This window comes from Phenylobacterium sp., from assembly GCF_030693405.1.
Classification (GTDB): domain Bacteria; phylum Pseudomonadota; class Alphaproteobacteria; order Caulobacterales; family Caulobacteraceae; genus Phenylobacterium.
Map to the genome: position 1 here is coordinate 1 of NZ_JAUYAW010000054.1, position 54,850 is coordinate 54,850.

General features: G+C 68.2%; 51 protein-coding genes, 1 tRNA gene, 1 pseudogene and 1 riboswitch (1 of these 54 cut by a window edge). Of the genes and pseudogenes, 29 read left to right on the top strand and 24 right to left on the bottom strand.

Annotation, left to right across the window (positions count from 1 at the left end; genetic code table 11):
• The 3 genes and pseudogenes from Q8N19_RS11475 to Q8N19_RS11485 form a co-directional block, all read right to left on the bottom strand.
• A pseudogene (locus Q8N19_RS11475) lies at positions 1-498 on the bottom strand (acetate kinase); the annotation flags it as partial.
• An 8-nt stretch (positions 499-506) separates the two neighbouring features.
• On the bottom strand, positions 507-1,463 hold the full coding sequence (locus Q8N19_RS11480) for a bifunctional enoyl-CoA hydratase/phosphate acetyltransferase (RefSeq protein WP_305288139.1): 957 nt from the start codon (positions 1,461-1,463) through the stop codon (positions 507-509).
• A gap of 64 nt (positions 1,464-1,527) precedes the next feature.
• On the bottom strand, positions 1,528-1,983 hold the full coding sequence (locus Q8N19_RS11485; RefSeq protein ID WP_305590768.1) for a hypothetical protein: 456 nt from the start codon (positions 1,981-1,983) through the stop codon (positions 1,528-1,530).
• A 162-nt stretch (positions 1,984-2,145) separates the two neighbouring features.
• Here Q8N19_RS11485 and Q8N19_RS11490 point away from each other — a divergent pair, with 162 nt between their 5' ends.
• The 5 genes from Q8N19_RS11490 to Q8N19_RS11510 all read left to right on the top strand — a co-directional run bounded on the left by Q8N19_RS11490 (position 2,146) and on the right by Q8N19_RS11510 (position 10,199).
• Positions 2,146-4,398 (top strand): acyl-CoA dehydrogenase, encoded by a 2,253-nt coding sequence (locus Q8N19_RS11490; protein WP_305590769.1) that lies wholly within the window; start codon positions 2,146-2,148, stop codon positions 4,396-4,398.
• The gene (locus Q8N19_RS11495; RefSeq protein ID WP_305590771.1) at positions 4,395-5,678 is read left to right on the top strand and encodes an acetyl-CoA C-acetyltransferase; all 1,284 of its coding nucleotides are present in this window, start codon (positions 4,395-4,397) and stop codon (positions 5,676-5,678) included. The genes Q8N19_RS11490 and Q8N19_RS11495 overlap by 4 nt, the downstream gene beginning before the upstream one ends.
• An 11-nt stretch (positions 5,679-5,689) precedes the next feature.
• Positions 5,690-7,807, top strand: coding sequence for a 3-hydroxyacyl-CoA dehydrogenase NAD-binding domain-containing protein (locus Q8N19_RS11500; RefSeq protein ID WP_305590773.1), 2,118 nt, complete (start codon positions 5,690-5,692; stop codon positions 7,805-7,807).
• Entirely contained in the window at positions 7,804-9,669 is a 1,866-nt protein-coding gene (locus Q8N19_RS11505; RefSeq protein ID WP_305590775.1) for an acetyl-CoA hydrolase/transferase C-terminal domain-containing protein, read from the top strand. The genes Q8N19_RS11500 and Q8N19_RS11505 overlap by 4 nt, the downstream gene beginning before the upstream one ends.
• A 62-nt stretch (positions 9,670-9,731) precedes the next feature.
• Entirely contained in the window at positions 9,732-10,199 is a 468-nt protein-coding gene (locus Q8N19_RS11510) for a polymer-forming cytoskeletal protein (protein ID WP_305288149.1), read from the top strand.
• Between the two features lie 4 nt (positions 10,200-10,203).
• Here the strand turns inward: Q8N19_RS11510 and Q8N19_RS11515 are convergent, their stop codons facing one another.
• Positions 10,204-11,397, bottom strand: coding sequence for a patatin-like phospholipase family protein (locus Q8N19_RS11515; protein WP_305288151.1), 1,194 nt, complete (start codon positions 11,395-11,397; stop codon positions 10,204-10,206).
• Between the two features lie 20 nt (positions 11,398-11,417).
• Positions 11,418-12,356 carry a LysR family transcriptional regulator gene (locus Q8N19_RS11520; protein WP_305288152.1) on the bottom strand — a complete coding sequence of 313 codons (939 nt, stop codon included), beginning with the start codon at positions 12,354-12,356 and terminating at the stop codon, positions 11,418-11,420.
• Positions 12,357-12,456: 100 nt separating this feature from the next.
• Here Q8N19_RS11520 and Q8N19_RS11525 point away from each other — a divergent pair, with 100 nt between their 5' ends.
• The 3 genes from Q8N19_RS11525 (at position 12,457) to Q8N19_RS11535 (ending at position 16,666) form a co-directional block, all read left to right on the top strand.
• Entirely contained in the window at positions 12,457-13,155 is a 699-nt protein-coding gene (locus tag Q8N19_RS11525) for a pirin family protein (RefSeq protein WP_305288154.1), read from the top strand.
• Positions 13,156-13,199: 44 nt separating this feature from the next.
• Positions 13,200-13,799, top strand: coding sequence for an NAD(P)H:quinone oxidoreductase (gene wrbA / locus Q8N19_RS11530; RefSeq protein ID WP_305288155.1), 600 nt, complete (start codon positions 13,200-13,202; stop codon positions 13,797-13,799).
• Between the two features lie 167 nt (positions 13,800-13,966).
• The gene (locus tag Q8N19_RS11535) at positions 13,967-16,666 is read left to right on the top strand and encodes a TonB-dependent receptor (RefSeq protein ID WP_305288157.1); all 2,700 of its coding nucleotides are present in this window, start codon (positions 13,967-13,969) and stop codon (positions 16,664-16,666) included.
• A gap of 110 nt (positions 16,667-16,776) precedes the next feature.
• Here Q8N19_RS11535 and Q8N19_RS11540 read toward each other — a convergent pair whose 3' ends face one another.
• From Q8N19_RS11540 to phnF, 3 genes are read right to left on the bottom strand one after another with little or no spacing between them, the layout of a single operon-like run.
• Complete coding sequence (locus Q8N19_RS11540) at positions 16,777-17,505, bottom strand: endonuclease/exonuclease/phosphatase family protein (RefSeq protein ID WP_305288159.1); 729 nt, start codon at positions 17,503-17,505, stop codon at positions 16,777-16,779.
• Positions 17,506-17,510: 5 nt separating this feature from the next.
• Positions 17,511-18,644, bottom strand: a complete 1,134-nt coding sequence (locus tag Q8N19_RS11545) for an alpha-D-ribose 1-methylphosphonate 5-triphosphate diphosphatase (protein WP_305288161.1) — start codon at positions 18,642-18,644, stop codon at positions 17,511-17,513.
• 29 nt (positions 18,645-18,673) lie between these two features.
• Complete coding sequence (gene phnF, locus Q8N19_RS11550) at positions 18,674-19,381, bottom strand: phosphonate metabolism transcriptional regulator PhnF (protein ID WP_305288162.1); 708 nt, start codon at positions 19,379-19,381, stop codon at positions 18,674-18,676.
• 166 nt (positions 19,382-19,547) lie between these two features.
• Between phnF and phnG the strand changes: the two genes are divergently transcribed.
• From phnG to Q8N19_RS11590, 8 genes are read left to right on the top strand one after another with little or no spacing between them, the layout of a single operon-like run.
• Entirely contained in the window at positions 19,548-20,021 is a 474-nt protein-coding gene (gene phnG / locus Q8N19_RS11555) for a phosphonate C-P lyase system protein PhnG (RefSeq protein ID WP_305288164.1), read from the top strand.
• The gene (phnH, locus tag Q8N19_RS11560) at positions 20,018-20,635 is read left to right on the top strand and encodes a phosphonate C-P lyase system protein PhnH (protein ID WP_305288166.1); all 618 of its coding nucleotides are present in this window, start codon (positions 20,018-20,020) and stop codon (positions 20,633-20,635) included. The genes phnG and phnH overlap by 4 nt, the downstream gene beginning before the upstream one ends.
• 1 nt (position 20,636) lies before the next feature.
• A complete protein-coding gene (locus Q8N19_RS11565) occupies positions 20,637-21,746 on the top strand; it encodes a carbon-phosphorus lyase complex subunit PhnI (protein ID WP_305288168.1) in 1,110 nt (369 codons plus the stop codon).
• Entirely contained in the window at positions 21,743-22,672 is a 930-nt protein-coding gene (locus Q8N19_RS11570; protein ID WP_305590779.1) for an alpha-D-ribose 1-methylphosphonate 5-phosphate C-P-lyase PhnJ, read from the top strand. Before Q8N19_RS11565 ends, Q8N19_RS11570 begins: the two co-directional genes overlap by 4 nt.
• Complete coding sequence (gene phnK, locus Q8N19_RS11575; RefSeq protein ID WP_300573857.1) at positions 22,669-23,466, top strand: phosphonate C-P lyase system protein PhnK; 798 nt, start codon at positions 22,669-22,671, stop codon at positions 23,464-23,466. Before Q8N19_RS11570 ends, phnK begins: the two co-directional genes overlap by 4 nt.
• A 4-nt stretch (positions 23,467-23,470) precedes the next feature.
• The gene (phnL, locus tag Q8N19_RS11580; RefSeq protein ID WP_305590781.1) at positions 23,471-24,175 is read left to right on the top strand and encodes a phosphonate C-P lyase system protein PhnL; all 705 of its coding nucleotides are present in this window, start codon (positions 23,471-23,473) and stop codon (positions 24,173-24,175) included.
• A gap of 2 nt (positions 24,176-24,177) precedes the next feature.
• Complete coding sequence (locus tag Q8N19_RS11585) at positions 24,178-25,320, top strand: alpha-D-ribose 1-methylphosphonate 5-triphosphate diphosphatase (RefSeq protein ID WP_305590783.1); 1,143 nt, start codon at positions 24,178-24,180, stop codon at positions 25,318-25,320.
• Positions 25,317-26,006: a DUF1045 domain-containing protein gene (locus Q8N19_RS11590; RefSeq protein WP_305590785.1), complete on the top strand. Its 690-nt coding sequence runs from the start codon at positions 25,317-25,319 to the stop codon at positions 26,004-26,006. Before Q8N19_RS11585 ends, Q8N19_RS11590 begins: the two co-directional genes overlap by 4 nt.
• Here the strand turns inward: Q8N19_RS11590 and Q8N19_RS11595 are convergent.
• The 5 genes from Q8N19_RS11595 to phnC form a co-directional block, all read right to left on the bottom strand.
• Positions 26,003-26,311, bottom strand: a complete 309-nt coding sequence (locus Q8N19_RS11595) for a P-II family nitrogen regulator (RefSeq protein WP_305590787.1) — start codon at positions 26,309-26,311, stop codon at positions 26,003-26,005. The two genes, Q8N19_RS11590 and Q8N19_RS11595, sit on opposite strands and share 4 nt — an antisense overlap.
• 5 nt (positions 26,312-26,316) lie before the next feature.
• Positions 26,317-27,291, bottom strand: coding sequence for a sodium-dependent bicarbonate transport family permease (locus Q8N19_RS11600; protein ID WP_305590789.1), 975 nt, complete (start codon positions 27,289-27,291; stop codon positions 26,317-26,319).
• Between the two features lie 67 nt (positions 27,292-27,358).
• Positions 27,359-27,979 carry a phosphonate metabolism protein/1,5-bisphosphokinase (PRPP-forming) PhnN gene (gene phnN, locus Q8N19_RS11605; protein WP_305590791.1) on the bottom strand — a complete coding sequence of 207 codons (621 nt, stop codon included), beginning with the start codon at positions 27,977-27,979 and terminating at the stop codon, positions 27,359-27,361.
• Positions 27,906-28,598, bottom strand: a complete 693-nt coding sequence (locus Q8N19_RS11610) for a hypothetical protein (protein ID WP_305590793.1) — start codon at positions 28,596-28,598, stop codon at positions 27,906-27,908. Before Q8N19_RS11610 ends, phnN begins: the two co-directional genes overlap by 74 nt.
• A complete protein-coding gene (gene phnC / locus Q8N19_RS11615; protein WP_305590795.1) occupies positions 28,598-29,377 on the bottom strand; it encodes a phosphonate ABC transporter ATP-binding protein in 780 nt (259 codons plus the stop codon). Before phnC ends, Q8N19_RS11610 begins: the two co-directional genes overlap by 1 nt.
• 183 nt (positions 29,378-29,560) lie before the next feature.
• Between phnC and Q8N19_RS11620 the strand changes: the two genes are divergently transcribed.
• Positions 29,561-30,436 carry a carbohydrate kinase family protein gene (locus Q8N19_RS11620; protein WP_305590797.1) on the top strand — a complete coding sequence of 292 codons (876 nt, stop codon included), beginning with the start codon at positions 29,561-29,563 and terminating at the stop codon, positions 30,434-30,436.
• Here Q8N19_RS11620 and phnE (Q8N19_RS11625) read toward each other — a convergent pair.
• From phnE (Q8N19_RS11625) to Q8N19_RS11645, 5 genes are all read right to left on the bottom strand, one after another.
• Positions 30,433-31,254 (bottom strand): phosphonate ABC transporter, permease protein PhnE, encoded by an 822-nt coding sequence (gene phnE / locus Q8N19_RS11625; RefSeq protein ID WP_305590799.1) that lies wholly within the window; start codon positions 31,252-31,254, stop codon positions 30,433-30,435. The two genes, Q8N19_RS11620 and phnE (Q8N19_RS11625), sit on opposite strands and share 4 nt — an antisense overlap.
• Positions 31,254-32,132: a phosphonate ABC transporter, permease protein PhnE gene (phnE, locus tag Q8N19_RS11630; RefSeq protein ID WP_305590801.1), complete on the bottom strand. Its 879-nt coding sequence runs from the start codon at positions 32,130-32,132 to the stop codon at positions 31,254-31,256. Before phnE (Q8N19_RS11630) ends, phnE (Q8N19_RS11625) begins: the two co-directional genes overlap by 1 nt.
• Positions 32,129-32,983: a PhnD/SsuA/transferrin family substrate-binding protein gene (locus Q8N19_RS11635; protein ID WP_305590803.1), complete on the bottom strand. Its 855-nt coding sequence runs from the start codon at positions 32,981-32,983 to the stop codon at positions 32,129-32,131. The genes phnE (Q8N19_RS11630) and Q8N19_RS11635 overlap by 4 nt, the downstream gene beginning before the upstream one ends.
• Positions 32,980-33,927 carry a phosphate/phosphite/phosphonate ABC transporter substrate-binding protein gene (gene phnD, locus Q8N19_RS11640; protein WP_305590805.1) on the bottom strand — a complete coding sequence of 316 codons (948 nt, stop codon included), beginning with the start codon at positions 33,925-33,927 and terminating at the stop codon, positions 32,980-32,982. The genes Q8N19_RS11635 and phnD overlap by 4 nt, the downstream gene beginning before the upstream one ends.
• Positions 33,928-34,123: 196 nt before the next feature.
• Entirely contained in the window at positions 34,124-35,095 is a 972-nt protein-coding gene (locus Q8N19_RS11645) for a sensor histidine kinase (protein WP_305590807.1), read from the bottom strand.
• 389 nt (positions 35,096-35,484) lie between these two features.
• On the opposite strand from Q8N19_RS11645, the gene Q8N19_RS11650 reads away from it, so the two are divergent.
• Positions 35,485-35,560: transfer RNA gene (locus tag Q8N19_RS11650), tRNA-Asn, on the top strand.
• A 53-nt stretch (positions 35,561-35,613) separates the two neighbouring features.
• Here the strand turns inward: Q8N19_RS11650 and Q8N19_RS11655 are convergent.
• On the bottom strand, positions 35,614-36,054 hold the full coding sequence (locus Q8N19_RS11655) for a VOC family protein (RefSeq protein ID WP_305590809.1): 441 nt from the start codon (positions 36,052-36,054) through the stop codon (positions 35,614-35,616).
• Between the two features lie 242 nt (positions 36,055-36,296).
• On the opposite strand from Q8N19_RS11655, the gene Q8N19_RS11660 reads away from it, so the two are divergent.
• Positions 36,297-37,361 carry an efflux RND transporter periplasmic adaptor subunit gene (locus Q8N19_RS11660; protein WP_305590811.1) on the top strand — a complete coding sequence of 355 codons (1,065 nt, stop codon included), beginning with the start codon at positions 36,297-36,299 and terminating at the stop codon, positions 37,359-37,361.
• 27 nt (positions 37,362-37,388) lie between these two features.
• Positions 37,389-40,622 (top strand): efflux RND transporter permease subunit, encoded by a 3,234-nt coding sequence (locus Q8N19_RS11665; protein WP_305590813.1) that lies wholly within the window; start codon positions 37,389-37,391, stop codon positions 40,620-40,622.
• Between the two features lie 4 nt (positions 40,623-40,626).
• Here the strand turns inward: Q8N19_RS11665 and Q8N19_RS11670 are convergent, their stop codons facing one another.
• Together Q8N19_RS11670 and Q8N19_RS11675 are read right to left on the bottom strand one after the other, a co-directional pair.
• Positions 40,627-42,381 (bottom strand): ABC transporter ATP-binding protein/permease, encoded by a 1,755-nt coding sequence (locus tag Q8N19_RS11670; protein ID WP_305590847.1) that lies wholly within the window; start codon positions 42,379-42,381, stop codon positions 40,627-40,629.
• A 91-nt stretch (positions 42,382-42,472) separates the two neighbouring features.
• Positions 42,473-43,264 (bottom strand): hypothetical protein, encoded by a 792-nt coding sequence (locus tag Q8N19_RS11675; RefSeq protein WP_305590814.1) that lies wholly within the window; start codon positions 43,262-43,264, stop codon positions 42,473-42,475.
• A gap of 75 nt (positions 43,265-43,339) precedes the next feature.
• On the opposite strand from Q8N19_RS11675, the gene Q8N19_RS11680 reads away from it, so the two are divergent.
• Entirely contained in the window at positions 43,340-43,948 is a 609-nt protein-coding gene (locus tag Q8N19_RS11680; protein ID WP_305590816.1) for a TIGR00730 family Rossman fold protein, read from the top strand.
• Positions 43,949-43,985: 37 nt separating this feature from the next.
• Here the strand turns inward: Q8N19_RS11680 and dksA are convergent, their stop codons facing one another.
• Complete coding sequence (dksA, locus tag Q8N19_RS11685; RefSeq protein ID WP_305590818.1) at positions 43,986-44,411, bottom strand: RNA polymerase-binding protein DksA; 426 nt, start codon at positions 44,409-44,411, stop codon at positions 43,986-43,988.
• 72 nt (positions 44,412-44,483) lie between these two features.
• Positions 44,484-44,942 (bottom strand): flagellar assembly protein FliX, encoded by a 459-nt coding sequence (locus tag Q8N19_RS11690; protein ID WP_305590819.1) that lies wholly within the window; start codon positions 44,940-44,942, stop codon positions 44,484-44,486.
• Between the two features lie 210 nt (positions 44,943-45,152).
• On the opposite strand from Q8N19_RS11690, the gene Q8N19_RS11695 reads away from it, so the two are divergent.
• From Q8N19_RS11695 to Q8N19_RS11715, 5 genes are all read left to right on the top strand, one after another.
• Positions 45,153-46,259, top strand: coding sequence for a flagellar basal body P-ring protein FlgI (locus Q8N19_RS11695; RefSeq protein WP_305590821.1), 1,107 nt, complete (start codon positions 45,153-45,155; stop codon positions 46,257-46,259).
• Positions 46,259-46,579, top strand: coding sequence for a rod-binding protein (locus tag Q8N19_RS11700; protein WP_305590823.1), 321 nt, complete (start codon positions 46,259-46,261; stop codon positions 46,577-46,579). The genes Q8N19_RS11695 and Q8N19_RS11700 overlap by 1 nt, the downstream gene beginning before the upstream one ends.
• A gap of 5 nt (positions 46,580-46,584) precedes the next feature.
• Positions 46,585-47,028: a flagellar basal body protein gene (locus tag Q8N19_RS11705; RefSeq protein WP_305590825.1), complete on the top strand. Its 444-nt coding sequence runs from the start codon at positions 46,585-46,587 to the stop codon at positions 47,026-47,028.
• Between the two features lie 69 nt (positions 47,029-47,097).
• A riboswitch (FMN riboswitch) is annotated at positions 47,098-47,257 on the top strand.
• Positions 47,258-47,344: 87 nt separating this feature from the next.
• On the top strand, positions 47,345-47,839 hold the full coding sequence (locus Q8N19_RS11710) for a 6,7-dimethyl-8-ribityllumazine synthase (RefSeq protein ID WP_305590827.1): 495 nt from the start codon (positions 47,345-47,347) through the stop codon (positions 47,837-47,839).
• The gene (locus Q8N19_RS11715) at positions 47,839-48,282 is read left to right on the top strand and encodes a PaaI family thioesterase (RefSeq protein WP_305590829.1); all 444 of its coding nucleotides are present in this window, start codon (positions 47,839-47,841) and stop codon (positions 48,280-48,282) included. The genes Q8N19_RS11710 and Q8N19_RS11715 overlap by 1 nt, the downstream gene beginning before the upstream one ends.
• Here the strand turns inward: Q8N19_RS11715 and Q8N19_RS11720 are convergent.
• Positions 48,279-49,856 carry an ABC-F family ATP-binding cassette domain-containing protein gene (locus Q8N19_RS11720; RefSeq protein ID WP_305590831.1) on the bottom strand — a complete coding sequence of 526 codons (1,578 nt, stop codon included), beginning with the start codon at positions 49,854-49,856 and terminating at the stop codon, positions 48,279-48,281. The two genes, Q8N19_RS11715 and Q8N19_RS11720, sit on opposite strands and share 4 nt — an antisense overlap.
• 205 nt (positions 49,857-50,061) lie before the next feature.
• Here Q8N19_RS11720 and Q8N19_RS11725 point away from each other — a divergent pair, with 205 nt between their 5' ends.
• The 3 genes from Q8N19_RS11725 to Q8N19_RS11735 form a co-directional block, all read left to right on the top strand.
• Entirely contained in the window at positions 50,062-51,267 is a 1,206-nt protein-coding gene (locus Q8N19_RS11725) for a dipeptidase (protein WP_305590833.1), read from the top strand.
• A gap of 106 nt (positions 51,268-51,373) precedes the next feature.
• Positions 51,374-54,265: an excinuclease ABC subunit UvrA gene (gene uvrA, locus Q8N19_RS11730; RefSeq protein ID WP_305590835.1), complete on the top strand. Its 2,892-nt coding sequence runs from the start codon at positions 51,374-51,376 to the stop codon at positions 54,263-54,265.
• Positions 54,266-54,376: 111 nt separating this feature from the next.
• Positions 54,377-54,850: the 5' portion of a glutathione S-transferase family protein gene (locus Q8N19_RS11735; protein ID WP_305590837.1), read on the top strand. Its footprint extends 138 nt past the window's final position; 474 of the gene's 612 nt are visible here — the first part of the coding sequence; its start codon is at positions 54,377-54,379; its stop codon lies off the right edge, out of view.

Below are 54,850 nucleotides of genomic sequence, written 5' to 3' on the forward strand. Positions count from 1 at the left end.
GTCCCGCGGCAGGGCGTAGAGCCGCGCAAGCCGTGGCTGACCCGCGTGGAAGGCGGTGTCGAAGCAGCCGACCTGGACCGCGCCTGGAAACCGATGCTGCGCGGCGCACACCGCGGCCAGGTTGAAGGGCTGGTGCAAGGGCGCCAGGGGCGAGAGTCCCTCCAGGGTCTGCAATGTCTCGTCGTCCAGGCGAACGGGGGCGGCGAAGGCCAGGCCCCCATGGACGATGCGATGGCCGATGGCGTCGGGCGCGCTCACCCCACCCTCCCCGGCCAGCCACTCGAGCGTGCGCGCCAGGGCCTCATCCAGGACGCCGGCCGCCTTCGGCCAGTCGGTTTCAGCCAGGGTCTCGCCGTTGGCGTCGCGGACCCGGAACTGAGGTCGGTCCGGCAGGCCGGAGACGGCGCCGGTCATCCCCAGGGTCAGCTTGTCGCCGAGGCTGTCATAGACCGCGAACTTCAGGCTGGACGAACCTGCGTTCAGGACCAGGATCTGCATGCGCATTCCTAGTGGGCTGGCGGCTGGAGGCGGCCAGCCTTGGCCACCAGCAGGGCGACGGCGCAGGAGGCCAGGCGCGATAGGACCCCATCGGAGCGGCTGGTGAGCATGACCGGCACCCGCGCGCCCATGACGATCCCGGCCGACTGGGCCCGCGCCAGGTAGAAGAGCTGTTTGGCCAGCATGTTGCCCGACTCAATGTCCGGCACGAGCAGGATGTCGGCGTCGCCGGCCACCTCGGAGACAATGTGCTTCTGCGCGGCGGCTTCCTTGGAGATGGCGTTGTCGAAGGCCAGGGGGCCGTCCAGCAGGCCGCCGACAATCTGGCCCCGGTCGGCCATCTTGCAGAGCGCGGCGGCGTCCAGGGTGGCGATCATCTTCGGATTGACCGTCTCCACCGCCGCCAGGATGGCCACCTTGGGTCGGTCGACCCCCATGGCGCGGGCGCAGTCGATGGCGTTCTGGACGATGTCGCGCTTGGTGGCCAGGTCCGGGGCGATGTTGATCGCCGCATCAGTGACCAGCAGCGGCTTGGGATAGGTCGGCACATCAAGGATGAAGACGTGGCTCATCCGCCGCTCGGTGCGAAGGCCGCAGTCCTTGGCCACCACCGCTTCGAGCAGTTCATCGGTATGGAGCGCGCCCTTCATCACCGCCTCGGCCTCGCCCCGGCCGGCGAGCTGACAGGCCAGGGCCGCGGCGGCGTGGCTGTGCGGGGCGTCGTGCAGCTCGTACCGGCTGATATCCAGTCCCGCCGCGTCAGCGGCCGCGCGAATCCGCGCGGCCGGCCCCACCAGGATGGGAATAATGAGCTTGCGCTCAGCGGCCTCCACCGCGCCGCTAATGGAGAGGTCGTCCACCGGATGGACAACCACGGTGCGCACCGGGTCGGGCCGGTCAGCCAAGGCCAGCAGGCGCTCCAGCTGCGAGCCGGGCGCGCTGTCGGTCGAGTCAGGCAGGGTCAAGGTCGAACTCCGTCAGGGGCGAGGATCTAGCCTGTCACGGTCGCGGGCCGCCGCCCACCCCGGGTCATCCCTTAGACGGGCCGACCTGATAGCCGAGGTCCTTAAGGTCGGCGTCGTTCAGCCGCTCGGATTCAAGTTCAGCCGCATCGGCGGCGGCCGTGTCCGGAGCCGCGGACATATCGCCAGCATCCAGCAGCGGGGCCTCATCCTCGCCGATGCCCGGGCCGCCGCCGTCCTGAGCCGCGTCAAACACCGGACGGTCGCCATCACGGGCCAGACCATCCTGCTCATCTCGGCCGAGCGCGACGATCTCGCCATCACTGAGGTCCTCGGCGAACTGCGCCTCGTCATCGTCGGCGTCGCCCACCGCGGAGGTCTCGTCGCGGACCTGGGCCATTTCCTCGAAGGTGCGCATTTCGGCCGGCGGAACGTCATCGCCAGCCCCGACCGTGTTGTCCTCGTCAAAGACCTCGGCCTGATCCTGCGGTTCGAAGTCGGGCTGCTCGGGTGCGGGGGGCATAGGCTCTCCAATGGCTGGTGCGTTCACCAAACAACACCTGGACGCCATCCCCGTTCGATCCAGCCGCACAATTTCTGCCGCCGCCGCGACCGCCGTTGGTCACGAACCGAACCGGCCCTGATGCGTTGGCTTTGCTGAACCCGATTCCGAAAGAGGTGTTGCATGGACAGGTCCGCCCTGCGCCGCGACTTCGTCACGCGGCCGATCTATCACATGGCCAAGGGCGTCCTGCCCGAGATGTCCGACACCGAGGCCGAGGCCATCGCCGCCGGCGACGTCTGGTGGGACGCCGACCTGTTTTCGGGGGATCCGGACTGGCAGGCCATGCTGGCTATTCCGCCCGCCAGGCTGACAGAGGCCGAGCGCGCCTTCATCGACGGTCCGGTCGATCAGCTTTGCGCCATGCTGGACGACTGGAAGATCAACTGGGAGGACCGTGACCTTCCGCCCGAGGCGTGGGACTTCATCAAGCGCGAGCGCTTCTTCGGGATGATCATTCCCGAGGAATATGGCGGCCTGGGCTTCAGCCCCTACGCCCATTCCGAGGTGGTGCGGAAGATCTCCACCCGCTCGGTGGCCGCCGCGGTCACCGTCATGGTGCCCAACTCGCTGGGCCCCGGCGAACTGCTGATGAAGTTCGGCACCGACGACCAGAAGTCCTTCTGGCTACCCCGGCTGGCTGACGGCCGCGACATCCCCGCCTTTGGCCTGACCAGCGCCGAAGCGGGCTCCGACGCCACAGCCATGACCGACATCGGCGTGGTCTGCGAGGGCGAATACAAGGGCCAGAAGATGCTGGGCCTGAAGCTCAACTGGGCCAAGCGCTACATCACGCTTGGCCCCATCGCGACCGTTCTCGGGCTGGCCGTGAAGGTCAAGGATCCCGACGGCCTGCTGGGCGGCGAGGAAGACCTGGGCATCACCGTGATCCTGGCGCCCACCGACACCCCTGGCATCGAGATCGGCCGTCGGCACATCCCGGCCATGCAGGCTTTCCAGAACGGCCCTAATGCCGGCCACGACGTCTTCCTGCCGATGGATGCGATCCTTGGGGGCCAGGAGCAGATCGGCAGGGGCTGGATGATGCTGAACGCGGCGCTGGCCGCCGGACGCGGCATCTCCCTGCCCTCGCTCTCGGCGGCCGGCGCGGCCATGGCGGCGCGGACCACCGGCGCCTATTCCCGGGTCCGCACCCAGTTCCGCATTCCCATCGGCGAGTTCGAGGGCGTGCAGGAGCGTCTAGGTCGCATCGCCGCCAACGCCTATCTTCTGGACGCCGCCCGCCGCTTCACCTGCGCAGGCCTGGCGCTCGGCCACCATCCCTCGGTGGTCTCGGCGATCATGAAGAACAGCGCCACCGAGCGGATGCGCGTCAGCGCGAATGACGCCATGGATGTCCATGCCGGCAAGGCGGTGATCGATGGGCCGAAGAACTATCTCGGGACCTTCTATCGCTCCGTGCCCGTGGGCATCACGGTGGAGGGCGCCAACATCCTCACCCGCAGCCTGATCGTCTTCGGCCAGGGCGCGATCCGCGCCCACCCCTTCATCCTCAAGGAGATGGAGGCCCTGGCCGACGAGGACACCCAGCGGGGGCTGGCCGCCTTCGACGTCACCGTCTGGGCCCATGCCGGCCACATCCTGCGGACGGCCAAGAACGCCTTCATCCGCTCCTGGAGCGACGGCCTGATCGGTCCGGCGCCTGAGACCGGCCCCACCAAGCGCTACTACCGCAAGCTCAGCCGCTATGCGGCGAGCTTCGCGCTCGCCTCCGACGCCGCCCTCCTGACCATGGGCGGCTCCCTGAAGCGCAAGGAGATGCTGTCGGCCCGGTTTGGCGACATCCTGGCTGAGCTCTATCTGCTCAGCGCCACCCTGAAGCGCTGGGAAGAGGATGGCCGCCAGGAGGCGGACCTGCCGCTGGTCGAATGGATCATGCAGGACGGCTTCCTGACCATCGAGCGCCGGCTGAAGGAAATCCTCGACAACTTCCCCAACCAGCCGGTCGCCTGGCTGCTGGGCCTGTTCGTCCTGCCCTTCGGGATCATCCGCCGGGGGCCCAGCGACCGGGTCACCCGCGCCTGCGCCCGGCTGATCCTGGAGCCGTCGGCCACTCGCGACCGCCTCACCGACGGCGTTTATCTGGGCGCCGGCGATGACGCCGTGGCCGAGTTGGAACATGCCCTGGATCTGGTGGTCTCCACCGAACCGATCCGCGACCGTATGAAGAAGCTGCGGGTCCGCGATCCGGACTCAGCCCTCGACCAGGGCCTGATCAGCCGTGAGGACCACGACAGGCTGGCTGAGACGGCCATCGCCGTCGCCAAGGTCGTCGCTGTGGACGACTTTTCGCCCGAAGAGATCACCGGCAAGGCGACACCGGCCCAGCAGGTGCGCGTCGAGGCCGCAGAATGAGCCGGCCGGTCTATATCGTCGACGGCGCCCGCACGCCCTTCATCAAGGCCCGCGGGCGGCCCGGACCCTTCACGCCGGTGGATCTGGCCGTCCAGTGCGGCCGCCCCCTGTTGCTCCGCCAGCCGTTTGCGCCGAGCGCGTTCGATCAGGTCATCCTGGGCTGCGTGAACGTGGTGGCCGACGAGATGAACCCGGCGCGGGTTGCGGCCCTGCGGCTGGGCATGGGCGAGGCCATGGTCGCCTTCACCGTGCAGATCAACTGCGGCTCGGGCATGCAGTCCATCGACACGGCCTTCCGCTACATCCAGCAGGGAACCGCCGACCTGATCCTGGCGGGCGGCGCGGAGTCGCTGAGCCACGCCCCCCTGGTCCTGAGCCACGACGCAACGGAGTGGTTCGCCGAGCTGAACAGCGCCCGCAGCCCCATGGCTCGGGCCAAGGCGGCCATGGGCTTTCGGCCGGACTTCCTCAGCCCTGTCATCGGCCTGGAGCGCGGCCTGACCGATCCGATCACCGACCTCAACATGGGTCAGACGGCCGAAATCCTGGCGCAGATGTTCGACATCTCCCGTCATGAGGCGGACGTCTACGCCTCCGAGAGCCAGCTCCGCTCAGCCCGCGCCCACACCGAGGGCTGGTTCAAGGGCGAGCTGGAGCCCGCTTTCGCACCGGATGGCGAACTCCATGACCGCGACGACGGGGTGCGGGCCGATTCCAGCCCCGACAAGCTGGCCAAACTTAAGCCGGCCTTCGAGCCGCCGTTCGGCAAGGTGACGGCGGGCAACAGTTCGCAGATCACCGATGGCGCGACCTGGGTGGTCCTGGCCTCGGAAGACGCGGTCAAGGAACACAGCCTGGAGCCCCTGGCCGAGATCGTCGACAGCCGCTGGGCGGCGCTCGACCCGAAGATCATGGGGCTTGGCCCGGTGATGTCGGTCACGCAGCTGCTACGCGCTCACGACATGACCCTGTCGGACGTGCCGATCTGGGAGATCAACGAGGCCTTCGCCGCTCAGGTCCTGGCCTGTCTGGCCGCCTGGCAGGACGACGGCTTCCGCCGCCAGGTGCTCGGCCTGGAGGGCGACTTTGGCCAGATCGACCGGGAGCGACTGAACGTCGATGGCGGCGCCATCGGCATGGGCCATCCGGTCGGCGCCAGCGGCGCGCGGATCGTGCTGCACCTGGCCAACGCCATGAAGCGCCTGTCCCAGCCCCGGGGCGTCGCCACCGAGTGCATCGGCGGCGGTCAGGGCGGCGCCATGCTGCTCCAAGCGGTCTGAAGGAGACATCGATGACGGACACCGCCTGGAAGACTCTCGAGCCGCGGCTGATGGAGCTTGGCCCCGATACGGGCGCGCCGGACCCGTGGAAGGCCTGGCGGCTGACCCGGGACGAGGACGGGATCGACTGGTTGATCGCCGACCAGCCGGGCGCCAGCGCCAACACCGTGTCCGAAGAGGTGCTCGAGGAACTCGACCAGATCCTCGCCAAGGTGGAGCAGGACGCGCCCAAGGCCCTGGCGATCCGCTCGGCGAAGGCCGGCGGCTTCTTCGCCGGCGCTGATGTGAAGGCCTTTGTCGGCGCCCGCGACGCCCATGAGGTGGAGCAACGGATGACGCGCGCCCACGAGGTGGTCGATCGCCTGGCCAAACTCAGCACGCCGACGGTCGCGGTCATCCACGGCTACGCCCTCGGCGGCGGGCTGGAGATCGCGCTGGCCTGCGACCACCGCATCCTGGTGGGCGATGAGGCGCGCCTGGGCTTTCCGGAGGTTCAGCTTGGCCTGCATCCGGGCCTTGGCGGCACGGCTCGCCTTCTGGATCTGATCGATCCCCTGGACGCCATGCAAATGATGCTGACCGGCAAGGCCAAGCGCCCGGGCGAGGCCAAGGCCATCGGCCTGGCCGACGCGCTTACCGAAGAGCGCCATGTGAAGGCGGCCGTCTCCGCCGTGGCCCGAGGAGAGTTCAGCTCAACCAAGCCCGGCCGCCTGGGTCGGCTGCGCCATCAGGTCACCGAACGCATTCTGCACGCCGATCTTCCGCGCCGCGCTGCGGCCGATCGCATGCGCAGCCAAGCGGCCAAGCAGGCGCCGCCGCAGCACTATCCGGCGCCGGGCGCCCTGGTGGACCTGTGGGAGCGCCATGGGGACGATCTGAAAGCGATGCGCAAGGCGGAGATCGCCTCTTTCGCCCACCTGATGACGACGGACGCGGCCCAGAACCTGATCCGGGTCTTCTTCCTGCGGGAGAAGATGAAGCGGCTGACCGAGGTGGAGGCCAAGGCGCCGCGCCACCTGCATGTCATCGGCGCCGGCGCCATGGGGGGCGACATCGCCGCCTGGGCGGCCTGGCATGGGATAAAGGTCACCCTGGCCGACCTGAAGCCGGAGATCATCGCCCAGGCCATCGGCCGGGCCGCGACCCTCTATCCGAAGCTGGGCCACGACAGCGCCAAGACCCGCGACGCCCTGGACCGGCTGATCCCCGACCCCGATGGCCAGGGGGTTCGCCATGCCGACCTGATCATTGAGGCGGCGCCTGAAAGGCTTGATCTCAAAAGGAAAATCTACGCCGATCTCGAGCCGCGCATGAAGTCCGGCGCGGTGCTGGCCACCAACACCTCATCGATCCGCCTGGAAGACCTGGCGCAGGGCCTCGCCCGGCCTGAGCGGCTGATCGGCATTCACTTCTTCAATCCGGTCTCGCGGATGCAGTTGGTGGAGATCGTCACCCATGAGGGCGTGGCCGACGACACCCTGAACCTGGCCAAGGCCTTCCTGGGCGCCATCGACCGCCTGCCGGCCCCTGTGCGCAGCACGCCGGGCTTCCTCGTCAACCGGTCGCTGACGCCCTACATGCTGGAAGCCATGGTGATGATGCAGGAGGGCGTCGCCCCCGAGACGATCGACGCCGCCGCCGAGGCCTTCGGCATGCCCGTGGGTCCGGCCGAGCTGGCCGACCAAGTCGGTCTCGACGTAGGCATCGCGGTGGCCGACAGCCTGAAGGCCGGCCTCGACAAGCCCCTGCCCGTCCCGCCGGACACCCTGCGCGCCAAGGTCACCGCTGGCGACCTGGGCCGCAAGACCGGCAAGGGAATCTACGCCTGGAAGGACGGCGAACCGCAGAAGGCCAAGTCCTTCGCCAAGCCGACCCAGGAGATGACCGACCGTCTGATTCTGCCGATGATCGACGCCTGCCTGGAATGCCTGCGCAAGGGCGTGGTCGAGGACGAGGACATCGTTGATGGGGCCATGGTCTTCGGCGCCGGCTTCGCCCCCTTCCGCGGCGGACCCATCCACTATGCCCGCCAGGCCGGGGCGCAGACGCTCAAGGCCCGTATGGAGGAACTCGCCGTCCTCCATGGCGAACGCTTCCGTCCCGACCAGGGCTGGGAGCGTCTGACGTGAGTGGGGCGATGCTGCGGATGACGCAAGCCGACGATGTCGCCAAGGCGATCATCGAACGGTTGGACGGCAAGGTGGTGCTGGGCCTGCCGCTCGGGCTGGGTAAGGCCAATCACATCGCCAACGCCCTTTATGCCCGGGCGGCGACCGACCGCTCGATCTCGCTACGGATCTTCACGGCGCTGACCCTGACGCCGCCGGAGCCCGGCAGCCTGTTGGAAAAGCGGTTCATGGGACCGATCCTGGAGCGCACCCTTGGGGGCTATCCCGAGCTCGCCTACGCCCAAGCGCAGCGCCGCGGCGGCCTGCCGCCCAATATCGAGGTGGACGAGTTCTTCCTGCAGGCCGGCATGTGGCTGAACGACCCCGAGGTGCAGCAGAACTACATCAGCGCCAACTACACCCATGCCAGCCGCTACATTCTGGAACGGGGCTGCAACGTGGTCGCCCAGCTGGTGGCAAAGGGAGAGCGCGACGGCGCCGAGCGCTACAGCCTGTCCTGCAACACCGACCTGACCCTGGAACTGCTCAAGGCCAAGGCGGAGGGCCGCACCGACCTCATCCTGGTGGGCCAGGTCAATTCCGAGCTGCCCTATATGCCCGGCCCGGCCGAGCTGCCGCCAGAGGCCTTCGCCATGATGCTGGAGAGCCCAGAGGTGGAGTTTCCCCTGCCCGGCCCGCCCAAGCAGCCGGTCACCCTGACCCACTACGCCATGGGCTTCCACGTCGCGAGCCTGATCCCCGACGGCGGCACCCTGGAGATCGGCATCGGCTCCATGGGCCACGCGGTGGCCCACGCTCTGATCCTGCGTCACCAAAAGCCGACACGCTTCGCCGCCATCCTCAAGGCCCTGACTCCGCCCGACGATCCTCTGGAGCGCCACACCGGACCCTTCGAAGAGGGGCTCTACGGAGCCACCGAGATGTTCGTGGACGCCTTTCTGGAGCTCTATCGCGCGGGCGTTCTAAAGCGCGAGGTGGACGGCGCGGTGCTGGACGCGGCCTTCTTCCTGGCGCCGCGGGACTTCTACGCCGCCCTGCGCGACATGCCGCTGGAGGAACGCGCGAAGTTCCGGATGACCGATGTGGGCTTCGTCAATGAACTGCACGGCGCGGACTTCGACAAGCGGGTGGCCGACCGCAAGGGCGCGCGCTTCGTCAACAACGCCATGATCGCCACCCTGCTGGGCGCCGTGACCTCCGACGCCCTCGAGGATGGCCGCGTGGTGAGCGGGGTCGGCGGCCAGTACAACTTCGTGGCCCAGGCCTTCGCCCTGCCGGACGCTCGCTCGATCATGACGCTTCCGGCCAGCCGGCAGGGAAGCGACGGGCGAGAGTCCAATATCCGCTGGTCCTATGGTCACACCACCATCCCCCGGCACCTGCGCGACATGGTGGTGACCGAGTATGGCGTCGCCGATCTGCGCGGCGCCCGGGACAGCGAAGTTATCGCCCGCATGCTGGCGGTCGCCGACGCCGCCTTCCACGAGGATCTGACGGGACAGGCCAAGGCGGCGGGCAAGCTGCCGGCCAGCCACCAGATCGCCGACTTTGCCGCCGACAATACGGCCACCGTCCTGGCTGAGCGACTGGCGCCCTTCCGCAAGGCCGGCGACCTGCCCCCCTTCCCGTTCGGCACGGAGATGACCGAGGTGGAACAGGCCCTGGCGCCGGCCCTGCAGAAGATCAAGTCTGCGGCGACCGCCAAGACCGAGATTGCGGCCCTGGCCCTGCGCGGGGTGACCGCTGGGCGACCTGACGATCGGGTGCGTCAGGCCCTGGCGCGGCTGGGCCTGGACCGGCCCAGAGGGGTGGCGGAGCGGCTCTATGCCCGGCTGGTGCGCGGGGCGATGGCAGAGCCCTAAGCTTCGCCGCGGCCCCAGCCTTGCAGCGCTCGGTTCAAATCGTACCGAGAAGGGACGCCGCCATGTTCGAAAAAGCCAACAAGACCCCCGCTCGGCCCCAGGCCGAAGAGACGCCCGCGATCCGCAACGCCGCCGCCTCACCGTCCGCCACGCCCAAGCCCAAGGCGCCGTCCCTGATCGGTCCGGGCCTTTGTATTCAAGGGAATATCGCCGGCGAGGCCGAGGTTCAGATCGATGGGCTGGTGCGCGGCGATGTTCGCGTCGGCAAGCTCAGCCTGGGACCCCAGGGCCGGATTGAAGGCACGGTTGTCGCCGTGGTGGCTGAAATCCGTGGCCAGATCAAAGGCCCGATGAAGGCGCGTCAGGTGCGCCTCTATGGCACAGCTCATGTGGAGGGCGACATCGCCCACGAGCAACTGGCCATGGAGACCGGCGCGGTCTTCGAAGGTCGCAGCGTGCGGCTGCCGAAGCCCGAAGCCGATGCGCCGGCCGCCGCCCCCGCAGCGCCCGCCGTCTCCAGCGCGGCCTGAGCCTTCAGGGCGCCGGTGACGGGGGAACGTCGGGGATGATCTCTGCGAACGCGGCGCCGGTCGCCCCGGCGGCACGTCCCGCCTCAAACAGCCTACGCATGGACTCCGCGTCAAACGCCAGGCTGTCGGCGCCGAGGGCCGTAGGGATCGCGGCGTAGCGCAGCCGCGCGTCATTTCGGTTGGCGAAGGCGACGGCGGCGATCAGATGGGCTCGAAGGTCAGATTTCGACAGGGTGTCGAAGCTGCGCATCAGGATGGGCAAGGTCGCCCCCTTGGTGAGCGCCCGCCGGGGCTCCACCTCGCCATTGATGATCACGTAGAGGTCGCGCGGGCGCATGACGCCTTCCGGCGTCCACAGGGTCAGGGTCGCGGGGGCCAGGACGAACGGCGTGCTGACGCCGCCGTCGACATGCATCTCAGCCAGTCCCGTCCCGGTGTCGTCCAGCTGCATCATCACCGGGGGGAAGACGCCGGGAATACTGGCTGACGCCACGAGGACGTTGCGAAACAGGGCCACTGCAGTGGCCTCCTGCCCCGGAGCCTGTCCGGCGGCCGCGATCGCGCCCATATCCCAAAGAACAGTGGCTTGCGCGTCCAGATTGGTGGTCGCCACCAGCAACCGCCGCCCTTTGCTGTGTTCAGCCGCGATGGCCCGCAATAGCGCCGGGTCCACATATTTTCCCACGAGAGCCCGCAGGGAGCGGTCGCTGTAGAGGCTTGGGCGAGACAGCGCCCCCCAGCCTCCCGAGGTCAGACGGGAGACATCCTCATCCCGATAGGCTGCAGTGAGGCTGTGGTCCCAGGTTGGTCCAAGGAAGGCGAAGGGCGAGATCAGGGCACCCGTACTCACCCCCGTCACCAGATCAAACACCGGCCGGTCACCGGCTTCGGTCCAGCCGACCAGCACCCCTGCCCCGTAGGCGCCGTTGGCGCCGCCGCCCGAAACCGCAAGCGCTGTCAGCCCATCGGCGTCGAGGGCTTCGCGCTCGGTCCGCCAGGCGCTCAAAAACGCTTGGCCCGCCGCCTCGTCATTGCCCGCGAAACGGAAGGGGTCGAGCACGGTCCGCGCCGACGCCTGAACCTGCGCTGGCTCGATGTCGGGCCGCGAAATCGAGCCACAGCTGGCGAGCGCCAGAGACAGGGCGACCATCAGGACGGCGGTCAAACGGCCGTGAGGAACCTTGTGGCTCAGGCGCATACACATGAGACTCCAGTGGCTCAGCCGGCGGGTCCTGTCGAGGCCGCACCGCGCCCGGCGCACCGCGCCGACAGCCGTTCGACCAGAAACCGGGCGAGGACCTCCACACGCGCCGGTCGGGGTCCCCCCGGCGGCATCACAAGATGCAGGGCCACAGGCGGCGGACTCCAGTCGGCGAGCACCGCCTCCAGACGGCCGGCCGCGAGGGCGTCGCCGACGATGAAGTCCGGTTGAAGCGCCAGGCCCAGGCCCGCCTCCAGAGCCGGCAGCAGGGCTTCGGCGTTATTGGCCCGCAAGGGTCCGACGGGGCGCACCGACGCCTCCTCCCCTGCCGCATTGACGAACCGCCAGGTCTCGGGCGTGGGCAGATAGGCGTAGCCGAGGCAGGCATGTTCAGCCAGATGGGCCGGGTGGGTCGGTCGCCCCCTGGCGGCGAGATAGGCCGGCGACGCCACCACGTGTCGCGGGACGGGTCCGATCCGACGGGCCACGAGGGATGAGTCCGGCAAGGCCGCGATCCGGAGCGCCATGTCGAACCCCATGCCGATGAGGTCGATGGCTTCATCACTCATATGCAGGTCCACCGACACGTCCGGATGGGCGGCGAGGAAGTCCGGCAGCAGGGGGGCCACCTCCAGCAGGCCAAAGGACATGGGCGAGGCCAGACGCACCAGTCCGCGGGGCTGGGCCGACTGCGCCAGGATGGCGTCCTCGGCCGCCTCGCCGTCATTCAGCAGCTGCGCGGCCGGCCCTGCCAACCGAAGGCCCGCCTCCGTCAGGGCCAGGCGCCTGGAGGTGCGGTTGAACAGCCGCGCCCCGAGCCTCGCCTCCAGCCGGGTCACCGCCTTGGAGACCGTCGCCTTGGACAGGGCCAGCTCATCGGCGGCGGCGGAGAAGGATTTGAGCTCCACCACCTTGGCGAAGATCGCCATGGCCTCCAGGTCCGGCAACTTGGGCATTTTAGAAACAGTGTCTTTCAGTAGTTTCTATTTATGGTGCGATCATCCGCCCTATCTTGGTCTCAGGCAAGAGCGCCCCGCTGGGCGCGGAGGTTTCGAGATGATCGAACGCAGAGGTTTTGACGGACTGGGCGGCGCCGACCACGGTTGGCTGAAGGCGCGCCACCACTTCTCCTTCGCCAACTACTACGACCCCAAGCGCATGGGCTGGGGGCCGATCCGGGTCTGGAACGACGACGAGATCGCGCCGAACTCGGGCTTCCCGCCCCATCCCCATGCCGACATGGAGATCATCACCTATGTCCGGGACGGCGCCATCACCCACCAGGACAGCCTGGGCAACAAGGGTCGCACCGAGGCAGGCGACGTCCAGGTGATGAGCGCGGGCTCCGGCATCCGCCATGCGGAGTACAATCTGGAGAGCGACACCACCCGCATCTTCCAGATCTGGATCGAGCCGGCCCGCACCGGCGGCGCGCCCGCCTGGGGCGCCAAGCCCTTTCCCAAGGGCGACCGGTCCGGACGCTTCGTGACCCTGGCCAGCGGTTTCGAGGACGACGCCGACGCCCTGCCGATCCGCACCCCGGCCCGGGTGCTGGGCGCCACCCTGCAGGCGGGTGAGACCACCGAGCACGTCCTGGACGCCGCGCGCCACGCCTATCTGGTGCCGGCCAAGGGCCGGGTGGAGGTCAATGGCGTGACCCTGGAGGCCCGGGATGGGGCGGCCATCACCGGCGAGACGTCCCTCACCATCACCGCCCTGGAAGATTCCGAACTCGTCCTGGTGGACGCGGCCTAAAGGCCGCCTCCCCTACCCCAACACTCACGCTTCAGGAGTTCCTCATGACCAAGGTTCTGGTCCTCTACTATTCGGCCTATGGCCACATCGAAACCATGGCCCAGGCCGTGGCTGAAGGCGCCCGGGAGACCGGCGCCCAGGTCGACATCAAGCGGGTCCCTGACCTGGTGCCCGAAGAGGTCGCCAAGGCGGCTCACTACAAGCTGGATCAGGCCGCGCCCGTGGCCTCCATCCAGGACCTGGCCGAGTATGACGCCATCATCATCGGCGTCGGCACCCGCTTTGGCCGCATGGCCTCGCAGATGGCCAACTTCCTCGACCAGGCCGGCGGTCTGTGGGCCAGCGGCGCACTGAACGGCAAGGTCGGCGGCGCCTTCACCGCCACGGCCACCCAGCATGGCGGCCAGGAGACGACCCTGTTCTCGCTGATCACCAACCTGATGCACTTTGGCCTCGTGGTGGTCGGCATGGACTATGGCTATCAGGCCCAGATGCGCCTGGACGAGGTGACCGGCGGCAGCCCCTACGGCGCCACCACCATCACCGGCGGCGACGGCTCGCGCCAGCCCAGCCAGACCGAGCTGGACGGCGCCCGCTATCAGGGCCGCCGCATCGCCGAGGTGGCCAAGAAGCTGCACGGCTAGGTTTGTCGGCGCACTTGTCCCCTCGGGATGGGTGCGCCGCACCGCCCTGTCTAACCAACAAGTCTCGGCCTCAACACCGAGACATCACCAAACCCACGAATGGATGACACTGGCCTAGCCTAGTGGAGGCCCCCGTCCGCTGATCACAGCAACAAGGGGGACGGACCATGTCATCCAACCATCTGCGCCATCCGGCGCGTCTCGCCGGCGCGCGTACGCGCCGCGCTCTGCTCGCCGTCTCGGCCTCTCTGCCCATTCTTGCCGCCGCCGCAGCGCCCGCGCTCGCCGAGGACGCCGAAGTCTCGGAGGTGGTGGTCACCGCCTCGCCGATCCGCGAGTCCATCGAAGCCTCTCTGGAAATCCAGAAGGCGTCGGACAACATCGTCAACGTCATCGCGTCCGACACCATCGGTCGCTTCCCCGACGCCACCGCGGCTGGCGCGCTGGCCCGCCTGCCCGGCGTCGGCGTTCAGCGCGACCAGGGCCAGGAGCGCTACATCCAGATCCGCGGCGCGCCCACCCGCTGGACCACCATGGCGCTGGACGGCGTCAACCTGATCGGGGCCGAAGACCGGATCTTTCGCTTCGACTCCGTGCCCGCCGCACAGATCAGCCAGGTGGTGCTGAACAAGACCCTGCTGCCGAACATGCCCGCCGAGGCCCTGGCCGGCCGGGTGAACATCGAGACCTTCTCGCCCCTGACCCTGCCGGGCTTCCATGGCTCGTTTGATGTGGGCGGCGGCTTCGTCGACATGGGCGACGGCCCGGTAAAGCAGTATTCCGGCCGCCTGTCCTGGTCCAACGGGACCTGGGGCGCCAGCCTGATCGGCTCGCACTACTCGTTCGAGCAGCACACCGACAACTCGGAGCCGCGGTTCGACACCGTGGGGCTCTCGTCGCAGCGCTTCACCAAGTATGTGATCGAACGGGTCACCGAGTCCTTTTCCGGTAAGATCGAATACTCACCAAACGACGACCACTACATCTCCCTCACCCACCTGACGACCGAGTTCGAAGACTTCGAAGAGCGCAACTGGTACGTCTTCACCTATGCCAACGCCTTCTCAGGCACGCGGAACTTCGAGACCGCCGACCTGATCGGCGTGCCGATGACCGCCTCCTTCGCCTATGGCATCTACACCAACGGCGTGAACTTCAACGTTCTGCACGGCGACCATCGGGTCAAGGACTGGGACCTGAGCTGGGACCTGGCCTACGCCACCACCGAGTTCAACAACTTCTATCCCTCGGTCGGCCAGCAGACCTCCACCTCCACCTCGCGGCCGTCGATCGCCAACACCGCCTTCCTTCCGTCGATGACGGTGAAGGTTAACGCCACGGGCAGCGGCATCCCGCTGCACACGCTTTACGACACCGTGCTGATCAATGGTCAGCCCGCGCGGGGAGCGCAGCGCACCTCGCTGAACCAGCTGACCCTGCCGGAATCCTTCGCCACGGAGTCCACGGGCCGGCTTGAGACCGAAGCCGTCACCCTGAAGTTCGACGGCAGCCGCGACTGGGACAGCTTCGGCGCCCAGGCCACCTTCAGCGCCGGCTTCCAGTACGACGACCGGGCCCAGGAGAACGACGTCACCGCCCTGGTCCGTCGCGACGGCACGGTGGCCACCGGCAACCGCACGGGCTTCCCGCTGGAAACCAATGGCGCCCTCCTGGGTCTGCCGTGGGACATGAAGACCCTGTTCGGCTCGACCGTCTGGGATCAGGATATGGACCGCGGATTCACCGCTGTTCACATCGACACCCGGCGCATGACCGAGGGCGTGCTCGCCCTCATGGCCGCCGCCCGCGCCGCCAATACGGCCGGAACCGGCAATTTCGCCGTCTATGACATCGACAAGCGGGCCACCAACGCCGTCGATGAGAAGGTCGCGTCTGGCTATGTGATGAACCGCTGGAAGTGGGATCGCCACACCCTCACCGGCGGCGTCCGCATCGAGCGCACGGAGATCAATTCCGAGGGCCTGGCCAATGTGGCGGGCGCGCTCGTTCCGCTCAGCTTCTCTACGGAAGAGACCAACGTCTTCCCGAGCCTGCACTACGGCTTCGACTATTCCGACACGCTGAAACTGCGGGCGGCCTTCATCACCGGCTCGGCCCGTCCGAGCCTGGAGGACATGCGCGCGACAGTGACCGTGAACGACACCAGCGAGACCATCAGTGGCGGCAACCCCTTCGTGACGCCGGAGAAGGCCTATGGCGTCGATCTGTCGGCCGAATGGTATTTCGCCCCCGCAGCCCTGCTGGCGGCCAGCTTCTTCCACCGGGAAGTCGACAATGTCCTGTTCGACGCCTCGCGCATCGTCGGCGATGACAGCTACAACTTCGGCGGCGTCGATCGCAGCGCCTACACCATCTCGTCGATCCAGAACGGCCGCAGCGGCTACCTGACCGGCCTCGAGTTCGTCTACACCCAGCCCTGGACCTTCCTGCCGGGCTGGCTGTCGGGCTTCGGCTTCCAGGGCAGCGTGTCCTTCACCAAGGGCGAGTTCGAAACCCCCACCGGCGAGACCGTGGAATTCCCGGGCACCTCGGATCGCATCGCCGGCGCCACCCTGTTCTATGAGAAGTACGGCCTGTCTTCACGCCTGTCCTGGCAGCACCGCACCGACTGGCTGGACGAAGTCTTCCCCTCAGGCTCTTCGGCCAACTCCAACCTCTACTGGGGCGACAGCCAGCGCCTGGACTTCTCCGCTCGCTACCAGGTCAACGAGACCTTCTCGGTCTTCCTGGACGCCAACAACCTCACCAATGAAGAAGGCGTGCGCTACCAGGGTCGCGAGGACCGTCCCTATGAGATCGAGGGCTTCGGCCGGAAATACCTCCTGGGCGTCCGCGCCTCCTTCTAGATCCCCGCTCCACCCTGACCTCGCCTCGCGGGGTCAGGGTATGGACACCACCTTGGGCGCCCCGGTCATCGCTGGCGCGCCCTTATTTTTCCGGAATGTGCTTGGGCGGCTCAGCGCCGTTCGAGGTCGGCCACCACAGCGGCATGATCGCTGGGATGCCAGCCCTCGACATCTGGCGTGTCCAGGGCGCGGAACCGCCGCTTGATCGCCCAGCCGCCCTGATCGACGAGGGCCAGATGGTCGATCGCCTTGGGATAGGCGGGGTGGCCGTCGCGCTCCCCCTGCAAGGTCGGGGCGGCCGCCAGATCAAGGGCGGCGGCGATCTGAGCGAGGTCCGGCGCATCGGCCGGCGCATTGAGGTCACCGGCCACGATCAGCCCTGCCCCCGGTCGCCGGGCGGCGGCCAAGGCCCTAGCCAGCTGCGCTGCACGAAGACTGGAGGCCTGCGGCCCCCTGAGGTGCGTCAGATGCAGGTTTAGCACCCGCAGGCCCGGGGCCACATCGGCCCACTGGCCGATCCGCTCGCCGTCGGCCGGGTCGGACGGAAGGGCCAGCCGGCCTGAGGCGAGAGCCCCATTGCGGCGCAGGATGGCGAGGCCCGAGGCGCTCTCGATCCGACGTCCCTGATGCGCCCGAAGCTTGTGACGGGCGGCCGCCACGGCCGCATCCAGCCTCAGCGCGTCGGCCAGATGACGCGCCGTGTCGAACCCGTCAGCCTGGAAACACTCCTGCAGGCAGACGACGTCGGGCGCCAGCTCACCCAGGCCTTTGGCCATCAGGGCGAGCCTGCGCTCATACTGGCCCTCATTCTTCCAGGTGTTGAGGGTGACGATCCGCATGGGCCTCACGCGGCGCGGGCGCCCTTCGTCCAGACTCCGCGCACCAGGGGCAGATCGCCGGCCAGCCGCACCCGCAACAGATCCGCCCGCTGACCAACGGCGATCTCCCCGCGATCGGCGAGGCCGACCGCCCGCGCCGGCGCGGCGGTGACCAGGGCCACAGCCTGAGCGAGGCTCCAGCCGAAGGGCGGCCGGGTTATGGCGAAGGCGCACTCCACTAAGCTGCGCGGGACATAGTCCGAGGCGAAGGCGTCCAGCAGGTCAGCCTCGGCAAGCTCGGCGGCCGGGACATTGCCGGAATAGGAGCCGCCGCGGATCAGGTTCGGACCGCCCATGACCACCACCATGCCGCGCTCCCGCGCCCGGCGGGCGGCCTCAGCGGTGACGGGGAATTCCGCCACCGTGGCGCCGAGATCGGCCGCCTCGTCGATGTGCTCCAGGCTTTCGTCGTCGTGGCTAGCCAGGGGGATCTGACGATCATTGGCCATCTGCGCCACATGGCGGCGGTTGGCGTCGGCGTTGCGGGCCTGGCGCTCTCGCACCTGAGCCAGGCGATCGAGGGCGGCGGCCTCGCTCATGCCGCCGGCCTGCCAGTTGGCCAGGTGCTTCTCCAGATTGCGGTACTGACGCTGGCCTGGCGTGTGATCCATCAGGGAGAAGAGCGACGTCATCGGATGGTCGGCCATGGCGTCAAGCCGGCCCCGCAGGTCGTCGGCCGTGGTCTCGCATCGCCAGTGGATCTTGTGATCGGCCCTGAGCATCCCCTGGTCCTGGGCGTCATGGAGGCCTTCCACCAGGCGCTTCAGATTATCGGTGTTGCGGGCCGCCGAGGGGTTGAAAGAGCCCAGGGTGAGGGAGTTCAGCACCGTCGTCACCCCCACCGACAGGCCACAGCCGTCGTGGGTCACCGCAGCGGAAACCGGGTTCCAGTCGATGTTCGGCCTGGGAAAATAGTGCTTCTCCAGGCTGTCGGTGTGCAGGTCCACCACGCCCGGCATCAGGACATCGCCCTCGAAGTCCTCCCCCACAGCGCCCGCGCCGCGGTCCACCTGGGCGACAACCCCGTCACGCACCAGCACCGATCCAATGAAGTCGTCGGCGCCCGTGATCACGCGCGCGTTTCGAAACGCCAGTTCCACGCTCAGTCTCCTGGAAAAACTAGGTCAGTTCAGTCCCGCTCGGGGTCCTGAAAAACGATTTCGATCTCGGCGGTGGAGCGCGACTCCCCGAACTCCAGCGGGCGTCCCAGGCCATCCACATTGAGGTACTTGCGGATCAGCAGGGGCACATGGCGCGGCACGTGCAGCTGCTCGGCCTCCTGCGGCGTCGGCAGGCGCGCGGAAATGGAGGTCTTGCGCCGCGTATAGTCAGGCACGCCGCTGTCGCGCAGGGTCTGGGTGATGGTGCCGCGGACCTTGTACATCTCGATGAAGGTCGGGAACCGCTCGAAGCTGAAGTGGTGAAGGCCCAGCGCCGTCGGCTCGCCGTCGACGAAGCGGCGCCGCTCCATGAAGATCACCGGCGCCCCGATCTTGAGGCCCAGGGCCTCGGCCACCGCGCTGACAGCCGGGCGGACTTCCAGCTTGATGATCTGAGTGGTGGGCTCGGCGCCGCTCTTCAGCACCGCCTCGGTGAACCTCGGCCGCTTCTGAAGCCGAGCCGGACGTGACGGGCGGCGCACAAAGCTGCCCCGTCCCTGGGTCGACTCCACAATCCCCTTTTCCTGCAGGTCCGACAGGGCCCGGCGCACCGTATGGCGATTGACCATGAACTGGCGCGAAAGCTCATGTTCGGTCGGTAACTTGTCGCCGGGCGTCAGTTCACGCGACCGGATCTGCTGTTCCAGCGACTGGGCGATCTCTCGCCACAACGGCATTCCACCTGACATTCCACCACCTCGTGATCAGTCTACGTCGGATGTCCTAGACAAGTTTTACTACTGTAAAATAAGTTTCATACTTGGCTTGTTGTCGCCTATTGGGCTTTCGAATACCCAATGCATAGGACGAATACAACATTTTACTTACTTGTCGAGGTGACGCATGCCGGTTGACCCGGTCAACAACGCGGCGGGCAATGAGCGCCGCCAATGGTTGTCCATCCTGGCCAAGGCGCAGCCTGGTGAGGTGAGCGCAGCCTGGGACGACCTTTCAGATCCCCCGGCCTATTCGGCCCTGCGGGCGCCGGAGACGGGTCTGGTGCTGGTGCGCGGCCGCATGGGCGGCGCCGGCGACGCCTTCAATGTGGGCGAGATGACCGTCACCCGCGCGGCGGTGCGGCTGGAGAGCGGCGAGACGGGGATCGGCTATGTCGCCGGTCGCGATCGCCGCCACGCCGAACTGGCGGCGGCCGTCGACGCCATGATGCAGGCGCCGACGCTCCGCCCGGTGGTCGAGGGCGCCGTGGTCGCCAAGCTGGCCCGCGCCCAGGCCCAGCGCCGCGACACCGCCGCCCGCAAGGCCGCGGCCACCAAGGTCGACTTCTTCACCATGGTTCGCACCCGAGGCCCCCAATGAGCGTCGCGACCCTCGATCTCAGCCGCATCGCCCCGGCCTTCGCCGATCCCGTCCGCGAGAGCCAGGCGGTGTTCCGCGAGGTGATGGAATGCATGGCCCGCCCCGGCCGCGTCACCCGTTTCGACCGTGCGCCCATGGCCCCGAACGGTCTGGGCAAGGCCGCCGGCGCCGTGGCGCTGACCCTGTTCGACTTCGAGACCTTGGTCTGGCTCGATCCGGCGCTGGCTGACTCAGAGGCCGAGGCCTGGCTGCGCTTCCACTGCGGCTGCCCGCTGACCACGAAGGCCCAGGACGCCGCCTTCGCCATCGTCACCGACATGGCCAAGGCCCCGAATCTGGCCGCCTTCAACCAGGGTGACGCCAAGTACCCCGACCGGTCCACGACGGTGATCCTGCAGATTGCGTCCCTCGAGGGCGGGCCTGTGGTGACGCTGAGCGGCCCGGGCATCCAGACCACCACCGACATTGCGCCCCAGGGCCTGCCCCAGGACTTCTGGACGCAGATCGAGACCAACCAGGCGCAGTTCCAGTTCGGTGTGGACGTTCTGCTGGTCGCCAGCGACCAGCTGCTCGCCCTGCCGCGCACCACAACCGCTCAGATCAAGGGAGGCTGACATGGCCTATGTTTCCGTCAAAGGCGGCGAGAAGGCGATCACCCACGCCCACCAGTGGCTGGCCGAGGATCGCCGCGGCGATCCGGGCGTCAGCGAGCTGGAGGTCGCGCAGGTTCGCGAACAGCTGTCGCTGGCCGTCGACCGGGTGATGAGCGAGGGCTCCTGCTACGACCGCGACCTGGCTGCGCTGGCGGTCAAGCAGGCCCGGGGCGATCTGCCTGAGGCCATCTTCCTGCTGCGGGCCTATCGCACCACCCTGCCCCGCTTCGGCGCCTCCCTGCCCGTGGAGACCGAAGCCATGGCGGTGCGCCGCCGCGTCTCGGCCGCCTTCAAGGACATTCCCGGCGGTCAGGTGCTTGGCCCCACCTTCGACTACACCCACCGCCTGCTCGACTTCGCCCTGGCGGCGGAAGGCGGCGTGGCGCCTGAGCCCGCGCCCCAGGCCGAGGAGCCGCAGGCCTATCCCATGCCCAACATCGCCTCGGTGTTCCGGCATGAGGATCTGCTGGAGCATGACGTCCGCGCCGAGGAGCCGCCCGAGCCCTACGACCTGACCCGCCAGCCGATGAAGTTCCCCGCCGATCGCGACCAGCGCCTGCAGGCCCTGGCCCGTGGCGACGAGGGCTTCCTGCTCAGCCTGGCCTATTCCTCGCAGCGCGGCTGGGGCTCAACCCACCCCCTCTGCGGCGAAATCCGCATGGGCGAAGTGGCCGTGGAATTCGTGCCTGACGAGCTGGGCTTCGCCATCGAGATCGGTGAAGTCACCCTGACCGAATGCACCATGCTGTCGGGCTTCGCCGGTTCGGCCGAGCGCCCGCCGCAATATACCCGCGGCTATGGCCTGACCTTCGGCCATTGCGAGCGCAAGGCCATGAGCATGGCCATTGTCGACCGCGCCCTGCGTCACCGCGAAGTGGGCGAACAGGCCGACGCCCCGGTGCAGGACGAGGAGTTCGTCCTCTACCACTCCGACAATGTGGAAGCCTCGGGCTTCGTGCAGCACCTGAAGCTGCCCCACTACGTCGACTTCCAGGCCGACCTGCAACTGATCCGCCGGCTCCGCAAGGAGCACTTCGAGCGCCGCGCCGCCCTGAAGGAAGCCGCAGAATGAATACGCCCGTCCCGGCTCGCGCCAATGCGCCCGAGCGCTATTACAACTACGCCTATCTCGACGAGCAGACGAAGCGGATGATCCGCCGCTCGATCCTGAAGGCCCTGGCCATCCCCGGATACCAGGTGCCCTTCGGCTCGCGGGAAATGCCCGTGCCCTATGGCTGGGGCACCGGCGGCATCCAGCTGACAGCGGCGATCATCGGCCCCGACGATGTCTACAAGTGCATCGACCAGGGCGCCGACGACACCACCAACGCCGTCTCCATCCGCCGGTTCTTCGCCAATGTGGCCGACGTGGCCACCACCGAGGACACCGGTGAGGCGACCATCATCCAGACTCGTCACCGGATCCCGGAAAAGCCCCTGAAAGAAGGCCAGGTGCTGGTCTACCAGGTGCCGCAGCCTGAGCCCCTGCGCGGCCTGGAAGCGCGCGAAACCGAGACCCGCGCCATGCACGCCTATGAGGAATACGGCCTGCAGTACGTCTCGCTCTACGAGAACGTCTCGGCCTATGGGCGCATTGCCGCCACCGCCGGCTATCCGGTGATGGTCGAGGAGCGCTACCTGATGTCGCCCTCGCCGATCCCCAAGTTCGACAATCCGAAGATGGCCCAGAACGAGGCGGTCATGCTGTTCGGCGCCGGCCGGGAGAAGCGCATCTACGCCGTGCCGCCTTTCACCCGCGTCCGCAGCCTGGACTTCGAGGACTACCCCTTCGAGACCCAGACCTGGGAAGAGACCTGCGCCCTGTGCGGGGCCAAGGACTCCTATCTCGATGAGGTCATCCTCGATGACGCGGGCGACAAGATGTTCGTCTGCTCCGACAGCCACCACTGCGCCGAACGCCGCGCGGCCGGCCATGTCGGCCCCATGGCCGGCCACACCCTGGATCAGGACGCCGCCCTGAAGGAGCCCGCCCAATGAACGCCATCCCTGGCAGAATTGCGCCTGCCCCGCTGCTCAGCGTCGAGGGCCTGACCAAGTGGTACGGCCACGTGCTGGGTTGCCGCGATGTGGCCTTCGACCTGCGTCCGGGCGAGGTGCTTGGCATTGTCGGCGAGAGCGGATCGGGCAAGACCACCCTGCTCAACTGCATCTCTGGCAAGCTGACGCCCACCTCGGGCGAGGTCCGCTTCGACACCCGCCGCTTCGGCCTGACCGACATCTATGGCCTGTCCGAACCCGACCGGCGCCGGATGCAGCGGGAAGAATGGGGCTTCGTGCACCAGAACCCCCGCGATGGCCTGCGCATGCGGGTCTCGGGCGGGGCCAATGTGGCCGAGCCGCTGATGAACCTGGGCGGCCGTCACTACGGCAATATGCGCCAGGCCACCATCGACTGGCTGGACCGGGTCGAACTCGACACCCGTCGGATCGACGACAAGCCGCGCAACTTCTCCGGCGGCATGCAGCAGCGGATCCAGGTGGCCCGCAATCTGATCCATGGCCCGCGCCTGGTGTTCATGGATGAGCCCACCGGCGGCCTCGACGTCTCGGTCCAAGCCCGCCTGCTCGACCTGCTGCGCGAACTGGTCCGGGACCTCGGCCTGGCGGTGATCATCGTCACCCACGACATGGCCGTGGCCCGGCTGATGGCCGACCGCCTGATGGTCATGAAGGGCGGCGAGGTGGTGGAAACCGGCCTGACCGACCAGGTGCTGGACGATCCCCAGCACCCCTACACCCAGCTCCTCGTCTCCTCCGTCCTGCAGATCTAGAGCCATGACCGACAAACCCCTGATCATCGTCGAAGACCTGGCCAAGACCTTCGTTCTGCACAATGCGGAGCAGGCCACCATCCCGGTCTTCCAGGACCTGACCCTGCAGGTCGCCGCCGGCGAATGCGTGGTGCTGGCCGGAGAGTCCGGCGTCGGCAAGTCCACTCTCATGCGCTCCATCTTCGGCAACTATCTGCCGACCCAAGGGGCGGTGAAGGTCTGGCAAGACGGCGCCTATGTGGACATCACCAAGGCCAATCCCCACGAGGTGCTGGAGGTCCGCCGCCGGACGCTGGGCTATGTCTCGCAGTTCCTGCGGGTCATCCCCCGGGTGCCGACCCTGCAGCTGGTCATGGAGCCCCTGCTGGAAAACGGCGTCTCGTTCCAAGAAGCCAAGGACCGGGCCAGCGAACTGCTGTCGGCGCTTCGCCTGCCCGAGGCCCACTGGGACCTGCCGCCGGCCACCTTCTCCGGCGGCGAGCAGCAGCGGGTGAACATCGCCCGCAGCTTTATCCGCAAGTATCCGGTCCTGCTGCTGGACGAGCCCACTGCCTCCCTGGATGCGGAAAACCGGGCCATCGTCGTGCGGCTGATCAAGGAGGCCCTGGCTGAGGGCGCCGCCATGATCGGCATCTTCCACGATCTCGACGTTCGCGACGCCGTGGCCAGCCGGCTGTTTGAGGTGTCGCAATTCAAGGCGGCCGCCTGACCATGACCGAGACCCGCATCTTCTCCGACCAGGTGATCACGCCCTCAGGCCAGATCGCCGCCGAACTGGTTCTCCGCGACGGCGTCATCGCCGCGGTGGAGGCCCGGCACGCCTGCCCCACAGGCGCGATCGACTGGACCGGCGACGTGCTGGTCGCGGGCCTGATCGACATCCACACCGACAATCTGGAAAAGCACTACCAGCCCCGCCCGGGCGCCCTGTGGGACGCGTATGGGGCGGCGCTGGCCCATGACGGCCAGTGCGTCACCGCCGGCATCACCACGGTGCTGGACTCCCTCAGCCTGCACGGGCGCAAGGATGGCCTGGATCGCAAGGACGCCCTGGGTCCGATGATCGGCGGCATGGATCGGGCGCAGGCCGACGGCGCCCTGCGCGCCGACCACCTGCTGCACCTGCGCTGCGAGGTGACCAATCCCGAACTGCTCAACCTGCTGGAGCCGCACGCCGACAATCCGCGGCTGAAGCTGCTGTCGGTCATGGACCACACGCCGGGCCAGCGGCAGACCGCCAATGTGGACCGTCTTCAACAGCGCATGGCCGCGGCCGGCCGTTCGCCTGACGAGATCGAGGAGATGCTGGCGCGGCGCCATTCGGGGCGCGATCCGGGCGTGGCCTATGACAACCGCCGCAAGGTGGTGGCGTTCGCCCGGGAATACGGCGTGCCGCTCGCCGCCCATGACGACGAGACCCTGGAGCATGTGGAAGAGGCCCATGACGACGGCTGCATCATCGCGGAGTTTCCCGTCACCCTGACCGCGGCCCGCAAGGCCAAGGAACTGGGCATGTTCGTGGCCATGGGGGCGCCGAACTTCGTGCGCGGCGGCTCGCATTCGGGCAATCTGTCGGCCCGTGAGAGCGCCCAGGCCGGCGTGCTCGACATCCTCGCCTCGGACTATGTGCCCCTCTCCATGCTCCGCTCCGCCTTCATGCTGATCGACGACCTCGGCTGGGCGCCCCAGGACGCCATGGCCACGGTCAGCGCGGCCCCGGCCCGCAGCCTGGGCCTCACCGACCGCGGCGAGATCGTCGCGGGTCAGCGGGCTGATCTGGTTCGGGTCTCCCGCCGGAGTCAGGGCTGGCCCGTCCCCGTCGAGGTCTGGCGCCAGGGCGTCCGTGTGGCATGAGCCCCCGCTACGCCGTCTATTACGCGCCTGATCCGCAAGGGGACCTCTGGGACCTGGCCTGCGCCTGGCTCGGCCGCGATCCGCACCGCAAGGTCGATTGCGTCCGGCCGGCCACGCCGGCGCTCTCCGACCTCGACCTGGACGCCCTCACCGCCAGCCCCCGGGGCTATGGCTTCCACGCCACCCTGAAGGCGCCGTTCGAGCTGGCCGAAGGCGCCACCGAGCGCGACCTGCTAGACTTCGCCGAAGGCTTCGCTGCGCGTCGGACCACTTTCGAGGCCTCCATCTCCCCCCAGGCCTTGGGCCGCTTTCTGGCCTTCCGGCTCAACGATCCCTGCCCGGCCATGGACGCCCTGGCCGAGGCCTGCGTCCGGGACTTCGATCCCTTCCGTGCGCCCCTGTCGGAGGCCGACATCGCCCGCCGGCGCAGGGCGCAGCTCTCGCCCGCCCAGGACTCCCGGATGCTCGAATGGGGCTATCCCTACATTTTCGATGACTTCCGGTTCCACATGACGCTGACGAGCGGGATCGCCGATGACGCCGTGCGCGCCCGGGTGCTGGAGACCCTCTCGCAGCTCTTCGCCTATGTGACCGGCCCGCACCGCTTTGACAGCGTGGCCATCTACCGCCAGGCCGACCGCGACGCGCCCTTCGAGGTCATGTCCCGCTTCAGCTTCGCAGCCTAGAACTTCTCGCCACGCATGACCTCGACGTCTGAGACCGCCACGACGCCTGGATAGTCGGCGAAGAAGTCGGACAGTCTGGCCAGTACGCGATCAGCCACCTCGGTGGTCACCAGGGCGTAGATCAGCCGCTTTTCCTGGCCTGGCGTGAAGTCGCCGCTGCGCCATTCGCCGCTGTCGCCGGCGCCCGCCAGACTGGGCAGCACGGTCCAGCCTCGCACGCCCGCCTCGGCGAGGAAGGATTCGACCCGACGCAGGACCGGCGCCTCGACGATGATCTCCAGCTTCTTGCGCTTGGACAGTTGCATGGATCTCACCCGATGAGGGCGGCGGTGGCCGCAGTGTAAAGGGGAATGCCAAAGACCAGGTTGAACGGGAAGGTCACGGCGAGCGACAGGGTCAGATAGACGCCCGGATCGGCGTCCGGCAGGGCGATCCGCATGGCCGCCGGCACGGCGATGTAGGAGGCGCTCGCCGCCAGTATGGCCAGGACGGCCGCATTACCCGGCGACAAGCCCAGCGCCAGGGACAGGCCGAGCGACAGCACCGAGGACAACAGCGGCATGCAGATCGCAAAGGCGATCAGCGGCAGGGTCAGCGACCGGGCCGCGCTCAGCCGGCGCGCCGCCACCAGGCCCATGTCCAGCAGGAAGAGCACCAGCACCCCCTGGAAGACGGGTCCGACAAAGACCTCCATCTTGCTCATGCCCGCGTCGCCGCTGAGCAGGCCGACCAGGAAGGCGCCGATCAGCAGCACGACCGACCCGTTCAACGCCACCTCACGGAACAGTTCGCCGCGCAGGCCCTGGCGGCCGGCCGCCCCCCCGCCGGCCAGGATCAGGGCCGAGAGGATGGCCGGAGTCTCCATTAGGGCGACCACCGCGACCATATAGCCACCAAACGGGACGCCGCTGACCCGCAGGAATTCTGTGCCCGCCACGAAGGTGACAATGGAGACCGAGCCATAGTGCGCCGCCGTCGCCGCCGCCGTGGTGCGGTCGAGCCGGCTGATGACCTTCAGGACGCCGAAGGCGATGATGGGGATGCCGAAACTCAGGGTCAGGCCGACGCCTGCGGCCTTGAGAAAGTCCGGGCTGAGCCCTGCCCGCGCCGCTTCGACGCCACCCTTGAAGCCGATGGACAGCATCAGGACCAGGGCCAGGGTCTTGGCCGCGCCCTCCGGCACGGCCAGGTCCGACTTGAACCAGCCGGCCCCGAAGCCCAGCAGGAAGAACAGGATGGCCGGGGTCAGCAGATTGGTCAGGGCCAGTTGCAGTGAGTCGACCACGAGCGGCTCCTAGACAGGGGGGCTTAAGGGCCGGCCCTCTTAACAGCTCGCCCCAGCGGCTCCAGGCCTAACCCTCAATCATTATGGCTCTTATCATAGCCATGACGCCCGCTTCTCGTGACCCGTCATTGCGCAGGGTGATCACATCGTCGCCCGCCACGCCGTCGGCCCGGGCGCGGGCGATGCGGTCGGCGATCTCAGCCTCGGTCTCCCGGCCGCGGCCGCGCAGGCGCGCGGCGAGCTGGTCGGGATCGGCGCTAACGGAGACCACGCGCACGGCGCCCAGCTTCCGCCGCGCCTCATCGATCACGCCGCGGGACACGTTGACGACCACCCTGCGCCCGGCGGCCAGATCCTGCAGGATGCCTGCCGGCACGCCATAGCAGAGGCCATGGGCGCGCCAGGACAGGGCGTAGTCGCCGGCCTGTTCGCGGCGGAGAAACTCTTGCTCAGTGACAGGCTGGTGGTCCTCGCCGCCGGCCTCGGCCGGGCGGGTGATGTCGCGACGGACGAAAACGACAGCGGGATTGTCGGCCAGGGCCGCCCGGGCGCCGTCGATCAGGGTGTCCTTGCCGACCCCGGAGGGGCCGACCACCAGGACCAACAGGCCGGCCTCAGGCGTATTTTTCGACGAAGGCGTCGGCGTCGAGGGCGCGGAAGTCGTCGAGGGCGTCGGCGAGGCGTTCATGGTCCCAGTCCCACCAGGCGATCGCGAGAAGGCCGTCCTGCACCGCCTTGGGGAAGCGCTCGCGGATCGGCTTGGACGGCACCCCGCCCACAATGGTGAAGGGGGCGACATCCTTGGACACCACCGCGCCGGCCCCGACAACTGCGCCAGTGCCCACGGTGACGCCAGGCAGCACGGTCACGCCATGCCCCAGCCACACATCATGGCCCAGGGTCACGGTATGGGACCGCCGCCATTCGAAGAAGTCCTGGTCGTCCTCGTCACCCAGCTCATAGGAGATCGCCCGGTAGCTGAAGTGATGCTGGGCGGCCTTCCAGGTCGGGTGATTGCCCGGATTGATCCGCACGTCCCGGGCGATGGAGCAGAACTTGCCGATCTCGGCATAGGCCGAGCTGGAATCGTTCACGATATAGCTGAACGCCCCCATGGCGGTTTCCGACAGGCTGGTGCGCGCGCCCACGCGGCACCAGGGGCCAAGGATGCTGTCATGGACCTGCGCCTGCGGATTGATGACGGGTTCCGGGCCCCCCGTCTTCTCGGCCGGTTCGGCCGGCGGCGTGTAACGCTCGAAATAGCGATAGCCCGGCGACAAGGGCCGGTCGGCGAGTTTCAGACCCATCAGGCGGCGGCCACGGCCGGAGCGAAATCACGGCCAGCCCGCCCTGTGCGCACGCCATAGATCTTGTCGATCACGTCCGGCGTCAGGCCCGCGGGCGCGCCGTCATAGATGATCTTGCCCTTCGACATGCCGATGACGCGGGTGCAGTAGCGCCGGGCGATGTCCAGACTGTGCAGGTTGACGATCACCGGGATGCCCCGCTCGCGGCACACATCCTCCAGGGCCTCCATCACCACCTCTGTGTTGATGGGATCGAGCGACGCCACCGGCTCGTCGGCCAGCAGCATATCAGGCTCCTGCAGCATGGCCCGCGCGATAGCCACCCGCTGCTGCTGTCCGCCCGACAGGGTGGCGGCCCGTTGCAGGGCGACCTGGGCCATGTCCAGGCGATCAAGCTCGAGGATGGCGCGGGCGCGATCCTCGGCGGGGAAGATCTTGAGCAGGGAGGTGGCCGTCGGCCGCTCGGCCAGGACGCCCACCAGGACATTGGTGATCACGTCCAGGCGCGGACAGAGATTGAACTGCTGGAAGATCATGGCGCAGCGGCGGCGCCACTGACGCAGGGGCTTGCCCTTCAGCTTGCCGACATCCTGGCCATCCCAGAGGATCTGGCCTGATGTGGGGTCAGCCAGGCGATTGATCATGCGCAACAGGGTGGATTTCCCGGCGCCCGAGCGCCCGATCACCCCGATGAACTCGCCGCGATCACACTTGAAGGACACGCCGTCGACGGCGCTGACCTCCCCGAACCGCTTGGTCACGTTGCGCAGCTCCAGCATCCTGCCTCCAGGGTTCGGCGGTAAGCTCTTGATGCCTGGAAGCTTAGGGCCGCCCGGTGACCCCGGCGTGACGGCCCGCGAGAGGCTCAGGCCCACCAAGGGAGGATTTGTCGGCTGCACCGTGACGCGGTGTCTCGCCCCCGTCACCGCCTTCACCTAGGTGTGGCCTGCGGAGGCGACCACATGGCGAATTTCCTGGTGATCGGCGCCCTGGCCCTGGACCGACCGGTCTGGCTGGAGGGCGGACTTGAGCGCGGGGGTCGCGTGGCCGGGCGCAGCCTTGAGGGGCGTCTCGCCGCCCGCCTTGGGGGCGGCGGCGCCAATGCCGGCGTCGCCCTGATCCAGGCTAGCCACCGGGTCAATCTGGCCAGCCTTGTGGCGACTGACGACGGTGGCGACCAGTCGATCGCCATGGCCAACGCCGCGGGGCTGGACACCACCCTGGTGGGCCGCCGCCCGGGCGAGAGCCGCACCACCCTGATCCTGATCGAACCGGATGGCGAGCGACTGGTCCTGGGCCTCGACCTTGACCGCGTCCGGCTGGTGCTCCCGCCCCTGCCCTCCCCTGTGGATCATCCGGGAGTTCAGGCCGACGGCGTCTATGTTCGCGCCGCGTTTCCGGGGGCGGACGCCTGGGCCGCCGCCGCCCGCGGTCCCGTGGTTGTCCACTGGCCGGCGCCTGCCTATGCCGGCCCCGCCGATGTGGTGGTCTGCTCGGCCGATGACCTTCAGCCCGACGTTCTGGCCGATCCGTTCAGGGCGGCCCGCCTGGTCTTTGGCCCCCGCCTGTCAGCCATCGTCGTCACCCATGGGGCGGACGGCGCCTGCGCCCATACAGCAGATGGCCAGCTCACAGCGCGCGGTCCCTCCGTCCAGGTCATCGACTCCACAGGCGCAGGCGACGTGTTCGCCGCCGGTCTGCTGGAGGCGCTCAGCGCTGGCGCAAGCCTGCAGGCGGCCCTTCAGCACGCCTGCGCGTGGGGCGCGACCACGGTGCGGCTGGCGAGTTCGGCGCCGCTGGACGCGCCGGCTGGGGCCTATCGCCCGTTCGCCCCCTAGGCCAGCCGGTTGCGCAGGGCTCGGGACAGCGTGTCCAGGCAGGCCACGGCGACCATGTAGAGCAGGATGATGAAGGCCACTTCGTCGAAGGCGAAGATCCGGATCCGCTCGTCCAGTTCAAAGCCGATGCCGCCGGCCCCGACGATCCCCAGCACGCCCGCATTGCGGAAATTGCCCTCCAGGAAAAACAGGGTCTGGCTGGTGGCGACCGGGGCGAACTGTGGCGCAAGGCCAAAGCGCATCACCGCCAGGGGCGATGCGCCCGCCGAGCGAACCCCCTCGATGGGCTTGGGATCGCTGTTTTCCAGGGCCTCGGAGAACAGTTTGGCGAGGTTGGGAATGTCGGCCAGCGCCAGGGCCACCACCCCGGCGAAGGGGCCAAGGCCAAAGGCCGAGACCAGGATAAGCGCCCAGACCAGGGCCGGCACCCCGCGGAAGATGTCGAGGAACCGCCGAAAGGCGAAGTGCAGGGCCGGATTTGCGACCACGGTCTTGGCGCCGATCACCCCCAGCGGCAGGGCCACCACCGCGGCGATCACCGTCCCGGCGAAGGCCATGGCGAAGGTCTCGGCCAGGGCCTTGAGGATGCGCACAGACTGCCCGCCCGACGAGGGTGGAACCATCTCGCCCAGGAACCGGCCGAGTTTGCCAAAGCCGGTCATCAGGGCGCCGGGCGCCAGCTCCAGGTCGATGGCCATGCCCACAAGGGCGGCCAGGGCGAGGATCAGCAGAACCGCGTCCCGCGCCCGGCGGGTCCACGGCGCGCGCAAGGCGTCCGGCGCGATGGCCAGGGCCTGGTCATAGGCTTGCCGGGGCATCAGGCCTTCTCCAGACCGATGAGGCGGTGACGCACGGCCTCGGAGAACAGGTCGATCAGGAAGATCATGGCGATGATGATCAGTAGGATCGCCAGATAGGTGTCGAATTCCGTGTAGGTGATGGACCGTTGCAGCTCCAGGCCGATGCCGCCCGCGCCCACAATGCCCAGGGCCGCGGCGCCGGCCAGGTTCCCCTCCAGCCGAATGAGGGCGTAGGAGGCGTAGTTGGGCAGCACCTGGGGCATGACCCCATAGCGGATCTTTTTCAGGGGGCCGGCTCCTGCGGCCTGCAGAGCCTCCAGCTGGCGCGGATCGATCTCCTCATTGATCTCGGCGAACAGCTTGCCGAGACCACCGAGGGTCGAGATGGTCAGGGTGAGCACCCCGGCCAGGGGGCCGACCCCGAACGCCGCCACCAGGATCAAGGCCATGATCAGGTCCGGCAGGGTGCGGATGGCTTCCAGGATACGCCGCACCACGAACCGCACCGGCGCAAAGGGCATCAGGTTCTGGGCGGTCAGGAACGACGCCCCCAGCGCCAGGACCGAGCCGAGGGCCGTGGCCAGGATCGCCATCTCCACGGTCTGCCAGGCCGCCCGCAGCCAGATGGGCAGGGCGTAGAACCACGAATGCAGGGAGCCGCGGGTCTGCCGGTCTTCGAGCAGGAGTTCAGGCTTCAGGCCCGGATTCATCCGCTGCAGGAAGTCGGCCATGCGTCCCAGGGGATCGCCGCCGATGTCAGAGCCGAAGAACTGGCTGCGCTGGAAGGACACCAGCAGCAGGATGGTGAAAATCGCCAGGCCAAGGGCCGCCTGGCTCCGCTGCCGGATCAGCATCCGGCGGCGATCCCGTTCGAAGGTCTCAATGGCGGTGGTCATGAGCCGACCGTCGGCCCCTGAGCGAGCAGCGCCTTGGCCTCGGTCGGCTCGAACTCCGCCGCCCCTTCGCCGGCCGCCCAGGCGAAGGCCTGCGGCGACTCATTGTGCATGGCCACATGAATGCCGATCAGGCGGAAGCGCCGGTCATCGCTCATATCGGTGCGGATGGCCCAGGCCCCCTTGGCCACCGGACGCTGGCGCCAGACGACCCGCAGATCCTCGCACAGGTCCTCACCGGGCTGGTCGCCACGGCAGAGTTTCTGCCAGGCGCCGGCATGCAGCACCAGGGCCTGGGCCTGACCGGCGCGCAGGCGGGTGGCCGCATCCTCGTGATCCCGAGCCACGATCTGAGCCCCAAAGAAGGCGTCCGCCGCCCCATAGTCGGCCAGGGCGCGGCGCGGAACGTCCAGATTGGCCTTCTGCGCTCCCGCGAAAACCAGGCTCGCGCCGGCAAGATCGCCCAGGCTCTGGGCCGAGGCGGCGCGCGGGACGGCCACCACCACCGGCAGACGGTTCAGGTCCCCGGTCGCGCGCGTCGTCAGGATGCTGCGGGTCTCACCCGAGACGGGTCCGAAGGCCGCGCCGTCAAGCCGGGCCAGGTCGACCGCGCCGCTGGCCAGGGCCCGGGCCGCGCTGGCAGCGTCCGCCACCGGACAGCTCAGCACATCGGTGTCCAGGCGCTGCGCCAGGAGTTCGACATAGGCCCGCTGCGCGGCGGGAAGATCGGCGCCAGGCGGCGCACAGGGACCGGCCTGTCCGGTGATGTCGGCGATCCGCAGCGGCAGGACGGGCGCCTGGGCCTGGGCGGCGCTGAGCAGCACCGCGCCGGCGGCGAGAAGCAGGCGTTTCATCGGCGCTCTCCCGCGCGACGGGCGGCGATGTCGTCGGCGCGCAGCTTGATGATCGGGGCGTAGTGTTCGCGGGTGACCGCCGTATAGGCCGCCCCATCGGGCTGGCCGATGTCGCGCCAGACCTCGGGATCATCATAGGGCAAGGCCGCCATGGCGCCGCGCACCGCATCAACGAATGGCTGGGGCCGGTCGGTGCGGACCACGACGGCGCTGTTGGGAATGGGGCCGGCGGTCCAGATGATCCGGAAGTCATCCAGCTCCACCACGCCGCGCCGGGCCATGGTGTAGTGCGCGCCAGTGGTGAAACCGTGCTCGGGATCGCCGCCGCCAGCCTGGATGATGGTGGCGTCGAACTGGCCGTTGTCCAGGGCCATCACCGCCTGGGTATGACCGCCCGCGAAGCTCGACTTCCCGAAAAAGGTGTCCGGGTCGATCCCCTGTTCGCGCATCACGGCGCGGGGAAACAGGTAGCCCGAGGTGGAGTTGAAATCGACGTAGCCGAGGGTCTTGCCCCTCAGGTCCTGGATCGTGCGATAGGGGCTCTCAGCCATGACCAGCAGGCCGGAATAATAGCCGGTGTCGCCCTCGGCCTGACGGACGGTGAGGATGGGCTGGGCCAGGTCGCCGATCTGGGCGTCCACATTGGCGTAGCCGCCGCCAGCCATGGTGGCGATGTCCACCTGACCGCTGGAAAGCGCCTGGATCGTGCCGTTGTAGTCCGACGACTCGTAGAGCTTGACCGGAAGGCCCGTCGCCTTGCCGATATAGGTCTTATAGGCGGTCAGACGGCGGGTGATCATGGGATCGTCCTCCGACCCCCGGACCGCCATGCGGACTTCGCGCATCTGGCTCTGCCAGGCGCCGTCGGGCGCCTTCGCCTCCCCGCCGCACCCTGCAAGGCCAAGGCCGATCGCCGCCAGGATCACACCTGATCGTCGCCGCATGGGGAACCTCTACGCTGTCATGTCCCGGGGTCGCCAAAGGCCCGCCGCCGGGCCGGAGGTTTCGCATTCGGACATGAAGCCGTGGTGACACCCGGCGCGGGCGACGGGCCAACGGCCGCCGCACTTGTCGGGTCGAGAGTCCGGGGAAGAGGGCCGTGGCAGGCCGGCGGACCGCCGCCGCCTAAATAGCGCGCGCCTAGGTCGGGAAGGTCAGCCGCACCTGAGCGCCGGTTCCCGGCGGAAAGTCCAGCTGACCGCCCAATTGGCCCGCCAGACTGTGCATGATGCCAAAGCCCAGGCTCAGCCGGCCATCAAGGCCGGTGTTGGTGGCGGGGAAGCCTGGACCATCGTCGGCGATCAACAGAACCGCTCGCCCCTCGCCCGTCGGCAGGAGGGACACGTTGATGCAGCCAGAGGTGCGGCCGTCAAACGCGTGCTTCAGGGCGTTGGTCACCACCTCGGCCACCAACAGGAACAGGGTCACCAGCCGGGTGGTGTCCAGCTCCACCTCTTCGGCTTTGACATCGCAGACGACATCGCGCCCGCCGGCGGCCTGCACCAGGTCATCACACAGCTCCCGCAGCGAAGCGGCGACGCTCAGCTCCAGGGTGGCCGGATCGTATAGCCGACGGTGAATCTGGGCCATGGTGACCAAGCGCTCGCGGGCCTCATCCAGGGCCTCGGCGGCCTGGGGACTGTCGATGGTCCGCTTCTTGATCTGCAGGAGGGCCGCCACAAAGGTCATGTTGTTGGCCACCCGGTGCTGCAGCTCCTGGAACATCACCCGCTGACGTTCATAGAGCTGCGCCGTCAGGGCCTGCTCCTGTTCCAGATCATGCAGGGCGCGGCGCATCAGCTCGATCACCGCGATGTCCACGGCCACGACGAAGATGAAAAAGACCAGGGTCAGGCCGCTGGCCGGTGAGAGGCTGAAGCCGATGGGCGGGATAAAGAACCACCACGCCGCCAGACCCGACAGGACGGCGCAGAGAATGCCCGGCCACATGCCAGCCAGGAAGGCGGTCAGAATCACCGCCGGGAAGAAGGTCAGATAGGGGAAACCGGGCGGCAGCACGCCGTCGAGGGCCCAGCGGACATAGAATCCCAGTGCGGCGCTCAGAACGGCGAGACCGTAGGCCAGAAGGGGATTCTGCTGGAAGAGCCGCATAGAGTCTGTGTCGTCCTCCCGCCCCTGGCTCTGGCCTGAGCGGAGATGTGGAACGCGCGCCCGAAGATCGCCTTCGGATCAACAGCTTCCACACATCCGCAGCCGCTGAGCCGGTCGGGGCGATATTGGCTGTAAGGCCTGCCGGAAAGCTTGTCTATCCGCCCGCCGACACACCCGAGAGCCCGGCGCCGCGGCTTAGATCGTTAACCCCCCCTTAACCATAAAAGACCAACCTTCCCTGGTCTTCCTTGAAGACACCCCACCATCACCAACCTTCTCAAGCCCGGCTCCGGCCGGGCTCTTTTTTTGACCTCGGCTGTGGATAGGGGCGCACCGGAGGCTTGCACCGCCCGCCGCCCCGGCGTATAGCCGCCGCCCTACGGTGCTGATCCCCGATAGCTCAGTTGGTAGAGCAGTCGGCTGTTAACCGACTTGTCGCAGGTTCGAGTCCTGCTCGGGGAGCCACCGTCCTTCGTCCGCCGCCGCAGCGGCGGACAACCCTCACCTCACATTTCTGACTACCACTGCCCGACATTAGGCATGGACGACCATGGCTCGGCGGGCGGCAGGGCCGCGCCAGCCTGCAGCAGTTCGACCGAAATGCCGTCCGGCGACCGGACGAAGGCCATGTGCCCGTCCCGCGGCGGGCGGCTGATCACAACACCGCCATCCATCAGGCGCTGGCAGGCGGCGTAAATGTCGTCCACCGCATAGGCTAGGTGGCCGAAGTTCCGCCCGCCCTGGTAGTCCTCAGGATCCCAGTTGTAGGTGAGCTCCACCATCGGCGCCTTGCGGGCCCGCGCGGCCTCCTCGTCCCCCGGCGCGCAGAGGAAAACCAGGGTGAATCGTCCGCCGGCGTTCTCGACTCGCGAGACCTCCACCAGGCCGAGCTTTGCGCAATAGAAGTCCAGGGAGGCGTCGAGGTCGCGTACGCGGACCATGGTGTGAAGATATCTCATCAGGGGTTCCGTCTTCGATTAAGGCCAGGGGGCGCCTTGGCCGGCGCCACGGGTGATCGCGCCATTCTATGCCCTGAACCGAGGTTCGTCAGGCACAGTCGACGCGCCGCGCGCTTCCTGTCTGCGAATTCATTTGCACCACCGCCACGCCCGCCCCACAACGGCGCGGAATCCCAAAGAACGTGGGAATGCGGCCTCCTCGGACATTCATGAAGCCGGGTTGGCTGGGGGAAATTTACGGCATGCGTCTCAAGGCGTCTCACATCTTCATCCTCGCCGTGTTCGGCGTGCTGGTGGTCTATTTCGTGGCCATGTCGCTTCTGGGCGGCGGCGACAGCGCGCCGGCGGCGGCGCCGAAGGCGGCTGACCAGCCGCCCCAGGTCCAGGTCACCGTAACGCCTGAGGTCACCCGGCCCTATGTGGTCACCCTGCGCGGCCGCACCGAGGCCGCCCGCAGCGTCGTAGTCCGCGCCGAGACCTCCGGGGTCGTCGCCTCGACGCCAGCCCGGGAAGGCGCCTTCGTCCAGAAGGGCGCAGTGCTCTGCCGGCTGTCGGTGGACGCCCGTCAGGCGGCCCTCGACCAGGCCCGCGCGGCCCTGCGCTCGCGGGAGTTGCAACGCCGGGCGTCCGCCTCACTGGCGGAAAAGGGCTACCGGTCCGAGACCCAGGTCCTGCAGGACCAGGCCAATCTGGACGCCGCCGCCGCAGCGGTGCGGCAGGCCGAAATCGCCCTGGAGCAGGTCAATATCCGCGCGCCCTTCGCCGGCGTGTTCGACAATCGCGATGCCGAGATCGGGACCTATCTGTCCCCCGGACAGCCCTGCGGCACCCTGATCGAACTGAACCCCATCCTCATCGTCGGCAACGTGCCTGAGACGCAGGCTGGTCGGATCCGCACCGGCGAGCCCGCCACCGCCACCCTGGTGTCGGGAGAAACCCTGTCGGGCCAGGTTCGGTTTGTGGGCCGCGAGGCCGACCCCCAGACCCGGACCTACCGGCTCGAGGTCGTCGCGAGCAACCCGCAGCAGGCCGTCCGCTCTGGCCTGTCGGCGGACGTCCGGATCACCACCGCCTCGGGTCCCGCCCACCTCGTGCCCCCCTCGGCCATGGTGCTGGACGCCGAGGGCCGCCAGGGCGTGCGCCATGTGGGTCCCGGCGACGTCGTGGTCTTCACCCCGGTCCAGGTGACCGAGGAGAGCGCCGAGGGCGTCTGGGTGCGTGGCCTTACCGGCGAGGCGCGCGTCATTACGGTCGGCCAGTCCTATGTGGACCAGGGCCAGAAGGTTCGCGTGGCGCTGGCCCGCTAGGGCGCGTCGCACAGGAGGCTTGAGAGTATGATCGGTCCGCTGATCGACGGCGCCATCAAGCGGCGGAAGGTGGTGCTGGGGGTCACCCTGATCGCCAGCATCTTCGGCTTCTTCGGCTACCTCGCCATGCCCCGGGAGGCCAACCCCGACATCGACTTCCCCTTTGTCTCGGTGGTGGTCCCATACCCCGGCGTGAGTCCGGAGGATTCCGAGCGCCTGCTGGTCAAGCCGCTCGAGGTGGAGCTTCAGTCCATCGAGGGCCTGAAGGAGATGAACTCCGCGGCGCGCCAGAGCATGGCGATCGTCAACCTGGAGTTCGAGGCCGACTTCGACAAGGACAAGGCCCTAGCCGAGGTCCGCGCCAAGGTCGACCTGGCCCGCGGCCGCTTCCCCCCCGACGCCGAAGAACCGATCATCGAGGAGGCCAATTTCAGCGGCGAGCCGATCATCGGCATCGTCCTGTCGGGCGCCGCGCCGGAGCGCGAGCTTTATCGCATCGCCCGCTCCCTGCAGGACCGGCTTGAAGCCGCCCCCGGCGTGCTGGAGGTCCAGCTCAGCGGCGGCCGCGAGGAGATGCTTGAGGTCACCATCGATCCCCTGCGGATGGAGGCCTACAACGTCACCACCGGAGAGCTGGCCCAGGTCATCAGCCGAAACAACCAGCTGGTTCCCGCCGGGAACCTGCGGTCCGGCGGCAGCCAGTTCGCGGTGAAGGTTCCCGGCGTGGTCGAGGAGCCCTCCGACATCCTCAGCCTGCCCATCAAGAAGAGCGGCGACCGGGTCATCACGGTCGGCGACATCGGCGAGGTGCGGCGCACCTTCAAAGAGCCGAACTTCATCACCCGCTACAATGGCGAGCCGGCCATGTCGCTGGAGGTGGCCAAGCGCAGCGGCGCCAACATCCTCGACACGGTCGACGCCGTCCGCGCCGTCGTGGCCGACGAGGAGGCCCGCTGGCCCGACACGATCCGGGTGTCCTACACCTACGACCAGAGCGACTTCATTCACCGCACCCTGGTGGTGCTGGAGTCCGGCCTGCTGATCGCCACCATCCTGGTGATGATGATCATCGTCTACAGCCTGGGCATCCGGCAGGGACTTATGGTCGGCGCAGCCATCCCGGCCTGCTTCATGCTGGCCTTCCTGATGCTGAACGCCTCAGGCGTGACCCTGAACCAGATGGTGATGTTCGGGCTTGTCCTGGCCGTCGGCATCCTGGTGGACGGCGGGATCGTCGTGGTCGAGTACGCCGACCGGAAGATGGCCGAGGGCCTGCCCAAGGAGGAGGCCTTCGCCGCCGCCGGCAAGCGGATGTTCTTCCCGGTCCTGAACGGCACCCTGACGACGCTCTGCGCCTTCCTGCCGTTCATGTTCTGGAACTCGATCCCGGGCAAGTTCATGAGCTTCCTGCCCCTGACGCTGATGTACGTCCTGGGCGCCTCCATCTTCGTGGCCCTGATCTTCACCCCGGCGCTGGGCTCCATCTTCGGCCGCAAAGCCGCGGTGGATGAGGCGCATCTGGCGGAGATCGAAAAGTCCGAGCGCGGCGATCCCCGGGAGATGTCGGGCTTCATGGGCTGGTATGCCCGGACGCTCTGGGCTCTGGGGGCCGCCCCTACCCGTACCTTCGCCGCCACCCTGCTGATCGTCGTCGCCATCGTCGGGTGGTTCGCCACGTCCACTCACAGGACCGAGTTCTTCCTGGAGGAGGATCCCGAATGGGCCCAGGTCTATGTGAAGGCCCGGGGCAACCTGTCGCCTGAGGCGCACGACGTGCTGGTCCGCCAGGTCGAGCAGCGCCTGCTCGACGTGCCAGGCGTGGACTCCATCTACACCCGGTCGGGCGCCGCCAGTTCAGGCGGCGGCGGCGGCGGACCGCCCAATGACACGGTTGGCCGGCTGCAGGTCGATCTCGTGGATTTCGAAGAACGGGGCGAACTGGGCCTGCGCGGCGCCGACATCGTCAATGACATCCGCACCCGCCTGACCGATCTGCCCGGCGTGCTGATCGAAGTCCGTGAGCCCCAGGGCGGACCGCCCGTGGGCAAGGATGTTCAGGTCGAACTGCGCAGCCAGAACCCCGAGGCGCTGAACGCCGCGGCCGATCTGATCCGCGCGCGCCTGGCCTCCGATCCCGACCTGTTCGAGCTGGAGGACAACCGCACCTCGCCGGGGATCGAGCTGAACCTGGCCGTCGACCGGCAGGCCGCCGGACGCTACGGCGTCGATGTCCTGTCGGTAGGCCAGGCGATCCAGTTTGTGACCACCGGCGTGCTGGTCGGGCGCTTCCGGCCGGACGACGCCGAAGATGAGCTCGACATCCGGGTGCGATTCCCGGCCGACGCGCGGAACATGGCCGCCTTTGACGACCTGAAAATCTCCACGGCGCTTGGCCCGGTGCCGGCCAGCTATTTCATCCGCCAGGCGCCCGCCCAGCAGGTGACCACCATCCAACGCCGCGACGGTCAGCGCCTGGTCATCGTCCAGGCCAATGCGGTGGAAGGCGTCGCCGCCAACCAGAAGATCGCCCAGCTGCGCCCCTGGCTGGAGCAGGCCGAGATCAGTGATGACGTTCGATGGAAGTTCACCGGCGCCGACGAGGAGGGCCAGGAGGCCGCCCAGTTCTTCGTGGTCGCCATGGCGGTCTCCCTGTTCCTGATGGGGGTGATCCTGCTCTGGCAGTTCAACAGCTTCTACGGCGTGGTGGTGACCCTCTCGGCGGTGGCCCTGTCCACCGTCGGCGTGTTGCTCGGGGTGCAGGTGAATCTCCTGGGCACGTTCAACTATGTCTCGGTGATCATGCTGGGCACCGGCATCGTCGCACTGGCCGGCGTGGTGGTGGGCCACAACATCGTGCTGGTGGACACCTACTACCAGCTGCGCCGGGCCGGCTATCCCGCCGACGACGCCGCCGTCCGCGCCGCCACCCAGCGGTTCCGCCCGGTGATTCTCACCACGGTGGTGACGGTGGTGGGCCTGCTGCCGCTGATGTTCCAGCTCCATCCCAATTTCCGCGCCGGCCATATCGAGTACCGGGCGCCCGGGTCGGAGTGGTGGGTCCAGCTGTCAGCTGCAGTGGTCTGGGGGCTGTCCTTCGCCACCCTGCTGACCCTGGTGTTGACGCCCGTCATGCTGGCCGCGCCCAAGGTCTATGGGGAGCGATTGCGCCGGGCCGGCGGCTGGGGGCGCCGCAAGCTCGGCCTGCGGCCGCGGCAGGGACCGACCGCCCCTGAGGACGCCCTGCCCCGCGCCGCCGAATAGGGCCTCAGCGCTGCCGGGTCTGGCGTCGCCACAGGGCGGCGTATTCCCCGGCGGCGGCGAGCAGTTCCTCGTGGGTTCCCCGCTCGACCACCCGGCCCCGTCGCAGCACGACAATCAGGTCGGCGTCGACGATGGTCGAAAGCCGGTGGGCGACCACCAGGGTCGTGCGCCCCCTACGGACCTTGCGCAGGGTCGCCTGGATGGCTTCCTCCGTGCGCCCATCCAAGGCGCTGGTGGCCTCGTCCAGGATCAGCAGGCGCGGATTGGCCAGCAGGGCGCGCGCGATGCCCACCCGCTGGCGCTCGCCGCCTGAAAGCTTCAGCCCTCGCTCACCGACCCGGGTCTCGAGGCCGTCGGGCAGCGACTCGATGAAGGGAGCCAGCTCTGCGGCCTGGGCGACGGCCTCGATCTCGGCCAGGCTCGCCTGCGGGCGGCCAAAGGCGATGTTGGCACGCAGGGTGTCGTTGAACAGGGCCACGTCCTGCGGCACCAGAGCCACGGCCTGGCGCAGGGCCTCTTGCCGCACCTGCCTCAGATCCAGCCCGTCCAGCAGGACCATCCCCTCCTGGGGATCGATGAGGCGCAGGGCCAGCCGCACGGCTGTGGTCTTGCCAGCCCCGGACGGGCCGACCAGGGCCACGGTCGATCCAGGCTCGGCGACAAAGCTCACATTCAGCAGGCCCTGACTGCGGGCGTCGTGACGAAATCCCACGTCCCGGAACTCCAGCCGCGCGCCGTCCGGCGCCGCCGGCGGCAGAGCCTTGGCCTGGGGCGCGTCCTGGATGTCGGGAGTGCGGTCGGTCAGGGCGACCAGCTGCTCCATGTCAATGAAGGCCTGGCGGATTTCCCGGTAGTTGAACCCCAGCATGTTCAGGGGGGCATAGATGCCGATGAGCAGTAGGATGGCCATGGTGACGTCGCCGATGCGCATGGTTCCGGCCGCCACCTCCAGTCCGGCCAGGACCGTCATCACCGCCAGCCCGATGTTCAGGATCACCGCCTGGGCGCCGTTGAGCAGGGACAGCGAGGTGTTGGCCTTCACCGCGGCGCCCACATATCGGTTCAGCGCCCCGCGATAGGTGTCCACCGCCCGGGTCTCGGCCCCGAAGGTCTTCACCGTCTCGAAGTTCATCAGGGCGTCCACCGACAGGCCCGCGGCGCTGGCGTCGGCCTCGTTGAGCTCCCGGCGATGGGAAAGCCGCCAGTCGGTGATCTTGAAGGTGACCACGGCATAGACCACCACCGTCAGAAACGCGGTGGCGGCGAACCGCCAGTCCAGCCGGACGATCATCACCCCCATGGCCAGCAACAACTCGATCGCCGTAGGGCCGAGGTTGAAGACCACGCTGCGGATCAGGAAGTCCGTGGACCGCGCGCCCCGCTCGATGATCCGGGCCAGGGTCCCGGTCTGTTTGCTCTGGTGAAAGTCCAGGGACAGGGAGACCGCATGGCCAAACCCCTCCACGGCCGCCCGGGCCATGGTCGCCTGGGAGACGACGGTGAAGACCGCGTCCCGGGCGAAGGGCGCGCAGGCCGACAGCAGTCGCAAACCTGCAAAGGCCAGGGCCAGCGCAACGAAGGTGGCGCCCACGACCACCACGCCGCCCGCGACGGACAGGGTGTTGATCGCCTCTCCCAGCATGACCGGCGCCAGCACGGCGGCCACCTTGCCGACCAGAACCAGGATGACCGATGCGATAAGGCGCAGGCGCAGCTGAGGCGCGCCTGAGCGCATGACCAGGGCGCCGAGGTCGGCCATGGCCGGCCAGAAGCGGAAGTCGCCCGCCGGGGCCAAATCACCGCCGCCGCGCCCTCGGGCCAGTCCAGGAGGATTCAAGCGAGCGCTCCGATCAATCCAGCAAGAGGGTCGACTGCAGGCCGCCCCCGGGGGTCAGCCAGTCCACGCGCAGGCCATGGCGGGTGCGCGCCGCGCGGATCGCCCCCTCCTCCGGCGCGGCCGCAGGGGTGGCGTCGACCTCTGCGCTGAGGTCGAGGGACTCGCCCTGCACCCGGATCTGGTGGGGCCCCGGCGGCACCGGCGCGCCGAAGGGCAGGCTGAAATGGCCCGCCGCATTGGCGCGGCCGCTGGTGGAGACCGTGCGCCCGTCGATCCGCACCGACAGGATCGCCTCCGGGGGCGCTGTGCCGGAGATCACGGCGCCGCCCTCCTCGTCGAAGTCAAAGGCGGCGATGCCCTGCTTCGCCGCGCCCTGGACCACCACGGCCCCGGCGCCGGCCCGCAGGAGGACCAGCCGCCCGTCCGGCAGGACCAACTGATAGCCCTCCGCCTGAACGGTGCGCTCCCCCACGAGCATCGACAGTCCAAAAATTCGTGCGGCGTCGCTGGCGCCCAGGGGGATCGTCCAGGCGCCGCCGCCATCGGCCTCGGTGAGGCGAACCTCACCCTCCGGGGTGGCCAGCCTGACCCGCGCCCGCGGCGCTGCGACACCGCTGAGCACCAGACCATCGGGCCCAGTCCGCAGGGCTCGCGCGCTCGGGGGCGAAAGATAGGAGCTTGGCGCCTCGGCCTCGCGGTTCAGGGGCGAGCCAGCCCCCACCTGGCCCTCGCCGCAAGCGCTGAACAGGGCGAGGCCAGCCATGCCGACGACCGACCGCGCCACGAGGGTTTGCTTGAATCGCATCATGTCACACCCTAGCTAAGCGGATTCCCGGCCTGCCCTGTGCGCCGGTGACCTTTTTTCCGGAGCCAACACCCTATGGGCGCTTCGCCCCCCAGCATCGAGTCCGTCTGTGTCTTTTGCGGATCGTCTGACGCCGCAGACCCCACCCTCCTGTCCGACGCCGCAGCGTTCGGCCGCGTCCTGGCCGACCAGGGTCGGCGCCTGATCTATGGCGGCGGCGGGGTGGGCTTGATGGGGGCCTGCGCCAGGGCCGCCCACGAGGCCGGCGGCGACGTCCTGGGGATCATTCCGGAGTTCCTGACCAGCCGTGAGCGCGCCCTCGACGTCGTCGAGACCATCGTCGTGCGCTCCATGCACGAGCGCAAACAGATCATGTTCGAGCGCTCCGATGGCTTCGTCGTGCTGCCAGGGGGCATCGGCACCCTGGAGGAGATCATCGAACTCCTGTCCTGGCGCCGGCTCGACCTGCATCGCAAGCCCGTGGTCTTCTACAGCCCGGAAGGGTTCTGGGACCCGCTGTTCAAGCTGCTGGAACACACGGTCGCTGCGCGGCTGACCCCGCCCGACTTCATGGACAGCTGGGCGGTGGCGGGCGCAGTCGACGAAATCCTGCCGCGCCTCGACGGACGTCTGGCCCAGGGGGATGTGGAAGCCGCCGCCCTGACCACCACCCGGGTGACCTGAGCCCACGCACCGTGGCGGGCGCGGCGACAGCAGGCCTTCAGTCGTCGCGGTGGACCCGTTCGCGGCGCTCATGGCGTTCCTGGGCCTCCAGGCTCAGGGTGGCGATGGGGCGCGCCTCAAGTCGCGCGATACCGATCGGCTCGCCGGTCTCCTCGCAATAGCCGTAGCTGCCGTCCTCGATCCGGCGCAGGGCCTCATCGATCTTGGAGATCAGCTTGCGCTGCCGGTCGCGGGTGCGAAGCTCCAGCGCTCGATCGGTGGCCGACCATGCCCGATCAACGTCATCGGGCAGGTTCTCGGTCTCATTCTGAAGATGCGAAAGGGTTTCCCGGCTCTCGCGGAAAATCTCTTCCTTCCAAGTCATGAGCTTCTGCCGGAAATACTCGACTTGGCGCTCATTCATGAACTCTTCGTCCTCAGACGGACGATAAGAACTCTCTAAAGCCATGACAGTGGCCGCCATAACGATACCTCACGCCCCTGGACAGTTCCCCGGAACTTGGGAGGCGGCTATATAGCAGAACTTCAGGGACATTCAACGCGACTCCCCTACCGTTGGTAGACCAGCGTTTCGGGCCATTTCGAGTTTGGCCAATTCCACCGCAGCCCGGGTCTCGATCTCGTTCAGAACGCCTTCCAGGCCGGCGTCCTCAGTGGAGGCCCGCTCTTCCCTGACCGCGCGGGTGAGTCGCTCCAACTGCCCCAGAGACAGCTCCCCGCTGACCAGGGCGAGCTTCACCTCGTCCAGCACGTCAAGAATTCGCCCTGCCCGGCTGACGGCGCGGCGGCGACGCTCCAGGGGCCCGCCTGTCTCCTGCAGGGCGAGCAGCGCGCTCAACCCGCCGACCGAGGCCACCGGCCCTGCGGGGCCCGCCGCGGCGGGCGCTGCAGCGCCTGAAACACTGGGCAGACGAAACCCCTCGCCGCCAGACGCCCCCTTGGCGCGACCTGCGCCGGAGGCCTGTCCCGCCGAACCCGAACCCGAAACTTTCATGCGTCCTGCTTTACCAACTGTACGCGCAACCCAGAGTCTCAGCTTCGCCGCTTAGGGTATGGTTAATGCCGGGCAAAATCTGCACCGGACGCTCGGCGCCGCACCCTCCCGAACCTTAGCGCATTGTTTTCAGACGTTTTTGTTTCGATCGCTCCTGGCATGGGGCTCGCATGGCGCAGGACTGACCCTCCTTTGTCCTGGCGAGCGTTCATGTCCCATCCCCTTCGCCTCTTCAGCGCCGTGCTTCTTTGCCTCAGCCTGGCGACAGGCCCGGCCCTGGCCAGTTCGCGCATCAAGGACATCGTCGAGTTCGAAGGCGTTCGCGACAACATGCTGGTGGGATACGGCATCGTGGTCGGCCTGAACGGCACCGGCGACTCGCTGCGCAACGCACCCTTCACCCGTCAGAGCCTTGAGGCCATGCTGGAGCGGCTGGGGGTCAACACCCGGGACGCCAACCTCAACACCAAGAACGTCGCCGCCGTCATGGTGACGGCCAAGCTGCCGGCCTTCGCGGCGGCGGGCTCCCCCATCGACGCCACAGTCTCAGCCATGGGCGACGCAAAGAGCCTGCAGGGCGGCACCCTGCTGGTCACCCCGCTGATGGGCGCCGACGGCGAGGCCTATGCGGTCGCGCAAGGCACGGTGCAGACCGGTTCGGTCTCGGCGGGCGGCGCCTCGGGCTCATCCATTTCCAAGGGCGTACCGACCGCGGGCCGCATCGCCGGCGGCGCCATCGTGGAGCGCGAGCTCGGCTTCCAGCTGGCCTCCATGGGTCAGATGCGCATGACCCTGCGCAATCCCGACTTCACCACCTCGCGCCGGATCGCCGAGGCGGTGAACCGGCAGTTCCCCGGCACGGCCCATGCCCAGAACCCGACCATCGTCGCGGTCCGCCCCCCAGCGGGCCATGACATGACCGCCTTCCTGGCCCAGATCGAAAATCTGGCCGTTCAGCCTGACAACGCCGCCAAGGTGGTGATCGATGAGGTCTCCGGGGTCATTGTCATGGGCGAGGCGGTCCGCGTCTCCACTGTGGCCATCGCCCAAGGCAACCTGACGATCCGTGTTCAGGAGTTCCCTGACGTCGTCCAGCCTGCGCCCTTCAGCCAGGGGCAGACCGTCGTGGTCCCCCAAAGCGCCGTCGAGGTCGAGGAGGAGAAGGGCAAGCAGTTCCTCACCGTGCGCAACGGCGCCTCTCTGTCGGATCTGGTGGCGGGCCTCAACGCCCTGGGCGTCACGCCCCGGGACATGATCTCGATCCTGCAGACCATCAAGGCCGCCGGCGCCCTGCAGGCCGACATCGAGGTGATGTGATGAGCGCCCTGTCCCCGATCTCCGCCATCGTCCCCGCCCCTGGCGCCACGGCCGGCGCCCAGAGCACCGCCGAACTCGCCAAGCGTGGGCAGATCGAGAAGACCGCCGAGGATTTCGAGGCCGCCTTCCTGTCGATCATGATGCAGCAGATGTTCACCGCCACCGAGGTCTCCGCCCCCTTTGGCGGCGGTCAGGCGGAGAACCAGTTCCGCTCCTTCCTCACCGAGGCCTTCGCCCGGGAGACCACCAAGAGCGGCGGGATCGGGCTGGCCGACACGGTCGCCCGCGAAATGTTGAAACTACAAGGCCTGGAGGAGTAGCCGCCATGGCGATCGCCGCGACGGACGCGCAAGACCGCGTCGAACAGCTGAGCCTGCTGACCGAACGCCTCACCGAACTGGTCGCCCAGAGCGCCCAGGCCTTCGAGGAGGGCCGCCCTCACAAGGCGGCCGAACAGCTGGATGAAACCACCCGGCTGGCCAATGTCTATCGCCATGAGTCAGCCCGGGTGCGGGCCAATCCCGACCTGGTGGCCGCTGCGCCGCTCGCCCAGCGCAGCCGGCTGATCCGCGCCACCGAAGCCTTCGACGCCGTCCTGGCCCGGCAGGGTCGCGCGATCGCTGCGGCCCGCACCGTGACCGAGGGCCTGGTCAAGGCCATCGCCGACGAGGTGGCGAGCCAGCGGGGCGAAGCCGCAGGCTACGGCCCCCGCTCCGGCCAGGCGGCCAACAAGGCCGCATCGGCCATCACCCTCAACCAGCGCGCCTGAACGATCAAACGCTTGTTTGACGGCCGGGTCTGCCGCTAAGCTCGCCTGGTCGCCGGGGGTTCCGGCGATCTACGTTCTCAGGGCGGGGTGAAATTCCCCACCGGCGGTAATGCCAGGCTCCAGAGTCTGGACGAGCCCGCGGGCGCCTGCCGGCCTCACCGCCGCCAGGGACGAGCAGACCCGGTGTGATCCCGGGGCCGACGGTTAGAGTCCGGTTATGAGAACCGTTGGGCGACACCTTGAGGGCGCGTGCGCCCGCATGGTTCGTCCAGCGCGCCCCTGAGTCGTGGTTCATCCACCCGTCAGGGAAACGACCATGACCCAAGCCGCCTTCGAACTTCCCACCGCCAATGGCGCCTTCCGCGCCGCCCGCATCGCCTTTGTGCAATCGCTTTGGCATCGGCACATCGTCGACCAGGCCCACACAGGCTTCATTGAGGCCATCGGCGAACGGGGCTTTGGCCCCGAGCGCATCGACCGCTTCGAGACCCCCGGCGCCTTTGAGATCCCGCTGCACGCCCAGAGCCTGGCCCGAACCGGCCGCTACGCCGCCGTCGTGGCGGCAGGCTTCGTGGTGGACGGGGGCGTCTATCGCCACGAGTTCGTCGCTCAGACCGTGATCGCCGCCCTGATGCAGGTGCAGCTGGCCACCGAGACTCCGATCTTCTCGGTGGTTCTGACCCCGCACCACTTCCATGAGCATCAGGTCCACCAGGACTTCTTCGGCGCCCACTTCCGCATCAAGGGCCAGGAGGCGGCCGAGGCCTGCGCGGGCACGCTGGAAAGTCTCGCGCGACTGGCGGCCGCCTGATGGCCGTCTCTCCAGACCAGGCCCCGCCGGAGGGTTTCGCTCTCCACGGGCGCACCAGTCCTCTCACCGACCCCTGGGCGCCGATCTATGCCCGGACAACACCGCAGGCGGTCATCCTCGGGCTCTGGGCCCGCGGGCCGCATGTGAATGGGCGGGGCTTCGTCCACGGGGGCCTGATCATGGCCCTGTGCGACAACGCCATGGGCCTGTCCTGCGTGCAGGCGGCGGGGGGCGAGGCCTCCATGCTGACGGTCAATATGACCGTCGACTTCCTGGAAGCCGCTCAGATCGGCCAGTGGCTGACCTTTGAGACCGAGTTCGTCCGCCCGGGCGGCACGCTGGCCTTCGCCCAGGCCTTCGCCCGGGCGGACGGCGTTCCCTGCGCCCGGGCCAATGGGGTCTTTCGGATTGTCCGCCGGGAGGCCAGGTCCCCGCGGGACTAGCCCAGCTGGATCTGCCGATCGACGCCGACTCCCGCCAGGAAGTCGGCGTCGTGGCTGACCAGCAAAAGCGCCCCGTCATAGGCGCCCAGCGCCGCCTCCACCGCCGCCAGGGACTCCAGGTCCAGGTGGTTGCTGGGCTCATCCAGCACCAGAAACTGGGGTGGGGCGGGCCGCATCAGGACGCAGGCCAGGGCGGCGCGCAGACGCTCCCCGCCGCTCAGGTCAGCGACCCTTCGCTCAGCCGCCCGATTGCGGAACAGGAACCGGGCCAGGGCGGCCTGGGCGGCGTTGCGGTCTGCCGTCGGGTTGAGCCGCTGGTAGGCCTCCAGCAGCGTCTCTTCCGGCCGCAGCAGGCGCAGCTGCTGATCGAAAACGGCCGGCGCGACGCCAAGGCGCAGCTGGCCGCGGATGGATTCCTGTTGGCCGCTCAACACGCGCAGCAGGGTGGACTTGCCCGACCCATTGGGGCCGCACAGGGCCAGGCGCTCAGGCCCGGTGATTCTGAGGTCGAGGCCGCGGATGAGCACCCGGCCGTCCGGCGCGCGCACCTCCACTCCCTCGGCGCTGACAACGGTCTTGCCCTCGGCCAGACCGCTGGCGGGCAGGTCGAAGCCGAGACGACGCGCGGCCTCGACCCTCGCCTTGGCGGCCTCCAGCCGATCAGCGGCGGCCTCGGTGCGGCGCTCGGCCAGGCGGTCGAGACGCCCCGAGCTGTTCTGGGCCCGCTCTGCCTGGGCGCCGAGCAGGATCTTGGGCTCACTGCCCCGGGCGGCGAAGCGCGCGCCGGCGGCGTCCCGCCTGGCCTTGCGCTCCCGGTCCGTCTGGATATCCCGCGCCGCCTGGGCGGCCGCCTGCTGAGCCGAATCCAGATCGCGCTGGGCGGCGGCCGCAGCCTCGGCCTTGCGCGCGACATAGAGGTCATAGCCGCCGCCATAGAGCTGCGGACCCAGGCTCGACAGCTCCAGGATCTGATCCATCTTCCGCAGCAGGGCGCGGTCATGGCTGATCGCCAGCACCCCGCCCCCGTGGGTCGCCACCGCCTCGGCGATCAGGATGCGACCCGCAGCGTCGAGGTCGTTGGTGGGCTCATCCAGGATCAGCAGGTCTGGCCCCTGGACCAGGAGCCCGGCCAGGGCGGCCCGGGTCGCCTCCCCGCCGCTCAGGCTGGCGGCGGGACGCCCCAGGTCCAGACCGCCCAGGCCCAGGCGCTCCAGGCTGGCCTCCAGCCGGGCCTCCAAGGTCCAGTCGGCGAGATCGAGGTCCTCGGCCGAGCCCGTCCCGGCGGCGATGCGGCCGAGCCGAGCCAGGGGCTCGGCAAGCCCCATCAGGTCGGCGACCTGTCCCTCTGGCGCCCCGGCCCTTTGGCGCAGCACGCCGATCTGGCCGCTGACGCTCACGGAGCCCTCCGCCGGGGCCGCCTCCCCCAGGATCAGGCGGACAAGGGTCGACTTACCCGCGCCATTGGCGCCGACCAGGCCGGTGCGTTCGGCGCCGAGCGCCAGGCTGAGGTTTTCGAAAAGGCGACGGCCGTCAGGGGTGCTGGCGGTCAGACGATCGAGGGTGACGAAGGGCATGGGACGCAGTCCGGGCGACGTTTGCAGGCGGGGCGAGGCGGGCGGGCGTCGCGAGGCGCATGTCGGGGACTCCTTCGTCGGATGACCGCTAGATAGGCGATGGGGGGGCGTGGCGCAAATCTCCCCCGCCCGGGCCGCCTCGCCATTGCGCCGCTCCGGCGGCTGGCCCTAACTGCACGCTCAGCCATCCAAGGAGTTCCGTCCCGTGTCCCGTCGCGCCCTGTTCGCCAGCCTCCTCGTCCTCGCCGCCGCCGGCGCCGCCCACGCCCAGACCCCGGCGCAGATGCACGAGCAGGCCATCGTGCTCGACACCCACTTCGACACCCCGGCCAACTTCTCAGCCAGCGGGTGGAGCATCATGGACCGGCACGATTTCGCCATCGATGGCACCCAGGTGGACTATCCGCGAATGGTCGAAGGCGGCGTCGATGGCGGCGTCTTCGTGGTCTTCACCCCGCAGCGGGGACGCGACGCGGTCGCCGACATGTGGTCCCGCGACCACGCCCTGACCCGGACGGCCGAAATCCTGCAGATGACCGCCCGCCACCATGAGCACTTCGCCCTGGTGACCACCCCGGCCCAGGCCCGCGAGGCCCTGGCGGCTGGCAAGAAGTTCGTGTTCATCAGCCTGGAGAACGGCGCGCCGCTGTCCGGCGACCTGTCGCTGATGGAGACCTTCTACAAGCTCGGCGTGCGGATGATGGGCCCCGTCCATTTCGCCAATAACGACCTGGCTGACTCCTCCACCGACCCCAAGGGTCCCGAGTTCGGCGGCCTGAGCGACAAGGGCCGGGCCTTTGTGCGGCACGCCAACGATCTGGGGATCGTCATCGACCCGAGCCATGCTTCGGACCTCGCCCTGGACCAGATGCTGGACCTGTCGCGGGCGCCGCTGATCCTGTCCCACTCTGGCGTGAAGGCCGTCTACGACCACCCGCGCAACATCCCCGACGACCTGCTGCGCAAGCTGGCCGACAAGGGCGGCGTCATCCAGATCAACGCCTTCTCCGGCTACATGGTGGAGACCCCTCGCATCCCCGAGCGCAACGCCGCTCTGGCCGCGCTAACCCAGAAGTACGGCCCGCAGCGGGACGTGAAGCCCGAGCAGCGTGACGCCTATCTGGCCGAGCGGGCCGCCATCGAGGCGCAATACCCCCTGCCCCGGGCCAATATGGACGACCTGATGAAGCACATCCTGCACGTGGTGGAGACGGTCGGTATCGACCATGTGGGCATCTCGGGCGACTTCGACGGCGGCGGCGGCATTGAGGGCTTCGAGGATGTGACCGCCTTCCCGGCCCTGACCGAACGTCTGGTCGCCGCGGGCTTCACCCAGGCCGACCTGGACAAGTTCTGGGGCGGCAATGTGCTGCGCGTGATGGAGCAGGTTCAGTCTGCGGCGACCCGCTGAGCGGGACTTTGTTCCCCCCTTGTTCTCGTGTTATCTCTGAGTCCCGGCACTACATAGAAACCGGCCGCCTGGAACCCGGGCGGCCGGCAGGGCTTCCAGGACAATCATGGCCGATCAGCTGAACTTCATCCGCGTGCGCGGCGCGCGGGAGCACAACCTCAAGGACGTCAATGTCGACATCCCGCGGGGCGAGCTGGTGGTGCTCACGGGGCTGTCGGGTTCCGGCAAGAGCTCTCTGGCCTTCGACACCATCTATGCCGAGGGTCAACGCCGCTATGTGGAGAGCCTTTCGGCCTATGCCCGCCAGTTCCTGGAGCTGATGAGCAAGCCCGATGTCGACCTGATCGAGGGCCTTTCGCCGGCCATCTCCATTGAGCAGAAGACCACCAGCCGCAATCCCCGCTCCACCGTCGGCACGGTCACCGAGATCCACGACTATATGCGCCTGCTGTGGGCGCGGGTGGGCATCCCCTATTCGCCCGCCACCGGTCTGCCCATCGAGAGCCAAACCGTCAGCCAGATGGTCGACAAGCTGACCGCCCTGCCCGATGGCGAGCGGCTCTATCTGCTGGCGCCGGTGATCCGCGGGCGCAAGGGCGAGTACCGTAAGGAAATCGCCGAGTGGCAGCGGGCGGGCTTCCAGCGGCTGAAGATCGACGGGACCTTCTATCCCATTGAGGACGCACCGGTTCTCGACAAGAAGTTCAAGCACGACATCGACATCGTCGTAGACCGGCTGGTGACCCGGGGCGACCAGGAAAGCCGCTACGCTGACAGCCTGGAAACCGCTCTGCGGCTGGCTGACGGGATCGCCACGGCCGAGTGGGCCGACGTGGCCGAGGGCGCGACCGAGCCGCGCCAGATCATCTTCTCGGAGAAGTTCGCCTGCCCGGTCTCGGGCTTCTCGATCAGCGAGATCGAGCCGCGGCTGTTCTCTTTCAACAATCCTTTCGGTGCCTGCCCGGCCTGTGACGGCCTGGGCGCCAAGCTCGCCTTCGACGCTGACATGGTGATTCCGGACAAGGAAAAGTCGCTGCACAAGGGCGCCGTCGCCCCCTGGTCCAAGGGCCCCTCGCCCCTCTACACCCAGACCCTGCAGGCGCTCGCCCGCCACTACGACTTCTCCATGGACGAGCCCTGGTGGAAGCTGCCGGACGCCGCCCGTGAGGTGATCCTGAATGGCACCAAGGGCCAGAAGATCCACTTCGTCTATGACGACAACGCCCGCAAGTACGAGGTCAACAAGACCTTCGAGGGCGTCCTGCCGAACCTCGAGCGCCGCTGGCGGGAGACCGATTCCGCCTGGGTGCGCGAGGAGTTGGGGCGGTTCCAGTCGGAGACCCCATGCGAGGTCTGCGAGGGCTACCGCCTGAAGCCCGAGGCCCTGGCGGTGAAGATCGACGGGCGGCACATCGGCGAAATTTCGCGGCTGTCCATCCAGCACGCCCGGGAGTGGTTCACCGCCCTGGAGGACCGGCTCACCGACAAGCAGATGGAGATCGCCCGGCGGATCCTGAAGGAGATCAATGACCGCCTGCGTTTCCTGGTGGATGTGGGTCTGAACTACCTGAACATGTCGCGCAATTCCGGCACCCTGTCCGGCGGCGAGAGCCAGCGTATCCGCCTGGCCAGTCAAATCGGCTCAGGCCTCACCGGGGTTCTCTACGTGCTGGATGAGCCGTCCATCGGCCTGCACCAGCGCGACAACACCCGCCTGCTCAACAGCCTGCGCGGCCTGCGCGACCTGGGCAATTCGGTGCTGGTGGTCGAGCACGACGAAGAGGCCATCATGACGGCCGACTACGTCATCGACATGGGGCCGGCCGCCGGCGTCCACGGGGGCATGATCGTCGCCGAGGGCACGCCCGCGCAGGTAATCGCCAACCCCAAGAGCGTGACCGGCCAATACCTGTCGGGCGCCCGGGAAATCGCCGTCCCCCGGGACCGCCGGCCGATCTCCAGGAAGAAGATGGTCCGCATCGTCGGCGCCAGCGGCAACAACCTGAAGGATGTCACCGGCGAAATCCCCGTCGGCGTCTTCACCTGCATCACCGGCGTCTCCGGCGGGGGCAAGTCGACCTTCACCATCGAGACCCTCTACAAGGCCGCGGCCCGCCGTCTGCACAACGCCAGCGACGCGCCGGCCCAGCACGAGCGGATCGAGGGGCTGGAGAATTTCGACAAGGTCATCGACATCGACCAGTCGCCCATCGGCCGCACCCCGCGGTCGAACCCGGCCACCTATACCGGCGCCTTCCAGCCCATCCGCGACTGGTACGCCGGTCTGCCCGAGGCCAAGGCCCGCGGCTATGGGCCGGGTCGCTTCTCGTTCAACGTCAAGGGCGGCCGCTGCGAGGCCTGCCAGGGCGATGGCCTGATCAAGATCGAGATGCACTTCCTGCCCGACGTCTACGTCACCTGCGATGTCTGCAAGGGCAAGCGCTACAACCGCGAGACCCTGGAGATCCAGTTCAAGGGCAAGTCCATCTCCGACGTCCTCGACATGACCGTCGAAGAGGCCGCCGACTTCTTCAAGGCCGTCCCGCCGGTCCGCGACAAGATGGAGACCCTGAAGCGCGTGGGCTTAAGCTACGTCAAGGTGGGCCAGCCGGCCACCACCCTGTCTGGCGGCGAGGCCCAGCGGGTGAAGCTGTCCAAGGAGCTGTCGCGGCGGGCCACGGGTCGCACGCTGTACATCCTGGACGAGCCCACCACTGGCCTGCACTTCGAGGACATCCAGAAGCTGCTGGAGGTGCTCCACGAGCTGGTGGACCAGGGCAATACGATCGTGGTGATCGAGCACAATCTCGACGTCATCAAGACCGCCGACTGGCTGCTGGACTTCGGCCCCGAGGGCGGCGACGGCGGCGGCGAGATCGTCGCGGTGGGCACGCCCGAAGCCGTGGCCGCCCAGCCGTCCAGCTGGACCGGCCGCTACCTCAAGGACGTGCTGGATCGCCACGAGCAACGCCGCCTGGCGCGCCGCAAGAGCGCCTGAGGTCTGGAGAACTTTTCAGCTTCCAGCGCTGGCTGACCCAACGTCAGGGTTTCCGTAAACGCCTGTTCGAAATAGCCTCGCGCCATTCGTTTAAGCGATTTGGAGCTGACCATGATCCTCTACGGCGCGCCGATGCCGGCGCCGAACCCGCGCCGCGTCCGCATTTTCCTGGCGGAAAAGGGCATCGACCTGCCTGAAACCACGGTCGACATGCGCAAGCGCGAGCACAAGTCGACCGACTATCGGGCCAAGAACTCGCTCGGCCAGATTCCCACCCTGGAGCTGGACGACGGAGCGACCATTTCCGAGACCGTCGCCATCTGCCGTTATTTCGAAGAGACCAATCCCGAGCCGCCGCTGTTTGGCCGCACGGCCCTGGAAAAGGCCCATGTGGACATGTGGGTCCGCCGGGTGGAATTTGTCCTGATGACGCCCGTCGGCAATTTCTGGCGGCACGCCCATCCCTATACCGCCGCCCTGCTGAACCAGTTCAAGGACTTCGGGGAGTCCAACCGCGAGGCCTATGCCAGCGCGCTCAAATGGCTCGACCGGGAGCTGGCCAGCCGCGACTTCATCGCCGGCCAC

Excerpts from the sequence above, each read along its gene's own strand:
- Q8N19_RS11620 (WP_305590797.1), top strand. The coding sequence starts at position 29,561 with ATGGCGAATTTCCTGGTGATCGGCGCCCTGGCCCTGGACCGACCGGTC.
- Q8N19_RS11635 (WP_305590803.1), bottom strand. The coding sequence starts at position 32,983 with ATGAAACGCCTGCTTCTCGCCGCCGGCGCGGTGCTGCTCAGCGCCGCC.
- Q8N19_RS11675 (WP_305590814.1), bottom strand. The coding sequence starts at position 43,264 with ATGCGATTCAAGCAAACCCTCGTGGCGCGGTCGGTCGTCGGCATGGCT.
- Q8N19_RS11710 (WP_305590827.1), top strand. The coding sequence starts at position 47,345 with ATGACCCAAGCCGCCTTCGAACTTCCCACCGCCAATGGCGCCTTCCGC.
- Q8N19_RS11525 (WP_305288154.1), top strand. The coding sequence starts at position 12,457 with ATGATCGAACGCAGAGGTTTTGACGGACTGGGCGGCGCCGACCACGGT.
- Q8N19_RS11645 (WP_305590807.1), bottom strand. The coding sequence starts at position 35,095 with ATGCGGCTCTTCCAGCAGAATCCCCTTCTGGCCTACGGTCTCGCCGTT.
- Q8N19_RS11535 (WP_305288157.1), top strand. The coding sequence starts at position 13,967 with ATGTCATCCAACCATCTGCGCCATCCGGCGCGTCTCGCCGGCGCGCGT.
- Q8N19_RS11665 (WP_305590813.1), top strand. The coding sequence starts at position 37,389 with ATGATCGGTCCGCTGATCGACGGCGCCATCAAGCGGCGGAAGGTGGTG.
- phnK (WP_300573857.1), top strand. The coding sequence starts at position 22,669 with ATGAACGCCATCCCTGGCAGAATTGCGCCTGCCCCGCTGCTCAGCGTC.
- wrbA (WP_305288155.1), top strand. The coding sequence starts at position 13,200 with ATGACCAAGGTTCTGGTCCTCTACTATTCGGCCTATGGCCACATCGAA.
- Q8N19_RS11585 (WP_305590783.1), top strand. The coding sequence starts at position 24,178 with ATGACCGAGACCCGCATCTTCTCCGACCAGGTGATCACGCCCTCAGGC.
- Q8N19_RS11695 (WP_305590821.1), top strand. The coding sequence starts at position 45,153 with ATGTCCCATCCCCTTCGCCTCTTCAGCGCCGTGCTTCTTTGCCTCAGC.
- Q8N19_RS11690 (WP_305590819.1), bottom strand. The coding sequence starts at position 44,942 with ATGAAAGTTTCGGGTTCGGGTTCGGCGGGACAGGCCTCCGGCGCAGGT.
- Q8N19_RS11570 (WP_305590779.1), top strand. The coding sequence starts at position 21,743 with ATGAATACGCCCGTCCCGGCTCGCGCCAATGCGCCCGAGCGCTATTAC.
- phnF (WP_305288162.1), bottom strand. The coding sequence starts at position 19,381 with ATGCCGTTGTGGCGAGAGATCGCCCAGTCGCTGGAACAGCAGATCCGG.
- Q8N19_RS11715 (WP_305590829.1), top strand. The coding sequence starts at position 47,839 with ATGGCCGTCTCTCCAGACCAGGCCCCGCCGGAGGGTTTCGCTCTCCAC.
- Q8N19_RS11655 (WP_305590809.1), bottom strand. The coding sequence starts at position 36,054 with ATGAGATATCTTCACACCATGGTCCGCGTACGCGACCTCGACGCCTCC.
- Q8N19_RS11670 (WP_305590847.1), bottom strand. The coding sequence starts at position 42,381 with ATGGCCGACCTCGGCGCCCTGGTCATGCGCTCAGGCGCGCCTCAGCTG.
- Q8N19_RS11590 (WP_305590785.1), top strand. The coding sequence starts at position 25,317 with ATGAGCCCCCGCTACGCCGTCTATTACGCGCCTGATCCGCAAGGGGAC.
- phnE (WP_305590801.1), bottom strand. The coding sequence starts at position 32,132 with ATGACCACCGCCATTGAGACCTTCGAACGGGATCGCCGCCGGATGCTG.
- phnH (WP_305288166.1), top strand. The coding sequence starts at position 20,018 with ATGAGCGTCGCGACCCTCGATCTCAGCCGCATCGCCCCGGCCTTCGCC.
- phnC (WP_305590795.1), bottom strand. The coding sequence starts at position 29,377 with ATGCTGGAGCTGCGCAACGTGACCAAGCGGTTCGGGGAGGTCAGCGCC.
- phnG (WP_305288164.1), top strand. The coding sequence starts at position 19,548 with ATGCCGGTTGACCCGGTCAACAACGCGGCGGGCAATGAGCGCCGCCAA.
- phnE (WP_305590799.1), bottom strand. The coding sequence starts at position 31,254 with ATGCCCCGGCAAGCCTATGACCAGGCCCTGGCCATCGCGCCGGACGCC.
- Q8N19_RS11680 (WP_305590816.1), top strand. The coding sequence starts at position 43,340 with ATGGGCGCTTCGCCCCCCAGCATCGAGTCCGTCTGTGTCTTTTGCGGA.
- Q8N19_RS11490 (WP_305590769.1), top strand. The coding sequence starts at position 2,146 with ATGGACAGGTCCGCCCTGCGCCGCGACTTCGTCACGCGGCCGATCTAT.
- Q8N19_RS11610 (WP_305590793.1), bottom strand. The coding sequence starts at position 28,598 with ATGGGTCTGAAACTCGCCGACCGGCCCTTGTCGCCGGGCTATCGCTAT.
- Q8N19_RS11700 (WP_305590823.1), top strand. The coding sequence starts at position 46,259 with ATGAGCGCCCTGTCCCCGATCTCCGCCATCGTCCCCGCCCCTGGCGCC.
- Q8N19_RS11510 (WP_305288149.1), top strand. The coding sequence starts at position 9,732 with ATGTTCGAAAAAGCCAACAAGACCCCCGCTCGGCCCCAGGCCGAAGAG.
- uvrA (WP_305590835.1), top strand. The coding sequence starts at position 51,374 with ATGGCCGATCAGCTGAACTTCATCCGCGTGCGCGGCGCGCGGGAGCAC.
- phnL (WP_305590781.1), top strand. The coding sequence starts at position 23,471 with ATGACCGACAAACCCCTGATCATCGTCGAAGACCTGGCCAAGACCTTC.
- Q8N19_RS11485 (WP_305590768.1), bottom strand. The coding sequence starts at position 1,983 with ATGCCCCCCGCACCCGAGCAGCCCGACTTCGAACCGCAGGATCAGGCC.
- dksA (WP_305590818.1), bottom strand. The coding sequence starts at position 44,411 with ATGGCGGCCACTGTCATGGCTTTAGAGAGTTCTTATCGTCCGTCTGAG.
- Q8N19_RS11660 (WP_305590811.1), top strand. The coding sequence starts at position 36,297 with ATGCGTCTCAAGGCGTCTCACATCTTCATCCTCGCCGTGTTCGGCGTG.
- Q8N19_RS11540 (WP_305288159.1), bottom strand. The coding sequence starts at position 17,505 with ATGCGGATCGTCACCCTCAACACCTGGAAGAATGAGGGCCAGTATGAG.
- Q8N19_RS11520 (WP_305288152.1), bottom strand. The coding sequence starts at position 12,356 with ATGCCCAAGTTGCCGGACCTGGAGGCCATGGCGATCTTCGCCAAGGTG.
- Q8N19_RS11720 (WP_305590831.1), bottom strand. The coding sequence starts at position 49,856 with ATGCCCTTCGTCACCCTCGATCGTCTGACCGCCAGCACCCCTGACGGC.
- phnN (WP_305590791.1), bottom strand. The coding sequence starts at position 27,979 with ATGAACGCCTCGCCGACGCCCTCGACGACTTCCGCGCCCTCGACGCCG.
- Q8N19_RS11565 (WP_305288168.1), top strand. The coding sequence starts at position 20,637 with ATGGCCTATGTTTCCGTCAAAGGCGGCGAGAAGGCGATCACCCACGCC.
- Q8N19_RS11495 (WP_305590771.1), top strand. The coding sequence starts at position 4,395 with ATGAGCCGGCCGGTCTATATCGTCGACGGCGCCCGCACGCCCTTCATC.
- Q8N19_RS11705 (WP_305590825.1), top strand. The coding sequence starts at position 46,585 with ATGGCGATCGCCGCGACGGACGCGCAAGACCGCGTCGAACAGCTGAGC.
- phnD (WP_305590805.1), bottom strand. The coding sequence starts at position 33,927 with ATGCGGCGACGATCAGGTGTGATCCTGGCGGCGATCGGCCTTGGCCTT.
- Q8N19_RS11500 (WP_305590773.1), top strand. The coding sequence starts at position 5,690 with ATGACGGACACCGCCTGGAAGACTCTCGAGCCGCGGCTGATGGAGCTT.
- Q8N19_RS11515 (WP_305288151.1), bottom strand. The coding sequence starts at position 11,397 with ATGCGCCTGAGCCACAAGGTTCCTCACGGCCGTTTGACCGCCGTCCTG.
- Q8N19_RS11595 (WP_305590787.1), bottom strand. The coding sequence starts at position 26,311 with ATGCAACTGTCCAAGCGCAAGAAGCTGGAGATCATCGTCGAGGCGCCG.